64 protein-coding genes, 1 other RNA gene and 1 other annotated feature (2 of these 66 cut by a window edge) are annotated in these 57,671 nt (G+C 36.1%); of the genes, 17 read left to right on the forward strand and 48 right to left on the reverse strand.

The features are described from left to right. A protein-coding gene (comER, locus tag ACFSCX_RS08675; protein ID WP_377927801.1) for a late competence protein ComER crosses the window boundary here: on the forward strand, nucleotides 1–694 show its 3' portion. It extends 140 nt beyond the left edge of the window; the window shows 694 of its 834 coding nt (coding positions 141–834); its start codon lies beyond the left edge, outside the window; the stop codon is at nucleotides 692–694. Between the two features lie 61 nt (nucleotides 695–755). Here the strand turns inward: comER and ACFSCX_RS08680 are convergent, their stop codons facing one another. The 8 genes from ACFSCX_RS08680 to ACFSCX_RS08715 all read right to left on the reverse strand — a co-directional run bounded on the left by ACFSCX_RS08680 (nucleotide 756) and on the right by ACFSCX_RS08715 (nucleotide 5,881). After that, nucleotides 756–1,508: a class I SAM-dependent DNA methyltransferase gene (locus ACFSCX_RS08680; RefSeq protein WP_377927802.1), complete on the reverse strand. Its 753-nt coding sequence runs from the start codon at nucleotides 1,506–1,508 to the stop codon at nucleotides 756–758. Then, entirely contained in the window at nucleotides 1,505–1,861 is a 357-nt protein-coding gene (rsfS, locus tag ACFSCX_RS08685) for a ribosome silencing factor (RefSeq protein ID WP_377927803.1), read from the reverse strand. The genes ACFSCX_RS08680 and rsfS overlap by 4 nt, the downstream gene beginning before the upstream one ends. Then, complete coding sequence (yqeK, locus tag ACFSCX_RS08690) at nucleotides 1,851–2,441, reverse strand: bis(5'-nucleosyl)-tetraphosphatase (symmetrical) YqeK (RefSeq protein ID WP_377927804.1); 591 nt, start codon at nucleotides 2,439–2,441, stop codon at nucleotides 1,851–1,853. The genes rsfS and yqeK overlap by 11 nt, the downstream gene beginning before the upstream one ends. Continuing rightward, the gene (locus tag ACFSCX_RS08695) at nucleotides 2,434–2,997 is read right to left on the reverse strand and encodes a nicotinate-nucleotide adenylyltransferase (protein ID WP_377927805.1); all 564 of its coding nucleotides are present in this window, start codon (nucleotides 2,995–2,997) and stop codon (nucleotides 2,434–2,436) included. Before ACFSCX_RS08695 ends, yqeK begins: the two co-directional genes overlap by 8 nt. A gap of 37 nt (nucleotides 2,998–3,034) precedes the next feature. Further along, nucleotides 3,035–3,328 (reverse strand): ribosome assembly RNA-binding protein YhbY, encoded by a 294-nt coding sequence (gene yhbY / locus ACFSCX_RS08700; RefSeq protein WP_377927806.1) that lies wholly within the window; start codon nucleotides 3,326–3,328, stop codon nucleotides 3,035–3,037. A gap of 3 nt (nucleotides 3,329–3,331) precedes the next feature. Continuing rightward, on the reverse strand, nucleotides 3,332–4,168 hold the full coding sequence (gene aroE / locus ACFSCX_RS08705) for a shikimate dehydrogenase (protein ID WP_377927807.1): 837 nt from the start codon (nucleotides 4,166–4,168) through the stop codon (nucleotides 3,332–3,334). A gap of 99 nt (nucleotides 4,169–4,267) precedes the next feature. Then, nucleotides 4,268–5,371, reverse strand: coding sequence for a ribosome biogenesis GTPase YqeH (gene yqeH, locus ACFSCX_RS08710; RefSeq protein WP_377927808.1), 1,104 nt, complete (start codon nucleotides 5,369–5,371; stop codon nucleotides 4,268–4,270). 3 nt (nucleotides 5,372–5,374) lie between these two features. Next, nucleotides 5,375–5,881, reverse strand: a complete 507-nt coding sequence (locus ACFSCX_RS08715) for a YqeG family HAD IIIA-type phosphatase (protein WP_377927809.1) — start codon at nucleotides 5,879–5,881, stop codon at nucleotides 5,375–5,377. Between the two features lie 516 nt (nucleotides 5,882–6,397). On the opposite strand from ACFSCX_RS08715, the gene ACFSCX_RS08720 reads away from it, so the two are divergent. Next, nucleotides 6,398–6,538 carry a sporulation histidine kinase inhibitor Sda gene (locus tag ACFSCX_RS08720; protein WP_377927810.1) on the forward strand — a complete coding sequence of 47 codons (141 nt, stop codon included), beginning with the start codon at nucleotides 6,398–6,400 and terminating at the stop codon, nucleotides 6,536–6,538. Nucleotides 6,539–6,781: 243 nt separating this feature from the next. Here ACFSCX_RS08720 and ACFSCX_RS08725 read toward each other — a convergent pair whose 3' ends face one another. After that, a complete protein-coding gene (locus tag ACFSCX_RS08725) occupies nucleotides 6,782–7,216 on the reverse strand; it encodes a hypothetical protein (protein WP_377927811.1) in 435 nt (144 codons plus the stop codon). Nucleotides 7,217–7,415: 199 nt separating this feature from the next. On the opposite strand from ACFSCX_RS08725, the gene ACFSCX_RS08730 reads away from it, so the two are divergent. From ACFSCX_RS08730 to ACFSCX_RS08770, 9 genes are all read left to right on the forward strand, one after another. Then, nucleotides 7,416–9,755 (forward strand): Na+/H+ antiporter subunit A, encoded by a 2,340-nt coding sequence (locus ACFSCX_RS08730; RefSeq protein ID WP_377927812.1) that lies wholly within the window; start codon nucleotides 7,416–7,418, stop codon nucleotides 9,753–9,755. Continuing rightward, complete coding sequence (locus ACFSCX_RS08735) at nucleotides 9,756–10,094, forward strand: Na(+)/H(+) antiporter subunit C (RefSeq protein ID WP_377927813.1); 339 nt, start codon at nucleotides 9,756–9,758, stop codon at nucleotides 10,092–10,094. Then, entirely contained in the window at nucleotides 10,087–11,577 is a 1,491-nt protein-coding gene (locus tag ACFSCX_RS08740; RefSeq protein WP_377927814.1) for a Na+/H+ antiporter subunit D, read from the forward strand. The genes ACFSCX_RS08735 and ACFSCX_RS08740 overlap by 8 nt, the downstream gene beginning before the upstream one ends. Before the next feature lie 5 nt (nucleotides 11,578–11,582). Next, nucleotides 11,583–12,059, forward strand: a complete 477-nt coding sequence (locus tag ACFSCX_RS08745; RefSeq protein WP_377927815.1) for a Na+/H+ antiporter subunit E — start codon at nucleotides 11,583–11,585, stop codon at nucleotides 12,057–12,059. Beyond that, complete coding sequence (locus ACFSCX_RS08750; RefSeq protein WP_377927816.1) at nucleotides 12,059–12,367, forward strand: Na(+)/H(+) antiporter subunit F1; 309 nt, start codon at nucleotides 12,059–12,061, stop codon at nucleotides 12,365–12,367. Before ACFSCX_RS08745 ends, ACFSCX_RS08750 begins: the two co-directional genes overlap by 1 nt. After that, nucleotides 12,348–12,719: a monovalent cation/H(+) antiporter subunit G gene (mnhG, locus tag ACFSCX_RS08755; protein ID WP_377927818.1), complete on the forward strand. Its 372-nt coding sequence runs from the start codon at nucleotides 12,348–12,350 to the stop codon at nucleotides 12,717–12,719. Before ACFSCX_RS08750 ends, mnhG begins: the two co-directional genes overlap by 20 nt. A 349-nt stretch (nucleotides 12,720–13,068) precedes the next feature. Beyond that, entirely contained in the window at nucleotides 13,069–13,437 is a 369-nt protein-coding gene (locus tag ACFSCX_RS08760) for a hypothetical protein (protein WP_377927819.1), read from the forward strand. 165 nt (nucleotides 13,438–13,602) lie between these two features. Further along, entirely contained in the window at nucleotides 13,603–14,352 is a 750-nt protein-coding gene (locus ACFSCX_RS08765; RefSeq protein WP_377927820.1) for a DUF3888 domain-containing protein, read from the forward strand. A gap of 77 nt (nucleotides 14,353–14,429) precedes the next feature. After that, on the forward strand, nucleotides 14,430–14,672 hold the full coding sequence (locus ACFSCX_RS08770; RefSeq protein WP_377927821.1) for a hypothetical protein: 243 nt from the start codon (nucleotides 14,430–14,432) through the stop codon (nucleotides 14,670–14,672). Nucleotides 14,673–14,846: 174 nt separating this feature from the next. On the opposite strand, the gene ACFSCX_RS08775 is transcribed toward ACFSCX_RS08770, so the two are convergent. From ACFSCX_RS08775 to ACFSCX_RS08795, 5 genes are all read right to left on the reverse strand, one after another. Continuing rightward, a complete protein-coding gene (locus tag ACFSCX_RS08775) occupies nucleotides 14,847–15,641 on the reverse strand; it encodes a phosphatidylserine decarboxylase (protein WP_377927822.1) in 795 nt (264 codons plus the stop codon). A gap of 296 nt (nucleotides 15,642–15,937) precedes the next feature. Next, the gene (locus ACFSCX_RS08780) at nucleotides 15,938–16,132 is read right to left on the reverse strand and encodes a hypothetical protein (protein WP_377927823.1); all 195 of its coding nucleotides are present in this window, start codon (nucleotides 16,130–16,132) and stop codon (nucleotides 15,938–15,940) included. A gap of 58 nt (nucleotides 16,133–16,190) precedes the next feature. Further along, nucleotides 16,191–17,957 (reverse strand): M3 family oligoendopeptidase, encoded by a 1,767-nt coding sequence (locus ACFSCX_RS08785; protein ID WP_377927824.1) that lies wholly within the window; start codon nucleotides 17,955–17,957, stop codon nucleotides 16,191–16,193. A gap of 207 nt (nucleotides 17,958–18,164) precedes the next feature. Continuing rightward, nucleotides 18,165–18,323 (reverse strand): hypothetical protein, encoded by a 159-nt coding sequence (locus ACFSCX_RS08790; protein WP_377927825.1) that lies wholly within the window; start codon nucleotides 18,321–18,323, stop codon nucleotides 18,165–18,167. 98 nt (nucleotides 18,324–18,421) lie between these two features. Further along, on the reverse strand, nucleotides 18,422–20,158 hold the full coding sequence (locus tag ACFSCX_RS08795; protein WP_377927826.1) for a methyl-accepting chemotaxis protein: 1,737 nt from the start codon (nucleotides 20,156–20,158) through the stop codon (nucleotides 18,422–18,424). 208 nt (nucleotides 20,159–20,366) lie between these two features. On the opposite strand from ACFSCX_RS08795, the gene sigK reads away from it, so the two are divergent. Beyond that, nucleotides 20,367–21,080 carry an RNA polymerase sporulation sigma factor SigK gene (sigK, locus tag ACFSCX_RS08800; protein ID WP_377927827.1) on the forward strand — a complete coding sequence of 238 codons (714 nt, stop codon included), beginning with the start codon at nucleotides 20,367–20,369 and terminating at the stop codon, nucleotides 21,078–21,080. Between the two features lie 105 nt (nucleotides 21,081–21,185). Here sigK and ACFSCX_RS08805 read toward each other — a convergent pair whose 3' ends face one another. The 3 genes from ACFSCX_RS08805 to ACFSCX_RS08815 form a co-directional block, all read right to left on the reverse strand. Then, entirely contained in the window at nucleotides 21,186–21,335 is a 150-nt protein-coding gene (locus ACFSCX_RS08805; protein WP_377927828.1) for a hypothetical protein, read from the reverse strand. Between the two features lie 119 nt (nucleotides 21,336–21,454). Next, nucleotides 21,455–21,595 carry a YrzI family small protein gene (locus tag ACFSCX_RS08810; protein WP_377927829.1) on the reverse strand — a complete coding sequence of 47 codons (141 nt, stop codon included), beginning with the start codon at nucleotides 21,593–21,595 and terminating at the stop codon, nucleotides 21,455–21,457. A 249-nt stretch (nucleotides 21,596–21,844) separates the two neighbouring features. Then, nucleotides 21,845–21,985: a YrzI family small protein gene (locus tag ACFSCX_RS08815; RefSeq protein ID WP_377927830.1), complete on the reverse strand. Its 141-nt coding sequence runs from the start codon at nucleotides 21,983–21,985 to the stop codon at nucleotides 21,845–21,847. 368 nt (nucleotides 21,986–22,353) lie between these two features. Here ACFSCX_RS08815 and ACFSCX_RS08820 point away from each other — a divergent pair, with 368 nt between their 5' ends. Beyond that, nucleotides 22,354–23,868 (forward strand): hypothetical protein, encoded by a 1,515-nt coding sequence (locus tag ACFSCX_RS08820; protein ID WP_377927831.1) that lies wholly within the window; start codon nucleotides 22,354–22,356, stop codon nucleotides 23,866–23,868. Nucleotides 23,869–23,875: 7 nt separating this feature from the next. Beyond that, the gene (locus ACFSCX_RS08825) at nucleotides 23,876–24,574 is read left to right on the forward strand and encodes an OmpA/MotB family protein (RefSeq protein WP_377927832.1); all 699 of its coding nucleotides are present in this window, start codon (nucleotides 23,876–23,878) and stop codon (nucleotides 24,572–24,574) included. A 224-nt stretch (nucleotides 24,575–24,798) separates the two neighbouring features. Here the strand turns inward: ACFSCX_RS08825 and ACFSCX_RS08830 are convergent, their stop codons facing one another. From ACFSCX_RS08830 to ACFSCX_RS08850, 5 genes are all read right to left on the reverse strand, one after another. Continuing rightward, the gene (locus tag ACFSCX_RS08830; protein ID WP_377927833.1) at nucleotides 24,799–25,041 is read right to left on the reverse strand and encodes a YrhC family protein; all 243 of its coding nucleotides are present in this window, start codon (nucleotides 25,039–25,041) and stop codon (nucleotides 24,799–24,801) included. A 118-nt stretch (nucleotides 25,042–25,159) separates the two neighbouring features. Continuing rightward, a complete protein-coding gene (locus tag ACFSCX_RS08835; protein WP_377927834.1) occupies nucleotides 25,160–26,293 on the reverse strand; it encodes a bifunctional cystathionine gamma-lyase/homocysteine desulfhydrase in 1,134 nt (377 codons plus the stop codon). A gap of 1 nt (nucleotide 26,294) precedes the next feature. Next, the gene (locus ACFSCX_RS08840; protein ID WP_377927835.1) at nucleotides 26,295–27,218 is read right to left on the reverse strand and encodes a PLP-dependent cysteine synthase family protein; all 924 of its coding nucleotides are present in this window, start codon (nucleotides 27,216–27,218) and stop codon (nucleotides 26,295–26,297) included. Nucleotide 27,219: 1 nt separating this feature from the next. Next, complete coding sequence (mtnN, locus tag ACFSCX_RS08845; protein ID WP_377927836.1) at nucleotides 27,220–27,924, reverse strand: 5'-methylthioadenosine/S-adenosylhomocysteine nucleosidase; 705 nt, start codon at nucleotides 27,922–27,924, stop codon at nucleotides 27,220–27,222. A gap of 18 nt (nucleotides 27,925–27,942) precedes the next feature. After that, nucleotides 27,943–28,584 (reverse strand): class I SAM-dependent DNA methyltransferase, encoded by a 642-nt coding sequence (locus ACFSCX_RS08850; protein WP_377927837.1) that lies wholly within the window; start codon nucleotides 28,582–28,584, stop codon nucleotides 27,943–27,945. Nucleotides 28,585–28,748: 164 nt separating this feature from the next. Between ACFSCX_RS08850 and ACFSCX_RS08855 the strand changes: the two genes are divergently transcribed. Continuing rightward, complete coding sequence (locus ACFSCX_RS08855; RefSeq protein WP_377927838.1) at nucleotides 28,749–28,955, forward strand: DUF2536 family protein; 207 nt, start codon at nucleotides 28,749–28,751, stop codon at nucleotides 28,953–28,955. Nucleotides 28,956–29,240: 285 nt separating this feature from the next. Here ACFSCX_RS08855 and ACFSCX_RS08860 read toward each other — a convergent pair whose 3' ends face one another. From ACFSCX_RS08860 to ACFSCX_RS08965, 22 genes are all read right to left on the reverse strand, one after another. After that, complete coding sequence (locus ACFSCX_RS08860) at nucleotides 29,241–29,999, reverse strand: YrrS family protein (protein ID WP_377927871.1); 759 nt, start codon at nucleotides 29,997–29,999, stop codon at nucleotides 29,241–29,243. Between the two features lie 132 nt (nucleotides 30,000–30,131). Further along, nucleotides 30,132–31,898, reverse strand: a complete 1,767-nt coding sequence (locus tag ACFSCX_RS08865) for a peptidoglycan D,D-transpeptidase FtsI family protein (RefSeq protein ID WP_377927839.1) — start codon at nucleotides 31,896–31,898, stop codon at nucleotides 30,132–30,134. A 105-nt stretch (nucleotides 31,899–32,003) separates the two neighbouring features. Then, complete coding sequence (greA, locus tag ACFSCX_RS08870; protein ID WP_377927840.1) at nucleotides 32,004–32,480, reverse strand: transcription elongation factor GreA; 477 nt, start codon at nucleotides 32,478–32,480, stop codon at nucleotides 32,004–32,006. A gap of 303 nt (nucleotides 32,481–32,783) precedes the next feature. Continuing rightward, complete coding sequence (gene udk, locus ACFSCX_RS08875) at nucleotides 32,784–33,419, reverse strand: uridine kinase (protein WP_377927841.1); 636 nt, start codon at nucleotides 33,417–33,419, stop codon at nucleotides 32,784–32,786. A gap of 2 nt (nucleotides 33,420–33,421) precedes the next feature. Further along, nucleotides 33,422–34,687, reverse strand: a complete 1,266-nt coding sequence (locus ACFSCX_RS08880; protein ID WP_377927842.1) for a peptidase U32 family protein — start codon at nucleotides 34,685–34,687, stop codon at nucleotides 33,422–33,424. 33 nt (nucleotides 34,688–34,720) lie between these two features. Further along, nucleotides 34,721–35,650 (reverse strand): peptidase U32 family protein, encoded by a 930-nt coding sequence (locus tag ACFSCX_RS08885; RefSeq protein ID WP_377927843.1) that lies wholly within the window; start codon nucleotides 35,648–35,650, stop codon nucleotides 34,721–34,723. Between the two features lie 4 nt (nucleotides 35,651–35,654). After that, nucleotides 35,655–36,284 carry an O-methyltransferase gene (locus ACFSCX_RS08890; protein ID WP_377927844.1) on the reverse strand — a complete coding sequence of 210 codons (630 nt, stop codon included), beginning with the start codon at nucleotides 36,282–36,284 and terminating at the stop codon, nucleotides 35,655–35,657. Between the two features lie 126 nt (nucleotides 36,285–36,410). After that, a complete protein-coding gene (gene mltG, locus ACFSCX_RS08895; protein WP_377927845.1) occupies nucleotides 36,411–37,532 on the reverse strand; it encodes an endolytic transglycosylase MltG in 1,122 nt (373 codons plus the stop codon). A gap of 494 nt (nucleotides 37,533–38,026) precedes the next feature. After that, nucleotides 38,027–38,323, reverse strand: coding sequence for a DUF1292 domain-containing protein (locus ACFSCX_RS08900; RefSeq protein WP_377927846.1), 297 nt, complete (start codon nucleotides 38,321–38,323; stop codon nucleotides 38,027–38,029). Between the two features lie 13 nt (nucleotides 38,324–38,336). Further along, nucleotides 38,337–38,753 (reverse strand): Holliday junction resolvase RuvX, encoded by a 417-nt coding sequence (gene ruvX / locus ACFSCX_RS08905; RefSeq protein WP_377927847.1) that lies wholly within the window; start codon nucleotides 38,751–38,753, stop codon nucleotides 38,337–38,339. Between the two features lies 1 nt (nucleotide 38,754). Beyond that, nucleotides 38,755–39,021, reverse strand: coding sequence for an IreB family regulatory phosphoprotein (locus tag ACFSCX_RS08910; RefSeq protein ID WP_377927848.1), 267 nt, complete (start codon nucleotides 39,019–39,021; stop codon nucleotides 38,755–38,757). A 168-nt stretch (nucleotides 39,022–39,189) separates the two neighbouring features. Then, nucleotides 39,190–41,826: an alanine--tRNA ligase gene (gene alaS, locus ACFSCX_RS08915; protein ID WP_377927849.1), complete on the reverse strand. Its 2,637-nt coding sequence runs from the start codon at nucleotides 41,824–41,826 to the stop codon at nucleotides 39,190–39,192. Nucleotides 41,827–42,080: 254 nt separating this feature from the next. Next, nucleotides 42,081–42,294 (reverse strand) — a binding site (T-box leader). Nucleotides 42,295–42,345: 51 nt separating this feature from the next. After that, nucleotides 42,346–43,407, reverse strand: coding sequence for an AI-2E family transporter (locus ACFSCX_RS08920; protein WP_377927850.1), 1,062 nt, complete (start codon nucleotides 43,405–43,407; stop codon nucleotides 42,346–42,348). 106 nt (nucleotides 43,408–43,513) lie between these two features. Further along, nucleotides 43,514–43,648, reverse strand: coding sequence for a YrzQ family protein (locus ACFSCX_RS08925; RefSeq protein WP_377927851.1), 135 nt, complete (start codon nucleotides 43,646–43,648; stop codon nucleotides 43,514–43,516). Nucleotides 43,649–43,669: 21 nt separating this feature from the next. Further along, on the reverse strand, nucleotides 43,670–43,858 hold the full coding sequence (locus ACFSCX_RS08930) for a hypothetical protein (RefSeq protein ID WP_377927852.1): 189 nt from the start codon (nucleotides 43,856–43,858) through the stop codon (nucleotides 43,670–43,672). 18 nt (nucleotides 43,859–43,876) lie between these two features. Continuing rightward, the gene (locus tag ACFSCX_RS08935; protein WP_377927853.1) at nucleotides 43,877–44,350 is read right to left on the reverse strand and encodes a PRC-barrel domain-containing protein; all 474 of its coding nucleotides are present in this window, start codon (nucleotides 44,348–44,350) and stop codon (nucleotides 43,877–43,879) included. Between the two features lie 38 nt (nucleotides 44,351–44,388). Continuing rightward, complete coding sequence (gene recD2 / locus ACFSCX_RS08940; RefSeq protein WP_377927854.1) at nucleotides 44,389–46,758, reverse strand: SF1B family DNA helicase RecD2; 2,370 nt, start codon at nucleotides 46,756–46,758, stop codon at nucleotides 44,389–44,391. A gap of 29 nt (nucleotides 46,759–46,787) precedes the next feature. Beyond that, entirely contained in the window at nucleotides 46,788–47,450 is a 663-nt protein-coding gene (locus ACFSCX_RS08945; protein WP_377927855.1) for a tetratricopeptide repeat protein, read from the reverse strand. Nucleotides 47,451–47,534: 84 nt separating this feature from the next. Continuing rightward, nucleotides 47,535–48,650, reverse strand: coding sequence for a tRNA 2-thiouridine(34) synthase MnmA (mnmA, locus tag ACFSCX_RS08950; protein ID WP_377927856.1), 1,116 nt, complete (start codon nucleotides 48,648–48,650; stop codon nucleotides 47,535–47,537). A 5-nt stretch (nucleotides 48,651–48,655) separates the two neighbouring features. Next, nucleotides 48,656–49,804, reverse strand: a complete 1,149-nt coding sequence (locus ACFSCX_RS08955) for a cysteine desulfurase family protein (RefSeq protein ID WP_377927857.1) — start codon at nucleotides 49,802–49,804, stop codon at nucleotides 48,656–48,658. A 40-nt stretch (nucleotides 49,805–49,844) separates the two neighbouring features. Next, entirely contained in the window at nucleotides 49,845–50,261 is a 417-nt protein-coding gene (gene cymR / locus ACFSCX_RS08960; RefSeq protein ID WP_377927858.1) for a cysteine metabolism transcriptional regulator CymR, read from the reverse strand. A 56-nt stretch (nucleotides 50,262–50,317) separates the two neighbouring features. Continuing rightward, a complete protein-coding gene (locus tag ACFSCX_RS08965) occupies nucleotides 50,318–50,983 on the reverse strand; it encodes a YczE/YyaS/YitT family protein (protein WP_377927859.1) in 666 nt (221 codons plus the stop codon). Nucleotides 50,984–51,160: 177 nt separating this feature from the next. Between ACFSCX_RS08965 and ACFSCX_RS08970 the strand changes: the two genes are divergently transcribed. Then, the gene (locus ACFSCX_RS08970; protein ID WP_377927860.1) at nucleotides 51,161–52,435 is read left to right on the forward strand and encodes a replication-associated recombination protein A; all 1,275 of its coding nucleotides are present in this window, start codon (nucleotides 51,161–51,163) and stop codon (nucleotides 52,433–52,435) included. A 180-nt stretch (nucleotides 52,436–52,615) separates the two neighbouring features. Beyond that, entirely contained in the window at nucleotides 52,616–53,302 is a 687-nt protein-coding gene (locus tag ACFSCX_RS08975; RefSeq protein WP_377927861.1) for an RsfA family transcriptional regulator, read from the forward strand. Between the two features lie 334 nt (nucleotides 53,303–53,636). Here the strand turns inward: ACFSCX_RS08975 and ACFSCX_RS08980 are convergent, their stop codons facing one another. From ACFSCX_RS08980 to hisS, 4 genes are all read right to left on the reverse strand, one after another. Continuing rightward, nucleotides 53,637–54,404 (reverse strand): tRNA threonylcarbamoyladenosine dehydratase, encoded by a 768-nt coding sequence (locus ACFSCX_RS08980; RefSeq protein WP_377927862.1) that lies wholly within the window; start codon nucleotides 54,402–54,404, stop codon nucleotides 53,637–53,639. Between the two features lie 161 nt (nucleotides 54,405–54,565). Further along, a non-coding RNA gene (ssrS, locus tag ACFSCX_RS08985) (6S RNA) lies at nucleotides 54,566–54,751 on the reverse strand. A 45-nt stretch (nucleotides 54,752–54,796) separates the two neighbouring features. After that, nucleotides 54,797–56,584 (reverse strand): aspartate--tRNA ligase, encoded by a 1,788-nt coding sequence (gene aspS, locus ACFSCX_RS08990; RefSeq protein ID WP_377927863.1) that lies wholly within the window; start codon nucleotides 56,582–56,584, stop codon nucleotides 54,797–54,799. A 14-nt stretch (nucleotides 56,585–56,598) separates the two neighbouring features. Beyond that, nucleotides 56,599–57,671: the 3' portion of a histidine--tRNA ligase gene (gene hisS, locus ACFSCX_RS08995; protein ID WP_377927864.1), read on the reverse strand. It continues 205 nt past the right edge of the window; only the last 1,073 of its 1,278 coding nucleotides appear in the window; its start codon lies beyond the right edge, outside the window; it ends in the stop codon at nucleotides 56,599–56,601.

Here is a 57,671-nt window from a genome sequence, read left to right on the forward strand (position 1 = left end):
TCCTGGTATCCATGTATCTTCAACAGTAGAAGAAATCATTGATAACAGTGATTTAATATTTATTTGTATTAAGCCATTAGAAATTTATCCACTATTAGAGAAAATTGCACCTCGATTAATAAAAGACCAATGCATTGTTTCCATTACAAGTCCTGTTAGTGTTGATCAGCTAGAATCGGTTGTTAATTGTAATGTTGCAAGAGCTATTCCTAGTATTACTAACCGGGCTCTATCAGGTGTATCACTACTTAGCTTTGGTGAGCACTGTGACAGACGATATCAAGAAATAATAAAAGGATTATTTCAAAATATCTCTACTCCTATCACTATTGATCATAACATCACTAGGGTAGCATCTGATATTGTGAGCTGTGGACCTGCATTCTTTAGCTATTTGGTTCAACGTTTTATTGAAGGAGCAACGGAAGAAACGGAGATTACACAAGAAAAAGCAACTGAACTTGCAAGTGGTATGCTCATTGGTTTAGGAAAATTATTAGAAAAAGGTGTATATACATTACCTACATTGCAAAATAAGGTTTGTGTGAAGGGTGGCGTCACAGGAGAGGGAATAAAAGTACTAGAAGAAGAGCTAGGAGACATATTTATTCATCTTTTTCAAAAAACACATGCAAAGTATTATGAGGATATTCATGAGGTTTCAGAACAATTCAGCTCAAAAAAGGGTGTATAAGGCATATATATTCTCCAACGAACTGAAAAATCCTTTAAAAAAATAAACCATCCCTGATGGTTTATTTTTTTTGACAACTAAATAAGATTCGTTCTCGATTCATTGTGGATAATTCATTTTGAAAATCAGATGTGATAATAATATTATTAAAGCCACCGTGTTCTAGCCACTCTTGGTACTGATTAATCGGGAAGGTCCTCTGCAAATGTAATTCATCATACCTTTTATATAGATTTGTATGCAATTCCTTCACAAAAAAACTCAATTCATGCTCAACACTATATGGGTGTTCGCCAGCAAAGCAATTCCAAATATATGCCACATCCTCCTCACTACTAACAAAGGTTTGATCCTGGAAGATATTTTGCACTTTCTCTATTGAGTGTACATCGAATAGGAATAAACCACCGTGGTTTAGATGTTTATATGCGTTTTCAAATGTTTGTATTACAGCCTGTTCATCTGTTAAATAATTTAGAGAATCACAAAAACAAATGATAAAATCATATGTCACATCAAGTGACAAGTCCGACATATCCTGCTCATAGAAGGTAATGGATAGCCCTTGCTTTCTAGCTTTTTCTTCGGCTACAGTTAACATTTCCGAAGAAATGTCTACACCAGTTACGTCATAGCCACGCTGTGCAAGCGGTATAGAAATGGAACCTGTTCCACACCCTAAGTCTAGAATTTTTTGTTGATTATTCGTTAGGTCATATAATCTCTGGCTATCCAAAAAATATGTGATCCAGTTCGAGTAGGGAACATCCTTCATCAAATCATCATAAATATATGCAAAATGCTGATAGGTCATTGCATTATTTCACTTTGGATATCTTCGGTTGGAGCATCTCCCCAAAGTCGTTCTAAGTTATAGTAGCCTCTTTCATCTTTATGAAAAATATGAGCAACAACATCCCCTAAATCAACTAGGATCCATCTTGCTTCATCAAAGCCTTCCATTCTTTTTATATCTATTCCATTTTCAGCCGCTTTTTCCTTCATCTCACGAGCAATTGCTTGTACTTGCTTATCAGAATTCCCGTGACATATTAAAAAATAATCTGCCACCAATGAAATTCCCTTCATATTAAGAGCTATAATATCTTCAGCCTTTTTATCATCAGCTGCTCTTGCCGCCATCACTAATGTATCTCTATCCTTCATTAATTGAATTCCTCCCATTTTTATATTCCTGAATTAATCCATTATAAGTAAACAATGTATCTGGATAAACAGTATGATTTCTATTCAATAAAAATTGAATCGTGTTTTTTACCGACTCGATAACAGCTCCATTTAAATCATGTTTTGCGAGTTCCCTAACCTCGACAACACCTGGAAACTTTCTCCCTGGCTCAATATAATCAGCCAAGTAAATCACCTTCTCCAATGTGGTCATGTTTTCTCTTCCGGAAGTATGATACTTGATAGCATTTAGTATATCCAAATCCTTTATTCCTACTTCCTTTTCAACTAGGAAAGCCCCAACTGGTGCATGCCATAGTTCTGTGTCAAAACGTAAAAGTTCTTGAGGCATTTGCTGTTCCAATATAATTTGTCTCATTTCATCCTTTGGTCTGAATTTAGCGTAATCATGAAAAATGGCCGCCATTTCAGCTTTCTTTTCATCAACCTTATATTGTCGAGCTAAGACCACGGCAGTTTCCATTACACCTATTGTATGCTGATAGCGATGCTCGGTTAATTGATTCTTTACTATAGATAAGGCTTCTCCCTTATTCATATAAACCATTCTCCTCTATATAGTTTTTCACATTTGGAGGGATTAATAGTTCTGTATTCCCTTTCTTTTTTATCCGTTCACGAATAAAGGAAGATGAAATATCAAATAAGGGGGTAGAAACAGGGATGATTGGGTAGCTCGATTCAGTTGAATAACCAATCCTGCACACTCCAACAAAGGATACTAGTTGAATTAACTCATCAATTTTATACCATTTTGGTAAATATTCAATCATATCCCCACCGATGATAAAGTAAAAATCATGATTGTAAGTTTTTTTTAATAACGAAATTGTATCGTATGTATAGGAAGGGCCTTCTCGTTCGAGTTCAATGGTATTTATAGAAAAGCAGCTGTGGCCTTCTAATGTTAGTTTAAGCATGTCTATACGCTGCCCGACTTTTGTCACTTGTTTATTTGTTTTATGTGGTGGAATTTTTGTAGGAATGAACCAAACCTCGTCTAATGAAAGTGACTCGTACACCTCATATGCGATTAATAAGTGACCATTATGGGGTGGATCAAATGTACCACCCAATAATCCTATTTTCTTCATGTCATTCATCTCCCTCTACGAAAAAATATCGTACTTTTTATGAAGGAAGATTTATTTGTTTATTTTCTTTTGACTCTTTATAAAGAACAATTGTATGACCAATGACCTGAACAAGCTCTGCTTTCGCACCAGCACTTAGCTCTTCTGCAACCTCATAACGATCATATTCACAATTTTGTAGGACACTAACCTTTAAGAGTTCTCTCTTTTCCAACGCATCTTCAATTTGCTTAACCATATTTTCATTTACTCCACCCTTGCCCACCTGAAAAATAGGGTCCAAGTGGTGAGCCTTTGAACGTAAAAAGCGTTTTTGTTTTCCTGTTAGCATATATTAAGCACCTCCGAGTTTATCCATAATTGTTTTTCTCATCTCGTGAACATCAGGATATATACCTGTCCACATCTCAAATGAAAGAGCACCTTGGAAGACAAACATATCTACTCCATTTTGGGTGACAGCTCCAGCCTGTTTTGCAAGTTTAAGAAACTTTGTCTCTAATGGATTATATATAATATCACTAACAATATGCTTATTTGAAATATTGTTTATTTCAATTGGTACCTCCTCTATATTAGGTGACATACCGATTGATGTAGTATTAATGATAATATCATATTCAGCAAGGTTTGTTACAGCCTCATGAATATTAATGGCTTTGCTAGCTAACTGATGTTTAGTTGTGATAATATTCTTTGCCTTCTCGAGTGTTCGGTTAGCAATATCGACCTTTTGGGCTCCATTATGGATGAGTGAGTAATATATTGCTCTTGATGCTCCACCTGCTCCAATAATAAGGATAGATAGTTGCGTAATGTCTCTCCCAGTTACTACTCCTCGTAATCCGGTCACATAACCAATACCATCTGTGTTGTAGCCAACGAGTTTTCCGTTTCTATTAACAATCGTATTAACTGCCCCAATTTTAATAGCTAGCTCATCGATTTCATCTAAATAATTCATAACATTTACTTTATGAGGTACCGTTACATTGAATCCTTGTATTCCAAGGGCTCTCATTGCTTCAATTGCTCCCGGTAATTTTTGTGGTGTTACGTGAAAGGCCAGATATCTAGCATGTAAACCTAACATTTCAAAAGCCATGTTATGCATAATCGGTGACATCGAATGCAAAATGGGATCACCAATAACACCGTAAAGTCTCTCCATATTCCCTCCTTATTATTATAATGACTTTGTAAAACTTGAATGTACAATCAACCTACTAGTTGCTCCGTATCTCTCAAATAGTTGTCATTAACAAAGTCATTAAATAAGAGAACGTCTAATCGATACACCTACACCTTTAGGAGCATGCGCAACAATCCTTGTTCCAGGCTCATTAATCGTTACCCACCCTAAGCCGGAGAACACGATATCAACCTTTTCTTCACGAACTGTAAAGACATGTGACTGTAGCTCAGGGAAAGATGCTAAATCCTCTTTTCGTGGAGGACTTAACATATCACCTAAGTGGTTCGTATATAGTTCTTCAGCATTCTCCAGCTTTGTTCGATGAATATTTATTTCATTTGAGACATAGCAAACAAAGGATTGCCTGTTTCCAGATACAAAATCTAGTCTTGCCATTCCCCCAAAGAACAATGTTTGCTCTTGATTTAATTGAAAAACTTTTGGTTTAATTTCTTTTTTGGGCATTATATACTTGAAATCTGACTTTTGAACATAGTGTGCCATTTGATGATGATTAATAATACCCGGCGTATCAACTAGAGTAGAATGGTCATCAATTGGAATATCAATGACATCTAATGTTGTACCCGGGAAATGTGAGGTCGTTATTAACTCTTGTTCTCCACCAAATTCCTTTAAGATACGATTAATAAATGTTGATTTACCGACATTTGTACAACCGACAACATATACGTCTTTTCCATTTCGATAATCCTCAATTGAAGCAACAAGCTCCTTCATTCCGTAACCCTTTTCCGCGCTTATCAGAAAAATATCTAGCGGCTTTAGACCAAATTCCTTCGCTTCATGTTTCATCCAGTTAATTACTCTGTGTGACTTCACTGATTTTGGAAGTAAATCAGCCTTATTACCAACAAGGATAATTTCATTATTTCCAACGAATCTATGTAATCCCGGTAACCAACTACCGGTGAAATCAAAAATATCGACTATCTTAACTATTAATGCATTCCTTTTTCCTAATCCATTTAAAATCTTTAAAAAGTCATCATCCGTTAATGAAACATCCTGTACCTCATTGTAATGCTTTAAACGGAAACACCTTTGGCAAATGACGACTTCCTTCATAAGAGAGGATGGGGGTGCATAACCTAATCCCTCTTGCTCATCGGTTTGAATCCCAATTCCACATCCAATACATTTGAATTGTTCAGACAATGTCTATTCCTCCCATTTAATTAAACCTTTTTGTTTTAGCTTATTCATGATTGATCTCTCCACTTTTCGGTTAAACCTTGTAACAAAGCCATCTGATTGACTGATTGGTACAACTAAAATCGTGTAGATTCCCATTCGGTTCCCACCTAGTACATCTGTAAGAAGCTGATCACCAATGACAACCACTTCATTCTGCCTCAAATTCATATTTATCAAAGCTTGCTTAAAAGCTCGGGTCATCGGTTTCTTTGCTCTAAATATAAATGGAATGTTAACTGGATCTGCAAATGCCTTCACACGTTCTTCATTATTATTTGAGACAATTGTAACGATAATATTGTTTTCAATCATCGATTGAAACCAATTCTTTAATTCAGGTGTGGCATCTGGGCGATCCCACTCGACTAAAGTATTATCTAAATCGGTAATAATACCCTTAATACCTTTTTCCTTTAAATCGGTCGGGTTTATATCAAAAATACTTTTTACTTGTTGACTGGGTAAAAACATTGAAAGCAATTATAACACCTCTATTACTCCAAGATTATCCTATTCATATTTTTTAAGTATTAAAAAATATGAAGGTCATTTCACATATAGAGGGGATTATGATAATCCCCTCTTGCAGAAGTTTCAATTTATATACCGACATTCATCATAACTAATTTCGTTTAAAGTTTCAAAATAAATTACCCATTTTATAGAGAAATTTGTAAGTTTTAGTATTTCAAACCCATAAAAATAAAAATTTTTCGACAAATTAAACTTTCTTTCAACATCTGTGGATAAAGTTATACACAATATACACATTGAAAAACCTATTTTTTTTGAATATATGAACATTGAATCCACAGTTTATCCACCGTTTGTTGTGGATAAGGGAACGGTTGTTCCACCCAAAAAAACATGTTAGATTAGGTTTACACCCCAGACCAAACCTACAGTATATGTTAATAGATTATATTTAGAACATATTTTCCTCTTATCCCTAAATTAAGGAGGTGGGCCGCCAAACCGGCGAATACTATGAGAAAATTATCTGACGAGCTTTTAATTGAATCGTATTACAAAGCAACTGAACTAAAGCTTAGCCCTGAATTCATCCACTTAATTGAGAGCGAAATTAGACGTAGATCATTAACACATAAAATTAAAGTTTCCTCATAATTAATAGAAGAACATGTTTATAGTAAAAACACGAGCCATTATGTAATAATGGCTTTTTTTGTTTAGGAAACTATAAAAGGTCATCATTTGTGGATAACTGAGTGTTGCATACTAATCCGGCTCCAGCGCCCAGCCCGCCTGAATCAAATAACCTGTAATGAAGAAAAGGGAAAGATCGCCCCTTTTCTTCATTACAGAACATTCGCTACACCTGGGGCTAACCTGTGCGCTTGCGCCTTTTTCTCATTCTTGTAGCATTGACCATTCTTTTAGCCAATCTTCATCAATACCTTTGTATTGCTTTTCCTTCGATAAACGCTCCAACACCCGGTATTTCCGAGGATCTACAATAATAGATGAGGTTGAGATTGGCGATAGAGTTGAAATCTCGTTTACTAATTCTTTATCCACACTACGATAATAAGGTTTAAGTCTAACACCTAATAGTGTGACATTGTCATGTGTAATATAGATGGCATCACTTATTTTCTCATTTTGAAGGAGTACTGGAATGATTGCATCTGATTCATTTGGACTCCCAAATGCTACACCAATTTCTTCACTAGTAATTAGAGGCCTATAATATTCCCGGGGTAATAGGGTGATATCATTTTCCCCTATTTTTGAACATCCACTTCCAAATATATAAATAATAGCGAGTAACAAAAAATGTCTCATTTTTACACATCCTTTCTTATTTAATATGAATCAAGAAGTCCATTTTCATACCAATAATAAGAAAGTTTAGATAAGGGGATATTAGTTGAAGTTACACTTAAAATATGGGTACAATTACTTGTAGGACTGTGAAGCTTCATTCCGAAAATATGAATACATCATTATAACTTTGTCATTTACTTCAAAGGAGGATTAATAAATGCTTCATTTTCTTGTTATTGCACCACTTGTAGTTGCCGTATTGGCACCAATCCTCTACAAAAATCTTAAGTCGATACACACTGGTTGGTTTGTTTTAATTGTACCTGCACTTATTTTTCTTTATTTACTACAAAGCATTCCAAAAGCTATAGAGAAACCAATGCTTTTGACAGTAGAATGGATGCCTTCACTTGGGATCAATTATGATCTCTATGTAGATGGGTTAAGTATACTTTTTGGTTTATTAATATCAGGAATTGGGAGCTTAGTTGTTCTATATTCTATCTATTATTTACATAAGACTGAAAAACTAGGTCATTTCTATGTATACTTATTAATGTTCATGACAGCGATGCTTGGCGTGGTTTTCTCAGATAATATTTTCGTATTCTATATGTTTTGGGAATTAACAAGCCTTTCCTCATTTTTATTAATCGGGTTTTGGAACGACCGTGAGAAATCGAGATATGGTGCTCTAAAGTCCATGTTAATTACGGTCTTGGGCGGATTGAGCATGTTTGCTGGACTCGTATGGATGTCATTAGAAGTGGGATCATCGAGTATACGAGAATTGATTCAACACGCCAGCTTCATTGTGGAAAGCCCCTATTTCCTACCTATTTTATTATTAATCTTACTTGGAGCCTTTACAAAATCAGCTCAATTCCCATTTCATATTTGGCTACCTGATGCGATGGAAGCTCCAACACCAGTTAGTGCTTATTTACACTCCGCAACTATGGTAAAAGCAGGGATTTATTTAGTTGCTAGATTATCTTTAATTTTTGCTGGAACCGATGAGTTTTTCCTAATTGTTTCAGGGTTTGGCCTAATAACACTTTGTATCGGGTCTTATATGGCCGTTAAACAAACAGACCTAAAAGCAATATTAGCTTACTCAACAATTAGTCAATTAGGTATGATTATGGCCATGCTTGGATTCGGAACAGGTGTTGCTGTTTTTGCAGCGATCTTCCATATCCTAAATCACGCCACATTTAAGGGCAGTCTTTTTATGGTGGCCGGTATTGTGGACCATGAAACAGGTACAAGGGACATTAGACGTTTAGGTGGATTATTTACGCTAATGCCAATTACTGCAACACTAGCAATATTTGGTGTATTTTCAATGGCCGGAGTTCCACTTCCTATTTTAAACGGCTTTTTAAGCAAGGAAATGTTTTTTGATGCTGCGGTTGATTTACGGCTTGAACCATCATCTATTTATCAAGCGGTAGCACCTTACATCCCAATTATCGCTGTATTTGGAAGTATATTTACATTTGTTTATTCAATGCTACTCTACTTCAAAACGTTTACTGGAGAGTTAAAGCTTTCAAAATTAGAACGAAAGCCGCATGACCCACCTATTGGAATGCTTATTTCTCCAATTATATTAGTAGTATTAATCGTTGTTATCGCACTACTACCTGGACCTTTTAATACATATTTATTGACTCCTGCTGTTGCTGCTGTTATGGGGGAAAGCCCACATACACACATTTATTTCTGGCACGGTTTCTTTAATGCACCATTGTTCATGTCGTTAGTTGTACTTTTTATTGGAACACTCCTCTATTTCATGAAGGAGAAGTGGTTGCCAATATATGAAACGATTCCAGGAAGATGGAGTTCAAATAAAGCATACGACTATATTGTCAATGGGATGTTTACATTCTCAACTGCAATTACCAATCTATATATGAATGGTTCATTGAGAAACTATTTACGAATCATTATTGGATTTATTGCAGCATGCGGTATTTATACTATGTATAGAACCAATGGTTGGAGCTTCGAATTTACAGGGTCCTCCATTTCCGTACCCGAACTCGCGGTTGCTATAACCATGATGATTGCAGCTATAGCCATCATATTTACCACAAACCGTGTCGCAGCAATAATCATTCTTGGTGTGGTCGGGTATGGGTTATCTCTATTATTTGTCTTTTACTCAGCTCCTGATCTTGCATTAACACAATTAATTGTTGAAACAGTAACAGTTGCGTTATTCTTACTTTGCTTCTATCACCTCCCGAAGTTAAAACCATTAAAAGAGAAAACCAGTACAAAAGTGGTGAACCTTGTTATTTCTGTTTCATTTGGGGTTCTTATTACACTAGTTGGTTTATCAGCACATAGTTCAAAGTGGTTTGAATCTATTTCTGATTACTTTCTGAAGAATTCTTATAAACTCGGTGGTGGGGATAACGTCGTAAACGTCATCCTCGTTGATATGCGTGGATTAGATACATTATTAGAGATAAGTGTTCTCGGCCTAGCAGCACTCGGTATTTCAGCTATGATAAAGCTAAAAAAGAAGGGTGAGGTGAAGTAAGTGGAAATCATTATGTCGATTCTCTCTGGAATATTATTTACCTGTGGTATCTATCTTCTTCTCCAAAAACAGCTCCTAAGAATCATTATTGGGACAGCTTTATTATCACATGGTGCACATCTTTTTATATTAACAATGGGTGGATTACGAACAGGTGCACCGCCTATTTTAAAAGAGGGTGTTCAAGTATATACTGATCCACTGCCGCAGGCATTAATATTAACTTCTATCGTTATCAGTTTTGGTGTCACATCCTTTTTATTAGTACTGGCATACAAAACCTATAAAACAAATCAGACCGATAACATCGAAGAATTAAGGGGAACAGAAAATGAGTAATCTCACAAATTTAGCGATTTTACCAGTTTTGTTACCGGTAATTGCAGGAATATTTTCTGCTTTTTATCATAAAAAGCAAACAATAGCCAGGGGTATTACGCTATTTTTTAGTACTGTACAGTGTCTAATTATCTTTTGGCTAGTATATGAGGTGTTTGTTCATGGTCCTATTATTCTAGAAACAGGGGATTGGAAAGCACCATATGGTATTATTATCGTTGCTGATGAACTAGCAATATTGCTAGTAGCGATTACAAATATCATCGCAGTCTCGGCGGCATTTTATTCGATAAGAACCATTGATCATGAAGAGCTACATCATTTCTTTTACATGTTTTTTCACTTTTTGATAGCAGGCGTGTCCGGTGCTTTCTTAACAGGAGATTTATTTAATTTATTCGTATTTTTTGAAGTTTTACTAATGGCCTCCTATGCTCTGATTATCCTTGGAGGGAAAAAAGAGCAATTTAGGGAATCCATAAAATATGTTTTAATAAATGTTTTTTCTTCCATTTTATTTGTTACAACAATAGCGTTTTTATACTCAGTAACTGGTACAGTGAATATGGCACAGTTAGCAGTACGTGTTGGTGAGAGTGGACAGATTGGCATTTTGACAACAATTGCAATCATGTTATTCGTTGTTTTTGCTACTAAAGGCGCTTTATTCCCACTGTATTTTTGGCTTCCTAGGTCTTATGCAGTACCACATCCAGTCGTGTCGGCGTTGTTTGGTTCGCTTTTAACAAAAGTAGGCATCTATTCAATCCTTAGAACCTTTACTCTCATATTTGGATACCAAGCAGAATTTACTCATCAGATTTTTATTATTTTAGGGGTACTTACCATCATATTTGGTGTAATTGGAGCCCTTTCAACTAATAATATTAAACTAATTATTGCTTACAATATTATTCCAGCTGTTGGATATATGTTAATTGGTATAGGTATCTTTAGCGTCACTTCTTTAGCGGGTGCGGTGTATTACTTAATACATGACATGATAATTAAAGGGGCGTTGTTCCTTTTAGTTGGAGTTATTGTAATGATTACAGGTACTTCTGATTTACGGAAAATGGGTGGGCTTATTCACCATTATCCATTACTAGGATGGATGTTCTTCCTTTCATGTATAGTACTAGCTGGAATACCACCATTTAGCGGATTTATTGGTAAGTACTTACTTGTAAAAGGTGGATTGGAATCCGGTCATCATATAGCAATCATCATAGCTCTTTTATCTAGCTTACTCATTTTATTATCAGTAATAAGAATATTTATTGGGGCTTTCTGGGGAGACAAGAAAGATATCGCTCAAGACAAATTGCCATCTACAAGAGGGTTACTTTCACCTATTGCATTCTTATTAGCTTTTTCGGTTTTCCTTGGTATTGGAGCAGAGTGGATCTATCCATATATTCAATTAATAGGTGATACGTTAGCAAGTCCGTCTTATTACATTGATAACGTTTTAAAGGAGTAGTGTTTATGTCTTTTCAGTTATTGTTGAATATTTTGATTGCTATTATATGGATGGTTCTCTTAGAAAAATTTACATTTAATTACTTTATTCTAGGTTTTCTCGTTGGATCTATATTACTTTATATATTCAATCGCTATGTTCCTGGTACTTTTTATTTTCGAAAGGTATGGGCGATAATAAAACTTATTCTTATATTCTTAAGGGAGCTCGTCTTATCAAACCTTGAGGTCGTCAAGGTTGTTTATAGACGGAACATCGATATACAGCCTGGAATAATTGCAATCCCAACAGATTTAAAATCTAACTGGGAAATTACACTGCTAGCAAATCTTATTACGTTAACTCCTGGAACACTGTCGATTTCCGTTTCAGACGATTATACAACTATTTATGTCCATGCGATGGATATTCGGGATAAAGATGAGGTTATACTTTCAATAAAGAATTCCTTTGAAAAGGCAATCATGGAGGTGACAAGGTAGTGGAGGATCTTTTATTCACTTTGATTAAGTACTCTGTTCTTATTTCCCTTGTTGTCATATCCTTTTCAGTTATTCTATTACTTATTCGGACAATTAAAGGTCCAAGTAATCCTGATCGTGCTATTGCTCTTGACAGCATTGGAATAAACTTAATTGCAATGGCTTCATTAATCGCTATCCAATTGGAAACTACTTTTTTTAATGAAGTAATTCTGCTTATTGGAATTCTAGCGTTTATTGGAACAATTGCAGTTGCAAAATTTATTGAAAAGGGTGTGATTATTGATCATGACCGTCACCATTCTTGATTGGTTCATAGCGATAGTGATTTGCTTCTTGATCCTTTTTGGCACCTTTTTTATTTTCTCGACTTCAATTGGCTTAATACGATTACCTGATGTATATACACGCTCTCATGCTGCATCAAAAGGGGCAACTTTGGGAGTTGCTAGTATCTTACTAGGAACTTTTATATACTTTCTCTATTTCAAATCAGAGCTAAGCAGTTCGTTAATACTCGGGATTATTTTTATCTTACTTACTTTGCCCGTCGCAGGGCATATGATTGCACGTGCAGCCTATAATAGTGGGGTTCCACTTTGGGATAAAAGTGTGAAAAATGAACTTGAAAAGAAAAAAGAACAATCCCAAGAACAATAGGAACTAGGGCCACGCTCCTTGAAGAGAAAAAGGGTCTCTTTTTCTCTCCAAGGAATTTGACTATCAGTAACTTGTCGCTGGGGCTGGATTACTAAAGAACAGTGTATTTTGATCTTAAAAAATAGTGTAGTTTTAAAATTAACATTGACCATTTCAAATAAATTTCGATTATTTATATAATAATTGTTAAAAAATCACCTCTATCTTCCTAGATATAAGGTGATTTTTATTTATGAAAATTTGTAAATGCCGATACGGTATGTGAAGAAATGTTCTTAATGTATAGGGTCAGTTTACTTAAAGAAGGTTTGGGGATTTATGGTAAAATAAATTAAAGGGGGAGTTGAAATTGAGAATAACCGGATTAACTTTAGGAGTAATCGCTGGTTTATTCAGTATTGTTTTGTGGATTGTTCTAGTTTTTTATAATCCTTATACAGCTTCAAGTTCTGAAGATGTGGCAGGTAATACATTTGTTATGTTATTCCTCCCAGCTTGTTTAGCTATCATTTCTTCTTTCATGAATAAAAAATATCTTATGTTAATCGCATTTATTTGGTCTTTGCCAATCAGTTTGTACTTAATGTTTACACCTGGAATCTTTGCTTGGTTTATTGCTTCATGTATTACTTATTTCATTTGTTTTCTTCTTATGCTTTTTCCCAAGAATATAAGAGAAAATAATTCATTAGATTGTGAAGAATTACACTTAAAGTAACGGGGGCGATTTTTGAATAAAAAATTGATCAGCTGCGGCTGGTCATTTTGTTTTTATCAGGTCGGATAGTGCAAGAAGCATGCAGATGTTTTATGACATTGGGTACAATCTTTTATTACTATTTGGGAAGATTAAGCCTAAAGTTTATTTTAGGTAGGTCAGAAAATGAATAAATCTCTATTAGGTGTATTTATAATTCTATTACTATTCCATGCACAGCCTAAAGATATAAAAGCAGGTGTAAATGAACCAGATTATAACCTCGTTTATGATTCGTTATTGACAACGCTTGAACCCTATATTGAAGAAGCAGTGATAAGCTATTATGGAGAAAGAAAACAGTATGGCTTATATGATGCTAAAATTATCGAAATTATTAGAGAAAGTGAAGGTGGATATAGCTTTGTAATTACAGTTCAAGTTAATACCTTTGAACATGCACATGGACCTCCACATGGTAAAGAATCAATAACATTCAATGTAAGTCCTTTTGGAGTGAAAGCTATAGACTATAAACATGAAGGGGATCATTGGGAAAGAAAAGTTGAAGACTTCTATCAAAAGTCTATCACCGATATTAAAAAAACATTTGACTTGAATATAAAATCATTTAAAGTATATTCTTATGGTCAACTTCTTTTTCAATCTGAGAAAAAGAAAAGCTTTCAGTCACTTTCGGAAATTGTTATAGATATCGTTGAAGATATATTAAATCCAGAAATAAAGCCACCTTATAAGAATGTAATTGATCCAGTGACATTTATTAAAGATGATTATGGGTATATTCTTTATAAGAAGGCTGATGGCATGAATGTAGTTCTTACATTAAAAAAGGAAAAGCAAAATTGGATAGTAATTGATAAACAATATAAAAAGGGAAAGAAAATGCCAAAAGAACTGTTATGGTATATGTGATAAAATTATACTTCAATTATCGGGTGGGTTTAAAAGTGCATTAGGAACAGCTTTATAAAAGAGGAGGGATAATCCCTTTGGCGAATTGGTATGAGTTTAAGGTCAAATGGTGTTTTGTATGTGACCAAGGTTGGATAGAGATTGTAAAAGGAACAAGAAAAGAGAATCTATTCTTACAATGTTCAGAGTGTTTTTCGCAATGGGAAGGTATTGATGAACTTAATAAAAAGATATATAAACTTGACGAGGAAGAAGCAATTGAACCAGACAGTAAGGAAATAATAATAAAAGGTTGGGGACGATATATTATTCAAGGTTAAATACTTTGGAATAGATAAACTAAGCACTTTGAAAAATAATCAATCAAAATGTTGGTTTTCCTTCAAATTTAAGCAGCTATTCTTATAATAATGATTGTTTTTTTATTTGCTCTTGTAAAAGGCGTGAATGTAGTTTGTTGATCAAACTTTTTAAAGCAATAAATAGAGGTCATACTAACTACGTATGGCCTCTTTTAATGTACCCAATTTTTCACCGACTTTAAGTTCCATTTTCCTTTTAACTGATGGATTTATGGTGAAGGAACCTTTTTCAAACAACAGGATGATGGTTGAACCGAAAGAAAAATACCCTATCTCCTCACCCTTTTTAATTTCCTCTCCTTTATGAATTAACTCAATTCCATTTACAAACATAGCTCCAACTTTTACAACGGCTACATGTACACCGTTATGATTAATTTCAGAAATGACACGATAGTTTTTAGTAAACGGACTTTTCCCATATTTGACTCCAAGTCTGTTAACAGGATAAGAGGATGTGCCAAGCGACCACTGCTCTGTAATGCGCCCTGTAATAGGAGCATGTATTCTGTGATAGTGACTAGGGCTTAAATATAGAATCATAAATGATCCGCCCACATATTTATCGATTTTTTCTTCATGTACTAGCATTTCTGATATAAAATAATTCTTCCCTTTAACAAGAAATGTCTGGTCTTCATGTATTTCACCATATTCTTCTAATACAGCATCAACTGGACTAACTAGTACACTTTCACCCAATTCAATCGAACGTACATTTCCCTTTAATTTCCTAGTAAATAGATCATGTAGCGAATGATACTCATGTAGGGGTTTTTCCATTTCATCTAGGCGTATATTGTAAGTCCGAACAAATGAACCTATAATAAATCGGCTCTTCGAAGATTTCGCAAATCGTTCTAATTGCTTCGATATAAAGGGTCTATTTGTTAATTCTATAAACAATCGGTATAAATGTTTTTTCAATTATTTTCCTCCCCAATATTGAATAATCAATTTTTTGTTAGCTTTCCACTTGCGGATGTCATATAAACTAAAGGTAAAGAACTAAAGGCTAAGGGCACCTGGTTAGCCTCTGGCAGATCGAATGTTCTGTATTGAAGAAAAGGGCGATCTTTCCCAATTATTCTACAGGTTATTTGACCTCAGTCGGGCTGTGCGTTAGAGCCGGATTACTATCCACATCACTCAGTTATCCACAAATGATTAGCTTTAATAGTTTACGAACAAAAAGGCGTCTTTTTCCATTTACTCATTTAGGGTTATCCTACTCCAACTGGCAGTAAAAAACAAAACTGCCAGTAGAATCCGATTGGTTCACCATCAGAAAAATTCACTGATGGAAGTTTCACTGTATCTGATCTCGAGTAAGATGAAATGGCAAAGATCGTCGCGATTTCATCTTGGCTTAGCGCTAGAGCCAGATTACTAAGCACATCGTAATAAGATACTATCAAAAACTTATCATTTCTTATTCATTGAAAAAACACTAGCAAAGCTAGTGCTTTTCCACTATTATTTTGTCATTTCTAAAAAATCATGTACATCTTGAATAGATAAACCAATCGCCTTCTCCCAGAAGTCAGGCTTAGTTAAGTCTACACCTAGATGTTTCTGAGCAAGTTCTTCTACTGTCATTCTACCCGTATCACGAAGTAAGGAAATATATTGTTCCTCAAATTCACTCCCTACCTCTAAAGCCCTTGCATAAATTCCTAGTGAGAAAAGGTAACCAAATGTATATGGGAAATTATAAAAAGGAACTCCGGTGATATGGAAATGTAGCTTTGATGCCCAAAATGTTGGGTGATATTCACTTAATGAATGGTGATATGCTTCCTTTTGAGCGTTTTCCATTAGTTCATTTAAGCGCGCTTGGCTAACTGTTCCTTTTTTACGCTCCTCATAAAATGAAGTTTCAAATAAGAAACGCGCATGAATATTCATAAATAATGCAACACTACGCTGAATTTTATCTTCAAGTAATGCAAGCTTTTCTTCCTCAGATTCTGCATTCTTAACTGCTGCATCTGCTACAATCATCTCAGCAAAGGTCGAAGCTGTTTCAGCGACATTCATTGCGTATCGTTGATTTAACTGGTCTAAGTCATTCATAACATGTTGATGGAAAGCATGACCTAATTCATGAGCCAGTGTTGAAATATTAGAGGCTGTTCCAGAATAGGTCATAAATATTCGGGATTCTTTTTTTTCAGGGAAGCTCGTACAGAATCCCCCAGGTCGTTTACCTTTCCGGTCTTCTGCTTCAATCCAACTCTCATCAAATGCTTTCCTAGAGAACTCTGTCATCTTTGGACCAAATCTTGCAAACTGTTTTAAAATGAAATCTGCCCCTTCTTGATAAGAAACGGTACTAGTTGCTGTTGCAATAGGTGCATCTAAGTCATACCAACTCATTTGATCTATATTTAGAAGCTTTGCCTTTTTATTTAAAAATTCTACAAATGTTGGCTTATGTTTTTCGATTACAGCCCACATTGTATCTAGCGTCTCTTTTTGCATTCGATTAATGAACAATGGTTCCTTTAATACTTCATCCCATCCTCTTGATTTATATGTACTAAGACGGAAGCCAGCAAGATGATTCAGTGTATGAGAAATGAGATCCCCACTTTCTTCCCAAGCTTTTTCCCATTCACTAAAAATGGTTTGTCTTACATTTCGATCAGGGTGGCTCATTTTATTTGCAGCTTGTCCAATAGATAACTGCTCTACTTCCCCATTTTCCTCATATGGAATCGATATTTTACCTGTAATTGTATCATACATTTGTGACCAACCATGATATCCATCAACACCTAAATCTAATATCAAGGACTCAAGTTCTAATGATAATTTTTCAGCAGCTCTTTCCTTTCTTTCATTTAAGACGAAGGTCAATTCACGTAATTCATTTTGATCAAGCAGAGAACGCCATTCTTGATCTTCTATTGAAAGTAGATGCTCATCCAGCTTTGTTAGTAGCGTTTGAAAACGTGCAAAAAGAGTGGTTATTTTGCCTCTCCATTCTCCCGCCTTTTTATCAGTAACATCTTGAGCTTGTAAACAAGATACAAATGCACTGGCTTCTTTTACTTGTTTCATTACCTCTTGAACCGCTTGTAATAAAGTTGAAAGCTCTGATGACTGGAACGATTCTAGCTTTTCATTTAGGTTTTGTAAATTTAGCTCTAGATTCTGAACATAGCTAAGAAATTCTGAAGATTCACTTCCACCTTTGAAGATGGTATCCAAATTCCAAACAGGATTATATGTATTCATCATTTTCCCCCTTATCTTATATAGTTTTAGTATATCGTTTCTCGAGCTAAATGTCTCTGATCGACAATTCATAATATTTATATGTAATTATAAAGAGCTCACTTGTTACTAAAGCCTGTTTTTCAGCATTATATGACATCCACTAATGACGTATTTACTTGTATCTTAAGCAACAAAAAGACCTATGCCCAAAGAGCATAAGCCTTTCTATCTACGATAATTATAATAATAGTATCCACCGCCTACTAAGAGCAAGATGAGCAGTACTACTATTAACGCATATCCCCATCCAAATCCGCCGTACGGAGCACCTGCATATCCTGGATAGCCATAAGTGGGATATGGTCCGTATCCATAATAAGCCATATAATATCCTCCTTTAGTCAGAAGTTTATTCTTAATAGCTTATGAGAATAGGATAAATGTGTATAGGACATTCGTTTAGTTTTTGCTGTAAATTATTTCTACTCTAATTTGAATCGCTTCGTCAAAGTTGAAAGTGTTTCTGAAAGGACTGTTAAGTGCTGTCCAACTTTATGTGTGTTTTCCATTTGAATAATCTGTTCATCACTGGTAGACAGCATTTCCTCTGTGCTTGCTAATGTTTCCTGTGAAATGGATGAAAAACTTACAGTAGACTCTTCAAGTTTTGGCAGAATCTCTTCTAGGCTCTTAAGTTCTAGTTGCATTTGAGATAATTTCTCTGTTACTGTTCCAATTTCTGTCATTAACCCATCAAAGGAATCCTTTGACTCGTTTGCTGTTACTAAATTTGTTCTTATTTTTGAGAGCATAAGATTAAACTCTTTCGTTGCTTGATTTGTAATGTTCTCCATGACTGATATTGACTGAGTTATATTGATTGTTGCACTAGTTGATTGTTCTGCTAATTTTCTTACTTCATTTGCTACTACTGCAAACCCTTTCCCTGCTTCTCCCGCTCTTGCTGCTTCAATTGTAGCATTTAAAGCTAATAGCTTCGTTTGTTCAGCAATCCCTTGAATAAGGCCTACTACACTACTAATAGTATCAGAGTGCGTCTTTACATGCTGAATGGTGTTTGCCAAATGATCAAAGTCTTTTTCAAAAGAGTGGATGGTATCAATTAATTCTGACATATGTTTTTCTCCGTTACAGGCTGATTTATTCATATCAGCTGAGCTTTGAAAGACTGTTATCATATATCCCATCATACTTGTAATTTGATCCTTCATTGCATGAAAACTATGGACACTACTATCTGAACTGCTAGCAGTTTGTTCTGCCCCTACTTTTACAACTTGGATTGCCTCAATTAATTGCCGACTTACTCTTAGGGCATCTTCTGAAGAAGAACTTAATTCTCCACCCCTCATTTCTAATTCAGTCGTTGTATCATTTAATTCATGTATGACAGTTTTCATTTGTTCAATCATCATATTGAAGCTTTTATTTAATGAATTAATTTCCGGAATGGATGTCTTGATTTGAATGCTTTTGTTTAAATTCCCTTCCCTTACTTCTCTCATAACATTACGTAATATAGTTAATGGTTTCGTTAAACTCTGCACGAAAATGGTAATAAAGATGGTTGAAATAGCTAAGCTGCTAATAATCACAATTACTGTAAAGTGAGCCATTTTTGTAATAGGTTTCATAAAAGATTCGGTAGACGCTGCTAGAACATATATTCCACCAAGCTCCTCCATAAATTGAATGGATAGTGTATATTGTTCATCATTTAATGTTGTATGGAATACACCTGATTTCAACTTACTTATTTGTTCTTTCTGATCATTAGAAAAGCTGTAGTTCATCTTTTCACTCACTTGAAAAGGTATAACCTCATTGTTTTTTATGTAAAAAAACTCTGCGGAGATTCCGTCTTTTTCCAGTTGTTTTTTTTGGGACCGAACTGTACCTTCAAGCTGCTGCTTAAAGTAGTCTTCATCACTGACATATACAAATTTTAAATTTTTCGTCATATAGGACATGACCTCTGCTTCCCGCTTTAAACGATTCTCAAAAGTCGTCAAAGTTGTTTCCTTTGCTTGGAAGTAAGAGCTAAATCCAACACTAACTACAGAAATCATTAACAGGAGGAAAAATAAACATAGTAATCTTGTTCTTAAGCTAAGCTTTCCCATCCATTTATTTTCTGGGCTTATTTTATTGTTGTTCTTTTTAATTACTATGTTTTGTTTGAGTTTCTTTTTCTTCATCTTCTATGCCCCCTAAATCTACAATTCTCCATGAATTACGACAAATATAGCACGTGAATATTAAGGCAGTATTAATCTAGCTCTTTGTATTTGTAAAAGCAATGTTCTAATAAGTCCACTTTTTTTTCATGTACAGACAAAAACAAGCTCATCTTTACATAGGTATGTAATAGGCACGTGCCTACATAATTAATGGAGGTGAACGGAAATGACTGGGATGCTAGCTGCATTAGGGTATCTTGTAAAAGAGTTCGTATTGTTTGTTTCATACGTAAAGAACAATGCATTTCCACAGCCTTTGTCTGCCAGTGACGAGCAAAAATACTTAAAACGAATGGCAGAAGGAGATGAACATGCACGTAACATGTTAATCGAACATAACTTGCGTTTAGTTGCACATATCGTCAAAAAGTTTGAAAATACAGGGGAGGATTCAGAAGACCTTATTTCCATCGGAACAATTGGGTTGATTAAAGCAATTGAGAGCTATTCGTATGGAAAAGGCACAAAATTAGCAACTTATGCAGCAAGATGTATCGAAAACGAAATTCTCATGCATTTACGTGCGTTAAAAAAAACAAAAAAGGATGTTTCCCTGCATGATCCAATTGGGCAAGACAAAGAAGGAAATGAAATCTCTTTGATTGATGTATTGAAGTCAGAGTCAGAAGATGTTATTGAAACAATCCAATTAAATATGGAATTAGAAAAAATTAAGGAATATATAGATATTTTAGATGACCGGGAACGAGAGGTTATTACAGGTAGATTTGGTTTAGAACTTCAGAAGGAAAAAACCCAAAGAGAAATCGCGAAAGAGCTTGGGATTTCGAGGAGCTACGTATCAAGAATCGAAAAACGTGCACTGATGAAAATGTTCCACGAATTCTACAGGGCTGAAAAGGAGCGTAGACGTTCTTAATTCAAACTAGTATCCTCGGGCGGTTGATTTGAATGTGTAATAGCATTTCCAGAACAATTCCACTTTCAAATAAAAACAAGAGCCTCAAGTTTTGAGGCTCTTTTCTTATAAATAACGTTGTATTTTGAATCGATTATCATTTGCTTGTTCAAGCAATTTGTTGAAAGATAATCGGCTTTGGTACTGTTCATAGGTTAATTCTTTATTTTTTTTCTTTACAAAAAAAGAAAACAAGAAAATATTAAATGATAACATACTAATTCCTCCTATAATATATGAAATTTGTTAGGTGGAATCTTTCTCCACACATAACCAAGCAATCAACACATTCTTCTTCTTAATGAACATCATGATCCTAACCTCCTTCTTTTTATTTACATGAATCGATGCATTTCACACTTACGATCTCTAATTTTATTTGTGATATTTTGAACAGTTTGTTCTCTTTTTACTTCATCATTTGAAAATTTCCTCTTTTGAATAGAAATAGAGAAAAATAAAATATTTATGGTCATTATTCTTCACCTTCTTTATGCTTAAAATATTCATGATCATTATTACATGAGGGTCATTTTATAAATATAAGTCTGGATGTTTTGCTCATGATTTATATTACTCTTTTCATGGATGTACTCTCGACTTCGTCTATTTATTGATAACCGATTGTTTTTTTTCGAAAAAAATGCAAACAAAAAAATATGAAATATTGACACTTGGCTTCCCCCTTCCTCTCCGTTAGGAAAGATAAAAAGTGAAAGGCTATTTTAGATAACATGGTACATCGAACATTTTCGATCTGTAATACGATCTGAAATCTTTTTAATGGCCATTTCTGTTTTTAGATCATCCATAGAGTAATTTCTTTTAGTAAACGTAACGGTTAGAAATAAAAGATTGATTGTCATAAAATATCACCTCCTTTAAGTGAAAATTAGGCACAAAAAAACCACAGGATAATAACCCCTGCGGTCAACTTAAAAAAGACATAATAAATCCACAGGGAACTATTCGCCTGTGGATGTTAATAACATACTAATTACTTATTAACCAATTCCATGTAGGTCGAACAGTTTTGAATCATATATTTAGTTGCTTGATCTTTTACAATATAAATCATTTCACTCGACCTCCTTTGGTTAATTTTTATCACAAAGGTAATTATATCCAACAATAATATGTTTGTAAACCTCTTTTTGGAAAAAAATTTATTTACTAAAAAAAATAGGCAATAACTCTTGTCATTCCCCATACAAATTACTAAGGGGGGACAAATATGGAACCATCAGTCATCATACTTTTTGTTATTGGATTTATAGCTATTTTCGGTGTGATTAGCCACTTCCAAATGCTATTTACATTGAAGGGGTGGCAACAAGAGTTAATACGACTCGAAACAAGTGAATTAGGAAGCAGTTCTGTAACATGGATCAACAGGGTTGTAGAGGAGTATAGGAAATATAAAGAGATTCAACACGAATCCATGAATACTATTTCACTTGTAGATAAACATTTTATGAATGAGCCTATACGTCTGTTTGGTTTTTTTAAAACACCAGTTGGAAATGTTGTAAGAATGCAACAATTACTTCCGGTTGCTTGTATTATTTGTGGAATACTCGGGACATTTCTTGGTTTAACATTATCCATGTTTTCAATGCAACAAACCTTATCCACTATTGGAACATCTACTGCTGACATTTCAATGAGTTCGATTGTTTCAGCGATTTCTTCCCCTTTTCAAGGAATGAGTTTAGCATTTGTGACTAGTATCGCTGGAATTGCTAGTGCACTTCTTTTAAATTTATTTCAGACTGGGTTTCTTTCTGGTGGCACATCGATTTCCTATTATCAATCTAGTATTTTAGCTGAGACAGAAAGCTTATTAGATCACAAAGTGGCTTCCTTAATAAAAGATCAAAAACCAAAAGATACACTTGAAAAAATACTTGATCGTTTTTCAGACAAAGTCCAAGACGCCTTTCAAAAGTCTGTTGAGCAATTTGCAGGGAAAATGGTGAACCTAACAGGAGAATTACTGTCAATTTGTGAAGGATTAAATAATATGGTCATCAAACAGGAAGAAGCAACAAATACCTTTTCTACTAGTACCTCTACATTGAAGGAATTTAGCCTGGAATTATCAACATCTATTGAGTCACTCTTACAAGTTCGAGCAGGTGTTGATAGTGAGTTACAAACTTTGCAACAAACGATTAAAACAATCGAGAAACAATTGCAAAGCTCAATTGAAAAGCAAGAGGCTGGACAGAAGAGATACGAGCAGATGTTACAGAGGTCTGATCAAATTTTACGAGATTCTTCAAACAAAACAGCTGAAATCAGCAACTTATTCTTAAAAGGTTTAGAAGAACAAATGAATCGAGGGTTTGCTAAACAGGAGGAAATGGAACGAAGACTATATCAAAAACAAGAAGAATGGAATTATAGTCTTCAAGATAAACAATCACAATATTATCATGCAGCCCAGGATTTTCAGACTTCTGTACACCAATTAGAAAAGGCATGGCATGATGTTGTTGAAAGACTCCGAAGAGATGTAATCGATAAGATGGAGCATGCTAGAAACAGGCAATCACCACTTCAAAACGATAATCGCGAGTTAATACGTACAATTGAGCTCGCCTCTGAAAGATCCAAACATGAAATTGGCCAAATTCAACAATACTTAACTGAAGTGTATCAAATCCTATTACGTATGTATGAAGAGCAGCAATATGCTACTTCTATTCCAAAACGAAATGCAATCCAGGCAAGGATTCATGAGTAGGTGAACTATGAGTAGACACAATAGACGTAGATTACTAGAGGATGAAGGACAACATGATTATTACTGGCCCTCTTTTACAGACATGATGGCGATGATCGTACTGGTCATGCTTTTTATCGCCATTATTGCATTTATTCAAGCCATTTACCAAGCCTATGACCAAGCAGAAATGAAACAGGAATTAGAACAAGTAGCAGAGGTAAAAAAACATATCTCTGATTTGATTGAAAAAACACTTGAAGAAAATGTGGGGAAGGATAAAGTTATCAGAGGTCCAAATAATACGATATCGATTGAAGGAGATATATTATTTGACACAGGTAGTTCAGAAGTTAGTGAAGAAGGGAAAAAAGTATTAGCTTCATTAAGTGAAGGTATATTGCAAATACTCGAAGATCCAGAGGTTAATCAGTATCTCTATATTATTTTAATTGAAGGTCATACTGATACGGTACCGTATGATAACTGGTCCCTTTCAACAGAGCGAGCGGTATCTGTTGTAAAATATTTATTAGATACAAACCCAAAGCTCGCCACAAAAGAGTATGCACAATATTTAGCTGCGACTGGCTATTCTGAATATAAACCATTAGTAGAGGGAGATTCTAAAGAGGCTCTTCAGAAAAACAGACGAATCTCTTTTCAAATTATTTTAGACGATCAAAAATGGCAAGATTCTTTGAAAAGTATACTAATTCAGGAATAACGTATAAAGAACAAAAGGCGAAAGTACCCCGTTTAGACTAAGGCAGAGCAAATGTCTGTCATGAAAAAAGGGTGGTTTTCCCTTTTATTCATGACAGGTTATTTGACCTCGAGTGGCTGGGCGCTTGAGCTGGATTTAGCCGTAACATTGTCTAAACTAAACACCAGAAACTTATACTTTACTTATAATAAAAAGACTAATTTCACATGTGGAAATTAGTCTTTTTATTGTCCATCTTCCATCTCAGCTAATTGTCTTTTATAGCCAATAACCTTTTGAAAAAAGAAGAGTGCCGCTGCTAAAAAAATTATGGTTGAAACCATCATTGTATACGTTTGGATCTCTTGTTTTCCTTCACTAGGAACAATGACTCCTATAAACATAAATACACTGACGGCTAATAACACCATAGCAAATCTTGTATAATCAACAATTTTATCTTGAATAGTTTTAAGTTGTTGGTTCATTTTGTTACGTCCCTTCTATCTATGAAGCTTACAATCTATTTTATCATAGTGAAAGGCAATGTCTTCTATGTAAATAAAACCAAAAAGGAAGCTCTCAAGTGAGAGCTTCCTTCCCATTTTATGAAAGTGCCTGTTTTAAGTCTTCAATGAGATCTTCTACATCCTCAAGACCTACTGAAATTCGAATAAGACCATCTGTTATACCTAATTCGTTTCGCCTGTCTGCTGGAATTGACGCATGTGTCATTCTAGCAGGTACAGATATTAAGCTTTCAACTGCGCCTAAGCTTTCAGCTAGAGTAAAGTAACGTAGTCGAGATAATAGTTGATCTGCTTTTTCTTCACTTCCTACATCAAATGATACCATTCCTCCAAAGCCAGCGCCCTGCTTTTTAGCTATATCATGATTTGGATGTGATGGTAATCCTGGATAATAAACTTTTTCAACAATTGGATGTTTTTGAAGAAATTCAATAATCTTATTCGTGTTTTCCTCAGTTTCTTCCATGCGAATTCCCAGTGTCTTGATTCCTCGCATTAATAACCAAGAATCCTGTGGTCCTAATACACCACCAGTAGAGTTTTGAACAAAATGCAAGTCTTCAGCAAGCTGTTTACTATTTACGACAACAAGGCCAGCAACAACATCACTATGCCCACCAATATATTTGGTTGCACTATGCAGAACAATATCAGCACCTAAAGAAATTGGCGTTTGCCAGTAAGGTGTACTAAATGTATTATCAACAATTGTTAATAGGTTATGTTTTTTTGCAATTTTACTTGCTTCTTCAATATCTGTTATTTTTAATAAAGGATTTGTAGGCGTTTCAATATAAATCGCTCTTGTATTCGACTTTATTGCCTTTTCAATATTAGTTAAGTCACTGGTGTCAACAAAAGTAGAATCTATCCCTAGTCGATTTAATACCTTTGTCATCACTCGATATGTACCGCCGTACACATCATCTGTAAGCACTATATGATCACCGCTATTGAAAAGCATCATAACGGCTGTAATAGCAGCCATTCCAGAACCAAATGCGAAACCAGCTTCACCGTTCTCTAAGTCTTTTATAAGTTCTTCTAATGCATGTCTTGTTGGGTTTCCTGTACGAGAATATTCAAATCCACTATGTTTCCCAACAGCCTCCTGTTTGTACGTACTTACTTGATAAATCGGAACTGATACAGCTCCAGTATGTGGATCACCTGAAATACCACCGTGTATTAATTTCGTTTTTCTTTTCATACTAAATACCCCCTTCATATATTTTTTTACTTAAATATCGTTCACTACTATCAGCAAAAATCGTAACAATATTTGTTCCTGGTGTTGCATGTTTAGCCTCTTGTAAACAAGCATAAAGTGCAGCACCAGCAGAACTACCAACTAATAATCCTTCCCGCTGAGCAAGTTCTTTAACAAGATCAAAAGCATCAACATCGAGTACAGTATGAATGCTATTAAAATAGGAACGATCCATGTAATCAGGCAGGAATTCCATTCCAATCCCTTCTGTTTTATGTGGACCAGATTCTCCGCCATTTAGGATGGAGCCCTCTGGTTCTACAATCACAGTTTTTATTGTAGGATTTTTTTCCTTTAAATATTTTGCCGTCCCCATAAAGGTTCCACCCGTTCCGGCACCTGCGACAAAAATATCTATATGACCATTTAAATCCTTCCAAAGCTCCGGGCCCAGTGTTTTATAATACGTCTCTGGATTAGCAGGATTGCCAAATTGCTGCGGACAATACGAGCCAGGAATTTCCTCTAAAAGCTCCTGTGCCTTTCTTATGGCCCCCTTCATTCCTTCACTCGTAGGTGTATGAACAATTGTAGCGCCGAGGGCCTTCATGAGCTCTTGCTTTTCCATACTAAACTTTTCAGGTATACAAAACATCACATTTATATTTCTACCAATCGCAGCTAAAGCCAGTCCAATTCCCGTATTCCCTGCAGTTGGTTCAATAATTGTTCCACCTTCTCTTACTTTACCTGTATCTAAAGCATGTTGAAGAAGTTCCATTCCAAGTCGGTCCTTTACACTTCCACCTGGATTAAAAAATTCAAGCTTTGCAAAAAGACGAACACCTTCAGGCAGATTAAATTTTGTAAGCTCAACAAGTGGTGTATTTCCGATCAATTCATGGACATTTTTATATAAAGCCATGTTATGCTTTCTCCTTTAGCTGCTTAATCATGGAAACAACCACTTCTGAAGAATGAAGGGCCGCCTTTTGTAAAAATTGATCGAATGAAATATTCGATTCTTTTCCAGCAATATCAGATAAAGAGCGAATAACAACAAATGGAACACCAAATTGAAAACAAACCTGGGCAACTGCAGCAGCCTCCATCTCCACAGCATGCAATTCTGGGAGTTTTGAACGTACAAACTCGACTCTTTCTGGATCATGCATAAAAGAATCACCTGTTGCAATGACTCCTTGGACAACTTGTATATCATCTAGGGCATGGACAGCCTTTACGGCTGCATCTTGTAAGATATCACTTGCCTTATAGGCAGCAGGTAGTCCAGGAACTTGCCCATATTCATACCCAAACGCCGTTACATCAACATCATGGTGACGTACCTCAGATGAAATGACAACATCTCCAACATTCAGTGAATGATGAAACCCTCCTGCTGAACCTGTATTGATGACATAATCTGGCTTAAAGCGTTCAAGCAAAATGGTTGTACTCATCGCCGCATTCACTTTACCAATACCCGATTTCAATAAAATAACATCCTGGTTATTTAGAGTACCTAGTGTAAACTCACACCCTGCAATTGTTTCGATATTCTTTTCTTCTAATGTATTACGTAAGATTTGAACTTCTTCTTCCATTGCTCCAATGATGGCTATTCTCATTACAATAATCCTCACCTTCTATTGTTTCACAGCCTCCATTACCCAAACAAAATCATTACAACGAGAAAAATGAACCGAAAAATTATGGTCAGTAAACATTTTTTCAAGTTTATCGATTGTCGTATAGTACTCTCTCAACAAATCCTCTGCAAGGTTATGGAATCCTCTGTTTTTAGATTTTTCTACCATATCTTTATATGCTTCCTCTGATTCAAATACGGTATCCGCAAACACTATTTTATCACCTTTCGTAAGGTAGTTTCCATACTTTGCAATAGCGACTTCTTTTTCTTCATCTGTTAGATGATGGAAGGCATAGGTACTAACGATAGTATTTACCTGCTCTTTGGGCCAAGTAAACTCTAAAAAATCCCCATCTTCAATTGAGACAGAGCTAGGTAATTTGTCTATCGCATGCTTTCTCATTGGTGAGGATGGCTCTATTCCATATATATTAAACCCTTTATCGATAAATTTTTGTGTTAAATTCCCCGTACCCACTCCAAATTCTAGTACATGACCAATAGAACGCTCTGTAACTGTCTCAAGTATCTGTTCATAATACTTAAATACATCACGATATTCTTCGTCAGTACCATTTACTGATTCATCATAATGATCTGCCCATTGCTCAAAAAGATTCAGGAATTCTCTTCCCATCATATGCCACTCCTTTTCCTTACAATTCCTATAAATATACTATGAATTAAAAATGTAATTGTTATTAATTTAACATAAATAGATACTCTCAACAATTTATTTGTTTTTTCACACATTTTTTGATATAACCAATACTGTTAAGAGAAAATAAGGGAGTGCCATAAATGGATTTTAAGCTTGAATTTATTGAAGATAAAATCGAATTTTTTGAGGCTACAAATTTGAAGACATTAGAAAAGCAAATACAAGAAAAAATCGATCATAATCGCGCCATTCTTCTCCAGGTTCATCATGTTTCACACAATACCGTATTTCATCCTCAGACGAATTTACCTACCTATACGGCAGTTGTACATTTTAAACAAAAATAAAGGATACCAAAAGGCATCCTCAGGCTGTCGAGAAAGTCTCGGCAGCCTTTTTTTTCTAACAGAGTAACGGTGGCTGTCCTCATTATTCTAGAAATAGGGGGAACATCCGACAATATTTCCATGAGAGGGGTTCTCTTAGACATTTTGAGGCGCTTTGACTTCCAAAATGTCTTTGAGCAGGATCCTAATAGCTTTTTTTAATGAGCTTTGATTGTGAACTTGAACTCCTTTCGAACATTGAGGGTTTTCTACAAGCAAAGGATGCCAAGAGGCATCCTTTATTTATCATTCTTCACTTTCTGAATTCGCATCAGTATCACTCGTTGTATTCTTCTTTGTAAATTCTTCTGGAACTGATCCAAGTTCTTCCAGTTTAACTGGTTTCCATCCCTTATTTGCTTTCCATTCTAAAAATACACGATACACGGTCTTTGAATCCTTGGAGGATACCACCCCGATAGCAGCTTGATCACTTCCACCATTTCCTAATCTCCAAAGAATCCAGTTTTGCTCCGTTAATCCAGTTGCATATTCAATTGTTTGAATCATTTCCTTCCAATCTTGCGATGTCGAATCATAATTGGCTGTATGAGGCTCACTTTGCTTCGTCCCTATTGGTTCCCAGGTAGGATTGGTAATGATGTTAACTACGTTCGGATCCTCACTTATCTCGTTGGAAATTTCGTTTTGCTCCGTTGTTTCATTAGTGGTTGATTCTTTTACAGTACTAGTTTCTGCCTGCTCAGATGTCGGTTGCTCTTCACCATCTACTGCATCTGATACATGTTCATTCGAATTTTCTTCTTCCGATTCCACTTCGGAATCCTCATCCTCGTCAGTTATGGAAGTTTCATCCCCAATTGTTGATTCTGAGCCTATTTCATTATGAGCTGGTTCATGTTTATCTCCAAAAAATAGCTGGTATGTAAAAAATATTATACCTAAAAAAACCACAAAAATGCTTATATTTAGGATTTTGTTGAATCGTCGATTTTTTGCACGCTTTTCATAACGTGGTCCTTCGTAAAGATCTTCAAAGTCCATTCTCACAGCTATGTCCTCCTCATTCATGATTATTTATATTCTAGCATTATTCTGACAACTCATGAAAGATTAAATTAGGACAAAAGCTAAAATGCTTCCATTGGAATAGGAAAGCCCCCATAAAGTGGATTTTCAATTCAATCTTGTCATCTCTTTAACTAGCTCGTAATAAACATCATTTGCAACGGTATTGAATTCCAGAACTTCGAGTTCAACAACCACCATTGCATATTTTGGTTTAGATGATGGAAAATAGCCTGCAAACCATTTATTCACAAGAGGTCTGCCATTAGTATCCACACGACCAGTCTCGGCTGTACCTGATTTTCCAGACACTTCCGTTTCAAGAGCTTGAAACCTCCGGCCAGTACCTTTATCATCTTCAACCACCTTCCTTAAAAGCTGTTGAAGTTTCATAGCTGTATAAGGTGCAACCGTATCACCATCTAAACTCTGGTTTGGAAAATTAAATAGAGTCGTACCGTTCTTATAAAGTATTTTAGACACTACTCTTACTTGCTCTTTTTCGCCACCCCTTGCTATTGTTGCCATCATGTTGGCAACTGCTAATGGCGTTACCCTAACTTCTTTTTGACCAATTGCCGTTTGTGCAATAGCTTTCGGTGCACTTTTATCATAAGATTCCTTCCATATTTGCCCCTTTTTATTAACCGGAAGTTGTTCAAACTGTTGAAAGTGAAAAACATCCCCAACCCATCCTACTGGTTGCACTAAACCAAGCTTAGAAGCATACTCCTCTATGATAGTTGGATTCTCCTTCATTAATTCATTAGCAAGAGTTGAAAAGGTATAATTACAGCTTTGTGCAAAGCTATCTTCAAAAGTGAGCTTTCCTAATTGATGCTTCTCATCTTTTTCGCCATAAAGATTCAAATCACAATCAAATAGTCTTTCACTTTCGATAATATTCTGTTCAATTGCAGCGGCTGCAATAACAGTCTTAAATACAGAACCTGGGATTTGTGTCTCTAATAAATAGTTATAGGCCCCGAGGTTAGAATATGGGTCCACTTGATTCAACGTTGGCTTACTGACCATTGCCAAAACCTCATTCGTATCAATATCTAATACGATAACTCCGCCTCTAGTTAATCCCTTTTTAGTAGCGATTGATTCAAACGCTTCTTGCATTCTCTTATCTATTGTTGTTTGTACTGAGATAGGATAGTAAGGATTTGCGGGAGCTGTGTATTTAACATCAATACCAAATAAAGGTCCACCCCTATTATCGACGTGATATAAAAGCTTGGACTCCCCCTCTGGAAGTAAAAACTCGTCAAATACCTTTTGAAGACCCAATATCCCTACAGGAGTATGAACTGACAAGTTTTCCTCTTTTACCTTTTCAGGGTATCGTTTCAATACCTCATCCTTATTTTCCCTTACAATTCCTATAAGGTGCTCTGCCACTAAATCCTCTACTCTAGATTGCCTGTAAACAGCAAATACACCTGGAATCTTCAGCTCATTAATCATCGTCATCTGCTGTTCGGTTAAAGGCATTGGTTTCGGATTTCCAAATGCTACTGGTTCAGAAATAGAATTCACCGTCTCTACTAAAACGTTCTCGTTTATCTTTAAAATAGACGCTACCTCTTCTATTGGCCAATCTATATACTTTAAGAATGGAAACAGTATGAGACTAGGAAAGTAATCATGGGTTAACGCTTCGCCATGACGATCGACAAATCTCCCACGCCCTTGATCAAGTATCATTACTTGTGTACGTTGCCTAACACTCTCTTCGATTAGATTTACTTTTTTTGAAGAAAAGGATTCTGTATGTATCATTTGTATATCAGCTAACCGATATAATAAACCTGCCAATAAAAGCATGACAATGGCTGCCACAATTAGTACTCTTCTCTTTAAGATCATAAAAACACCTCGTCAACATTGTCGACGAGGCTCGTGTTTTTTATAAGTGGTCTTTTCATAATTCCAATCAAAAATGACCAGAAATTGTGAATGTAAAACTAATGACTACTTAATCGATGTAATTTTAACAAACATATCTCCACCTGGAGTTTGAACAGTTACTTCATCCCCAACCTGTTTACCCATTAAACTTCTTGCAATTGGAGAGTCATTTGAAATTTTCCCTTCAAATGGATCAGCTTCTGCACTACCAACAATTGTATATGTCTCTTCTTCACCATTAGGTAGTTCCTTAAATGACACAGTTTTACCTAATGATACATTGTTTGTATTTTCTACAGATTCTTCGATGATTACAGCTTTACGGATCATATTTTCAAGCAAGCTAATTCTACCTTCAACAAAAGCCTGCTCATCTTTTGCTGCATCATACTCAGAATTCTCGGATAAGTCTCCAAAGCCACGAGCTATTTTTATACGCTCAACTACTTCTTTACGTTTTACTGATTTTAAATGATCTAATTCTTGCTCCAGTTTTTCTTTACCCGCTTTCGTCATTGGGTATGTTTTTTCTGTTGACATAACCTTCACTCCTTAATTATTCAAGCAATCCTCGATAAGCATGAGGAACTGAATGTTTGCATTTTGTTTTGCAAGATAAAGTATTTTCTAATAAATATGTAAGAATAAAATAATGATTGATGGACTTATCATATGATGTTCGCCGGACAAGAATACATAAAAAAGTAAAACCAATTGTGGATGTAAAAAATAAAATGGATAGAAGCAACTGGATATTGCCTCTATTCATCTTATCTAATCATTTTTGTATTCTGTTTCTTACCTAAACTAATTGCTTATATAAATCCACCTTTATATATGCTATTACAAAATGGATTTTTCTTCAAGAATTGTTTGGATTTTCGTCACCATTAGATCAATTGCGACATGATTATGGCCACCTTCTGGGATAATAATGTCCGCATACCGCTTTGTAGGCTCGATAAACTGATTATGCATCGGTCTAACAATGGAAACATATTGTTCAATGACAGATTCTAATGAACGACCACGTTCATTAATATCGCGTAGCATTCTTCGGATAATTCTTAAATCTGCATCTGTATCTACAAATAACTTAATATCCATAAGCTCTCTTAAACGCTCATCTTCAAGGACTAAAATTCCTTCTAAAATAATGACGTCTTTCGGTTCAACTTGAATACTGTCGTTTGAGCGTGTATGCAATTTATAATCATACACTGGTTTGTGAATCGTATTATAGGAAAGCAGCTGTTCCAGATGCTCAATTAAAAGGTCATTATCAAAAGCCAATGGATGATCATAGTTTGTTTGTAACCGTTTCTCCATCGGTAGATGTGCCTGGTCTTTGTAATAATAATCTTGTTCTAGCATTAGGATTGAGTGTCCTTTGAAATGTTCATAAATGGCTTTTGTGACACTCGTTTTCCCTGAACCTGATCCACCTGCAATCCCAATCACAATGGGTTTAACTCCCATTATTAATTCTCCTTCCGCATCATGTTGTAAGGGAAAACGGGGCGGTCTACCTTAAACTTTATGATTTGCAAAGGATGTCTAGCCGCATCAAGTTCATTTCCATGTTCATCCCAAATCGTTCCAATCTTTTGAGTGAAATTTTGTATTTCAGGACCGAAAAATTCAACTTCATCTCCAGGTTTAAAATAATTTCGTTGTTGAAGTGTAACCATATTTGAGTTTATATCGAAGTCAAGAACAAGACCTGCAAATTCATAGGTGGTTTTCTTGCTATGATTTCCATACATTTGCTCTTTATACCCAGGAACTCCTTCATAAAAGGCTGGTGCAGCTTCTCGATTTGCACATTTTTCAAGCTCTTTGACCCATTCCTGCTTTATCATAAAGTTTTCAGGATCCTCGCAATAAGCGTCAATAACCTTTCGATATACACTTACAACTGTCGCAACATAGTGTATGGATTTCATTCTGCCTTCTATTTTTAAACTATCAATTCCGAGTTCAATCATTTTAGGGATAGACAATAGAAGGTTTAAATCCTTAGGACTCATAGCAAATGGTGCATCTTCCTCGTTGAATAACGCATTTTCCTGATTATGATCATCTAGGGTGTATAGGTCATAATCCCAGCGACAGGATTGACAGCAGCCACCGCGGTTTGAATCACGAGCTGTCATATGATTGCTTAATGTACAACGACCTGAATAAGCAATACACATCGCTCCATGAATAAAAGTTTCAATTTCGATATCTACTTTTTCTTTCATCTCTTTAATTTCTTCATGGCTTGTCTCACGAGCAAGAACCACTCGTTCAAGGCCTTCCTCTTTCCAAAACTGTACAGCCTTCCAATTTGCTAAAGACTGCTGTGTACTTAAGTGAACTTCAAGCTTTGGTGCAACTCTTCGGCACGTCTCGATGATCAAAGGGTCTGCAACAATGATCCCGTGTACACCTGCTTCCTCAATTCCTCTTAAATAGTCATCAAGTCCTTCAATATTTTCATTATGTGCATAAATGTTCGTTGTTACATAAATACGTGCCCCATATTCATTTGCAAAACGAACCCCTTCTGCCATTTCTTCAAATGTAAAATTATCTGCATTGGATCGTAACCCGTATTCCTGACCACCAATAAATACAGCATCAGCACCATAGCGTACGGCAATTTTCAGCTTTTCTAAGCTACCAGCAGGAGCTAGTAGCTCAGGCTTTTTTGTTATGACACGTTTTCCATTTCTCATTTCTGAGATTTGACCAATCGCCATTTGTACTCTCCTCCTTTACTTATTTTGATATACTTAATAAACGGTCTCTTTAAAGAAAAATCCTGTATCTAACGGACGGTTTGTAGGTTGAATTTGTTCAATTTCATGTAAAAATCCTTCTTTTTGCTCTTCATAAGCATCACGATCCAGAACGCATAAATCAATCGCTTTACGATATTTCCGAGTAACCTCAATAATATATTCTGGGGTCTTTAAAATACCATCGATTTTAAAAGAATCAACATTGGCATCTATCATTTCCTCTAATTCATCAATAATACAGATATCATTAGGGCTCATGATGTGTGTGCCATTCGCATCCTCAAAGATAGGATATTTATTTTCTCGTTCTTTGTCATGAAGGAACATAGATTTATGATTTTTTCGATTTTCAATCTCTAATGTTTTACCTTGAAATTGAAAATAATTACCGATCAATGACCGTTTGGATTGAAACATAGCTGTCATTCCATGAACTTGAACCTCAAGCTCTACCTCAGCATTCTCCTTCATTTCAACAATAGCATCCATGTTTATTTCTCTCGCTAAAACAGCACGTTTTGCTCCTTTGCGTCCCCAATAATTACATGTATACCAATTTGTAGCTGTTGTTTCTGTATTCCAATGAAGCACCATGTCTGGAGCTACTTCCCTTGCGACCATGAGAACAGCTGGATCTCCAAATACGATTGCATCTGCTCCTACTTCTGACAGAAAACGAATATAGTCCGCTAGATCATCAACTTTTTCATTATGAAAAATAGCATTCATCGCAACATACACTTTTTTTCCATGCTCATGAGCTCGTGTAACAGATATTTTAACATCCTCTCTTGAAAACTCCCCTGCTAAACGCAAACCAAACTGCTCTTCACCTATTATAAATGCGTCTGCTCCTGCGTTTATTAATGGAATAATATCTTCTACACTTGTTGGAGTAACCAATAATTCAGGTTTTTTCATACTTTCACCTCTTCAACTTACTTATAGCAATGCCATCCCCAATTGGTAAAATTGTTGTATGGTAGGATGGGTGATTCATTAGCCAATCATTATAACCTTGTATTTTCTTTACAAGGCTCTTAATTCGTCTATTATCAGTATTATTTGCAGCAACGAGACCTTTAAATAGAACATTATCAGAAATAATGACTCCGCTTTTTGCCAAGTGCTGCTCATATTTCTCAAAAAACTTGGTATACTGTCCCTTTGCAGCATCAATAAAAATGCAATCAAATGTTCCACTAATCGTTACATCTAAGGCATCTGAAAGAATAACCTTTATTTGGTTCTCTACATTTGCCTCTTTAATATAAGAAAGCGCCTTATTATAGCGCTCTTCATCACGTTCTATTGTCACTATTTTAGTTTCTGGAAGTGCTTTTGCCATTCTAATGGCCGAATAACCGATAGCCGTTCCGATTTCTAAAATGGCTTTTGGTTCCACAAGTCTAAGCAATTGAAGTAATGCTTCGATTCCTATTAATTCCATAATCGGAACATCATTTTCCTTCGCATATTGTTCCATCTTAGCTAGTAAAGGTTCTCGGTTTGGAATCAGGGATTCTAAATAAGCTTCAATTTCCGAAGGCACCATAATTGTCCCTCCTTCTGTAATCAACTCGATATATTTTAACATAAAGAATAGGGGAATGCGAATTTTTCGAGTCACATTCCCCTATTGAGATCATTTACTGCTAGAACGCAATTTTAGAGAAATAAATTATTGAATATGTTTTGCTTTTTCCCGGTTATGTTCTTCTAGGGATTTCGTAAAAATCACTTCTCCTTCTTTTGTAGCAAGGAAGTAAAGGAAATTAGTTTCAGCTGGATAAAGGGCTGCTTTTATAGACATTTCCCCTGCATTTGCAATAGGGCCAATCGGCAAGCCTTGAATTATATAGGTATTATAAGGTGATTCTACTTCTAAATCTACATATAGTACTCTGTCCTTATGTTCGCCGAGTGCATATAATACCGTAGGATCCGTTTGCAGTGGCATGTTGATATCCATCCTGTTATAGAAAACACTTGAAATCTTTTCCCGGTCCGTTTGACCAGTAGCTTCTTCTTCTATTAAGGAAGCAAGAGTCAGGAGTTCATGAACGGTCATTTCCTTTTCAGCTAAGCCATCCTGATACGACGAAACAATTTCCTCGGTCTTATCTAGCATCGTTTGGATAATTTCTTCAATACTTGGATTTGCCTTATAAAAGGAATACGTTGCAGGATATAAATAGCCTTCTAGTGGGTAGCGGATGCCCTCTTTAAATATTTCATCCGTTAAAATAGAAGGGTATAACTCGACAAGCTTTTTCAGATATTCAATATCATTCAGCTTGTTCATTATATCTTCCTCTGAATGCCCTACTTTTTCATGTATTATTTTGGCGATTTGTTCTAGGTGTTTTCCTTCTGGTATCGTAAGTGAGAAAACAGCTTCTTGAATAACCTTACCCGTTTTCAAACTTGCTATGATTTCCTCAAAGGTCATGGATTGATTGAGCTTATATTCTCCAGCTTGGAAATCCCCTTCATTTTTAAATTTAATGTAGTATTTAAAAATTTTAGCATTTTTGACAATACCATGCTCTTGTAGAATATTCGCAATCTTAGTTGGAGATGAACCCATTGGAACTGTTACATCTATAGGCGTGGAATTTGTCGGGTCTACTGGTTGTAAAGCAGATTTAATATAAGAATACCCGAACGCGATTCCTCCTCCTATTAACAAAAAGATTATAAGTGAAATTATTAGAACGATTCTTCTCACTATTCTTGCTTCTTGATGCTTTTCAAGGAGCTTCTGTTTAAGTTTATCGTCGTCAGAATCGAATGAAAACATCGATAGCCCTCCCCTCAACGGACTTATTATACTATAATTTTTCTGTTTTTCGCCAATTAATTACAAAAGGGGGCAATTTTTTTCTTTATTAAATAAAATACAGCCCTAAAGGCTTGTCACCTCGTAAAAATCCTCCCTGTTCGAAAAGGAGTTTCACAAGTATAAGTGATTCAAAATGTATAATTGAACCCTGCTCTTTGACATTTCACAAGTCGAAGTGCTTCTAAATGTCCAATTGAACCCCGCTCTTTAACATTTCACAAGTCAAAGTGCTTCTAAATGTCCAATGTTTTTTCGTCTAGCCACGATAGGCAAATGTTCCTATATGAGAAAAAGGGTGTTCTTCCCCGTTCACTCATTTAGGGTTATTTGACCTCGTGTGGCTGGGCGCTGACGCTGGATTTAGCCGTAACATTGTATGAACTAAACACCAGAAACGTATATTTTCTTAACTTATACAAAAAAAACAAGCCCAAAGGCTTGTCCTTTATTTTTTATTCTTCTTCCTCTTCCTCTTCTTGCTCATCTAGGAAGGTATTAAGCATTTCCTCGATCATATCCCACTCTTCTTCTGTCTCAATTGGTGAAAGCTCTCCCTCATCATTTTCACCTGGTGAGAAGCTTGAAGCGTGAATCTCTACATCTTCCTCATCAGCTTGGTCACCACTAATTGGGTAGTAAAGGACATAATTTTTCTTAAATTTATCTGATTCGAACGTAAATAGTACCTCGCATAATTGTTCGTTACCATTATCGTCTATTACAGTTATTTGTTTTTCACCATGTTCCATTCTTTTCACCTCGTCAATTTTTGCTATCTAAATAACCTTGAAGTATAACAGATGCTGCCATTTTATCAATCACTTTCTTTCGTTTCTTTCTGCTTACATCTGCAGTAATAAGAAGGCGCTCTGCTGCCATTGTCGATAATCGCTCGTCCCATAATACGACTGGCAATTGAAATGCTTCTTTTAACATTTCGGCATATTGTTGACATGCTTCACCACGGGGGCCAATCGTCCCGTTCATATTTCTAGGTAGACCAACAACAATAGTATCTACTCCATATTCATCAATTATTTCTTTTAGACGTTTAAATCCGAACTCTTTTTTTTCCTCATTAATTCGAACAGTTTCTACCCCTTGTGCAGTCCAACCCATTTCATCACTCATAGAAACACCAAGGGTTTTCGTACCAACGTCCAATCCCATAATTCTCATGTTATACACCACGATTGTTTTTCAAATATGATTTTACAAGTTCTTCAATTAATTCGTCTCTTTCCAATTTCCTAATAATATTCCTGGCATCCTTATGTCTTGGAATATAGGCAGGATCTCCTGATAACAAATAGCCGACAATTTGATTAATCGGATTATAGCCTTTTTCCTGTAGTGCCTCATAAACAGTAGAAAGGACCTCATCGACATTTGTATCAATTTGCTCATCTTGAACATTAAATTTCATTGTTTTATCAAAAGAGCTCATGTTTACACCTCACTCTCAAGTCCAGCTTGTCAACATTTACCTATATTGTACAACAACCATTTCCTATAATAAAGCAAAGCCTTGAAAAATACTAAAAATAAAGCTTTAAAATATATGTATAGTAGGAAATAGGGTCGCACATTCCCTATTTCCCTCCATCAAGTTCAATTAGATTGAACGGACCCATTCGAACGTTGATTCAAGTGCTTGATCTAATTTTTTAGGATCTTTTCCTCCAGCCTGTGCCATATCAGCACGGCCACCACCACCGCCTCCACAGCGTGTTGCTACTTCTTTGATTAGCTTTCCAGCATGATAGCCCTTAGAAATGAGATCTTCCGTTACCCCCGCTGATAGATTCACTTTATCTTCTCCAGCTACTGAGCCTAAAATGATTACACCTGACCCCAGTTTTTTCTTTAATTCGTCCACCATTGAACGGAGGTTATTCATATCAGTAGCATTTACTTTACTAGCTAACACGTTTACTCCATTAATTTCCTGAATCTTATTAGTAAGATTAGATGCTTCTATATTGCCTAATTTTGCAGATAATGATTCATTTTCTCGATGAAGCTGTTTAATTTCTCCTTGAAGCCCTTCAATTCTGCTAACAATATCTTTTGGATTTGCTTTTAGCTTGAACGCTGCCTCTTGTAATAAACTGATTTGATCATTCATCACTTCATAAGCGGATTTACCTGTCACTGCCTCAATACGTCTTGTTCCTGCCCCAATCCCAGATTCAGAAACAATCTTAAATAATCCAATTACAGCCGTGTTTGGAACGTGGCATCCACCACAAAGCTCAAGTGAGTAGTCTCCTACTTGAACAACACGTACAATATTTCCGTACTTTTCTCCGAATAATGCCATAGCACCCATTGCTTTAGCTTCATCTAATGAGCGATTGGATATTTCAACCGTGATACTTTTCCATATTTTCTCATTTACAATCGATTCAATTTGCTCTAGTTCCTCTTGTTTTACTTGTCCAAAATGTGAAAAATCAAAACGTAATCTGTCTGGTGTTACTAATGAACCAGCTTGGTTGACATGATTTCCTAACACATCTTTTAAGGCTTGGTGAAGTAAATGGGTTGCAGTGTGGTTTTTTATGATACTAGATCTAAGCTCGTCATTGATTACTGCTTTTACGTCCATTCCTTTTTCAAGAGTTCCCTGTTCAACAATTACATGATGTAAATGCTGACCGTTTGGTGCTTTTTGAACATCCTTAACAAAAACTTTAACTGCATCATTCTGTAAATATCCTTTATCAGCTACTTGACCACCACTTTCAGCATAAAAAGGTGTGATATTTAAAACGAGCTGAGCTTCTTCCCCTTCTCGAAGTGCTGATACAAATGCATTATCTTTTACAATTTCTACTACCGTAGAGTTTTCTTCTATTTGTTCATACCCACTAAATGAGCTCTCTGCTTTAATATCACCAAGAACCCCGCCTTGTACTTGCATAGAGCCTACATCTTGCCTAGCAGCTCTTGCACGCTCACGTTGGCTGTTCATTTCAGCTTCAAAGCCTTCGTGGTCTACCTTCATTCCTTCTTCTTCTGCGTACTCTTCTGTTAATTCCACAGGGAAACCATACGTATCATATAAACGGAACACATCTGATCCAGGTATCGTATTTTCGTTCTTTTCTTTCTGAGCTTTAATGACAGTAGATAATATTGCGAGTCCTTCGTTTAAAGTCTCATGAAATCTTTCTTCCTCATTTTTGATAACCTTTTGAATGAATTCTGACTTTTCCTTTACTTCTGGATAGTAGTCAACCATAATCTCTGCTACTACTGGTACTAGTTCTACCATAAATGGACGGTGGATATTTAATTGCTTAGCATATCGAACTGCTCTTCTAAGTAAGCGTCTTAATACATAACCTCTTCCTTCATTTGATGGCAAAGCCCCGTCCCCAACAGCGAAAGTAACGGTACGGATATGATCAGCAATGACTTTAAATGCGACATCTTTCTCTTTTTGTCCGCCATAACGCTCCCCTGAGATTTTTTCCGTTGCTTCAATAATTGGCATGAATAAATCTGTATCAAAAGTAGTTGGAACATTTTGAATAACCGAACACATCCGCTCAAGGCCCATACCTGTATCAATGTTCTTCTTAGGCAATGGTGTGTACGTACCATCTGGATTATGGTTAAACTGAGAAAACACAAGGTTCCATACTTCTAAATAACGATCATTTTCTCCGCCAGGATATAACTCCGAGTCCGACGGGTCATTTCCATAGCTCTCGCCGCGATCATAAAAGATCTCTGTATTAGGTCCACTTGGTCCTTCACCAATGTCCCAATAGTTGCCTTCAAGACGAATAATTCTCTCCTTTGGTATACCAATTTCTTCTAACCAGATTTTATAAGCTTCTTCATCCTCGGGATGAATGGTTACGGAGAGTTTTTCTTTTTCAAATCCAATCCATTCTTCACTCGTTAAAAATTCCCATGCCCAATGGATCGATTCCTTTTTAAAGTAATCACCGATCGAGAAATTTCCTAACATTTCAAAGAATGTGTGGTGGCGAGCAGTTTTCCCTACATTTTCAATATCATTTGTACGAATAGACTTTTGTGCATTACAAATTTTCGGGTTATCTGGAATTACACGACCATCGAAATATTTCTTCAGTGTTGCAACACCGCTGTTGATCCAAAGTAGAGACGGATCCTCGTGCGGTACTAACGAACGACTAGGTTCTACTGAATGGCCTTTTTCCTTAAAGAAATCTAAAAACATCTGTCGTACTTGAGCTGACGATAAATTTTTCATTTTTTATTTCCTCCTATAAATATTATTAAATTGACAAGAACAAATGGTACAAGCGACCTTGGGTAGCCTCAGGCAGAGTAAATGTTCAAAAGTGAAGAAAAGGTCGGTTATTCCCTTATATTCACTTCAGGTTATTTGACCTCAGGCGGGCTGGGCGCTGAAGCTTGATTCAGATTTACTCGCCAAATTACCCACAATAATAACTTTTATTATTTCTTAGCAATAAAAAAACTCCCACCCCTGTTTTATAAAAAAACAGGGACGAGAGTTAGTCGCGGTACCACCCTGATTATGACTACCTTTAGGAAGTCATCACCTTGGATTTCTGTAACGTAGAAACAGACGATAGGGTATTAGCCTATTCTTCGGAATAGCTTCGGTTACTCTCTCACATAGAATTCCTTTCAGCCAAGGGAATTCCTCTCTTAATGTGGGCTGTAACGTACTCATTTCCTTCATCGATTTAAAATCTTTGATTATATTGATATGCGCTATTATAGACAATGTGAATATTGTTTGTCAATGCCTTGAAAAGTGAACTTTTGCATGAAGTATAGTAACTTTTATGATTGCAAGAAGAGGAACTGCTACTATAAGTCCAATGATTCCACCCAATTCCCCACCTACTAATAACGCAAACATAATAATTACTGGATGCATATGCAAGCTCTTTCCAACAATAATGGGTGATAAGAGATTCCCTTCAATAAACTGTAAAGAAAAGATTAGAACTGTAACCCAAATCACCATTTTTCCAGATATCGTAACAGAAATTAATAAAGCAGGCACCGCTCCAAATATGGGTCCAAAATATGGGATAATATTAGTAATTCCAATGATGGTTCCGAGCAGAAGAGGATATTTCATACCAATCATCCATAATCCCACCGAAGCTAATACCCCAATTACTAAACAAACTAGCAGTTGTCCTCTTATATAATTTCCTAGTGATTGATCAATATCACGTAGAAACCGAACGCCTGGTTTTCTCCATCTTCTTGGAGTTACGTACCATAATGATCTTTTCATTAAGTTATAGTCCTTCAGCATATAAAAAACTAGAAAAGGGATAAGGGCAAGAATGATAATATAATTTAATAAGGATTTAATTCCTTCAACTAATAAAGTTAAAAGAGAACCTAGCCCTTCTTCAATATTTTGGAGTCCTTCTTCTATTCTTGCATGAAGTCCTTCTGGAAATTGCTCTGTTTGTGAATGGATTACAAGCGACCATTCTCGATATTGTTCAAATAAATTAGGCACATTATTCGTAAACTCTCTAATCTGAAAAATGATTTGAGGTACACCTTTATATAAAGCAAAGCCGAGTCCTCCAAAGAACAATAAGTAAATGACGAGTATGGCTATTGGCCTTGGTATATTATGACCATGTAGCTTCTCAATCAAAGGATGCAATAAATATGTGATAAAAGATGCTATCAAAAAAGGTATAAATATTGCTAAAACTGCTTTGTAGAAAGGGGCCCAGTAAAGTTCTATTTTCTTAAACATAAAAAGACATAGAAAAATAAGCAGAAGTATCACAAGTCTTAAAATCCAGTTAATATGGGACTTCTTCACTCTTTACCCCTCCTTAATTCTATGGTTAACCTTCATTAATGATTTATTCATTGTTTACATAACAAGAAATCCCTGTTGTAATTAACAGGGATTTCACTTTTACACATTATGGTAATAAATTGGTCATACGTTTTCGGAGTTTTTTCATGTTGCGGTTCGACATCAAATTTCTCTCTTGTGCTTTGTGATATGCGTATGCACCAACACCCATGGCAATTAATGATGTCAATGTTCTGTTCATGCTGACCACTCCTTATTTGTTTTACATATTTATTATTCGTTCATCCTCACCAAATAAGTCGTCTAATGAGCTAAGTGTTCCATCCTCTTCGACTTGATGAACATTCATCACACCTTTTGAAACAGAAAGCTCAATAAAACAATTCCAGCAATAATATTGATTAACTCCGATTTTTCCTATATCTTTGCTTCGACAATTTGGGCACTGCACGAATTAGGGCCTCCTCTATTAGGTGTCAATTTCTATTTGGATAATATCTTCGCCAAATTGAAGAGGGTTTTTAGTTGGAATTACTTTTTTACCTTCTGCAATATCAGCAAAGAACCCTTCCGATACTTCATACCCTAAAATAGTGCCCAATTTCTCGTCAAAATATACATCATCAATAATTCCTAGCCTTTCCCCTTCAGTTGAGTAGAGGTCTCGACCTAACAATCCATGATGATGACTAAGATAGTAGGACTCTGCTTTTTTTCGTTTCAATTGTTCTAAATGTTCGTGAATCATCACACCGTCTTGTCCAAATGAAATGATGTGATTAAAGTCGATAAGATGATCAGGGTGGAATAACCCTTTTCCATCCACGACAATCGATTGAATATCCCCTTTATTGGAAAGCAGTAAATCACGTATAGTGCCCATATATTTTCCCGTTTTGTTATGAAAAACAGGTAGGCCTTTTATTAAAGAAAATGTTCGCAAAAGTACCCCCACCTTTCCGAACATTTTTATGATTTGCCTTAATCCATAAAGTCATAAGGTGAAATGTTTGCCATTGCCATTCTTTCTGCCTCAACTGAAAGTTCAATCTCTTCATCTCTAGACTGTTCTGTTTGTTTTTGATGTACCTGTATGTTAATCCCAAAGGAACTTTTTAGTCGTTTCATTAAGGAAGTTTGCCTTTCTTTATCTTCTGTTCTTTTTATTCCCTGGTTTAATGTCTCTTCTTCCCCGCATAATATTAAAAATTCCTTACTTCTAGTAATAGCAGTATAAATTAAATTTCGTCGGAGCATTCGGAAATAACCTTTTACAACTGGAAAAATAACAATTGGAAATTCGCTTCCTTGTGATTTATGTACAGAGCAACAATAAGCGTGAGTAATCTGCGTAAGATCTTGTTTTTTATAAGTAACTTCTGTACCTTCAAATGAAATAACAACTAGATCTTCCTTTTCCGTATTTTCTTTTGCATAAAAGATTGATACGACCTCACCAAAATCACCATTAAACACATTTTGGTCGGGCTGATTGACTAATTGTAAAACTTTATCACCTATTCTAAACGTTTTTTCCCCAAACAATAGCTCGCGTTTTTGATCCGTTTTAGGATTAAATAATGCCTGTAGCTCACTATTTAACCGATCGATACCAGCTGGTCCCTTATACATTGGAGCTAACACTTGAATATCTCTCGCGTGGTATCCTTTAGTCATTGCATTCCCACATACTTTCTTAACGACATCTACGACTTGATTTTGATTACACTTAATAAAGGATCGGTCCGGTTTTGGAAGTAGAATGTCCGATGGTAATTTTCCTTGTTTCATTTCATGAGCCAACTGAATGATTGTAGAGTTTTCCGATTGCCTAAATATATCAACAAGTCTAACAGTAGGAATGACCTCAGCTGATAACAAATCTCTCAGCACTTGTCCAGGTCCTACCGATGGAAGTTGATCTTCATCACCAACTAATATCACTTGAATGGAGGAAGGTAGCGATTTAAACAGCTGATTCGCTAGCCATATATCGACCATTGAAACTTCGTCAACAATTAACAGCTTTCCTTCGATGGGATTATCCTCATCATGCTCAAATCCATCCGTCCCATTCCAACCGAGTAATCGGTGGATAGTAACAGCTGGAAGCCCAGTTGACTCATTCATTCTTTTAGCAGCCCTACCAGTAGGAGCTACTAAAAGAAATGGAAAAGGTTCCTCCTTTTTATAATCCTTCGGCTCTAATGAACATCCATGAAGCTCTGCATAAACTTCAACTATTCCTTTAATGACGGTCGTTTTTCCTGTCCCAGGTCCACCTGTAAGAAGCAGCATAGGAGAAGACAACGCTTTTTGAATTGCGTCCTTTTGTGAGGGTGCATATTGAACCTTAAGTCTCTCCTCTAAGCCACCAAGTGCTAAAAGAAACTCAGACTCCGGAAATTGATCCTTATATTCAGATTGATCCATAATTCTCTTAATACTCGTAACAAGGCCCTTTTCAGCAAAATATATGGATGGCTGATAGTATCTTCCATCTTCATAAATCATTTTCCCTTCCTCAACAAGGTGTACAATTTCCCGAGAAATGTCGTTAAATGAAATCCTATCTGATTGGCTATTTTCCAACAGATATTGAACCTTATCAAGTAACTGTTCACCTTGTATATACACATGCCCCTCTTGCATACAAAGATGTTCTATTATGTATAAACAGCCTGCCTTTATTCGATCAGGATGACTACCAACTAAACCAATTGCTTTACCTAATTCATCAGCCTTTGTAAATCCTATTCCTTCAACATCTACGATTAACTGATATGGATTTTTTTGGATGATTGTTATGGTTTGATCACGATAGGTTTGATAAATTTTCATAGCCAATTGTGGACCAAATCCATATTGATTTAAGGTAACCATGATTTGCTCTAAACCTTGGTGTTCTTGAAGTGAACTTGATAGCTCTAATGCCTTTTCATTTGAAAGTCCCGCAACTTTCTTTAACACATTTGGATCATTCATTATTTTACTAATGGCATTTTCCCCAAGTGTTTCTACGATTTTCGATGCTGTCTTTCTTCCTATACCTTTAAATAAATCACTAGATAAGTACTGTATGATGCCTTGTTCGGTTTGTGGTATTTCTTTCCTAAAGTGATTGACATGATATTGAATACCAAAACGGGGATGATCTTTAAACATACCAAAGAAAGTATACGTTTCATGTTCTAAAAGAGGAGGAAAGTAGCCCGTAACAATTGCTTCTTTATCTTCATAATTTTCAGTTGTCTCTTGTATCTTAATCCGAATCACAGAATAAAGGTTAGATTCATTATGAAAAATCGTTACAATCGGATAGCCTCTCACGAATTTTTCACTATCTGCCATTTCACTCCCCCTCTCTATGTCACTGCCTTTTATTTTTCTAACGCTTGTTCTAGTAATCTTTTTCCATTCCCAGCTAATAAATGATCAGGTTGTATGTCTAATGCTTTATTGAACATATCCAATGCTTTTTTATTTTCATCCTTATGTGCGTATGCCACGCCTAGGTTAAAAAATACATCTGAATTTTCAACATCCATATCCACTAATTCCTCAAACTGTTTGATTGCTTCATCAATTAAACTTACTTGAGCTAAACAAAGACCATACTGGAACTTTGCTTCCTCGTCCTCTTGATTAAGCTCGACGGCACGCTGTAAGTATGGAAGAGCTAATTTAAACTGTTCTTGGCCCATGTAAGTTAGTCCTAGCATAAAAAATACATCAGAAGTCTGTAATCCCTTCTCAATTGCTACTGAAAAAAAATGAACTGATTTAGGTAGATCATCCATTTCAAAATAAATAGTTCCAACACTGTAATAAGCCGTAGCTAAGTTATCATCTAACTTTATTGCCCTTTTATAAAAAGCAAGCGCTCTCTCACTATCCCCTATTGCAGCTAATACATTTCCAAAGTTTACAGTGGCGATCGGGTCTGATGGATTTTCTTCTAACGCTTCAGTAAACACTTTCGCTGCTTCTTCGAGCTTTCCTTCTTGCATAAACTGAATTCCTTGTTTATTTTTATCTGTCATTGACCGGCATCCTTTCTCATCATTTATTATCGTAAGAAGACCTCAACCAATAGGTTGAGGTTTTCTGATTCTTTTAATTAACCATTATACATACCAAAGCTGCTTTCCATTACGAAACACATCGTCTATTGTGCCTCCACCTAAACATTCTTCACCCTTATAGAAGACAACAGCCTGACCAGGCGTAATTGCTCGAACTGGTTCATCAAATATTACTTTCACGTTGTGATTGTCTAGAATTTTGACAGTTACTCCATGGTCCTCTTGGCGATATCTAAACTTTGCTGTACATTTCACATCTGAATTTGGCACTTGATCAGAAACCCAGTTGATATTGGTCGCAGTTATTTCATCAGAATAAAGTAAATCATTGTGAAAGCCTTGCTCCACATATAAAATATTCTTCTCTAAGTTTTTGCCGACAACAAACCAAGGATCACCACTACCACCAATCCCAAGTCCTTGTCTTTGACCAATCGTGTAGTACATTAATCCATCGTGTCTTCCTTTTCCTTCCCCCTGAAGTGTTTGCATTTCCCCAGGCTGAGCAGGTAAATATTGACTTAAGAACTCCTTGAAATTCCGTTCTCCTATAAAACAAATACCTGTACTGTCTTTTTTGGTTGCGGTTGCTAAGCCTGCTTCCTTCGCCATTTCTCTTACCCTTGTTTTCGGTAAATCACCTAAAGGAAACATCACTTTACTTAATTGCGCTTGTCCTAATTGATTTAAAAAGTAGGTTTGATCTTTATTCTGATCAATCCCTCTAAGCATCTTATATTCACCATCTTGGTAGGCTACTCTAGCATAATGCCCTGTTGCTAAGTAATCCGCTCCAAGTTCAATGGCATGCTCTAAAAATGCTTTAAATTTAATTTCTTTATTACACATAACGTCCGGATTTGGTGTTCTTCCACCTTTATATTCATCAAGAAAGTACGTGAAGACTTTTTCCCAATATTGTTTTTCGAAATTTACGGCATAGTATGGAATCCCAATTTGATTACAGACTTTTATGACATCATTATAGTCTTCAGTGGCTGTACAAACCCCAAATTCATCTGTATCATCCCAGTTTTTCATAAAGATTCCAATTACATCGTATCCTTGTTCCTTTAATAACAGCGCAGCAACACTTGAGTCGACTCCACCAGACATTCCGATAATAACTCTTGTTTCAGTTGGTGTTTTAATAGTCATGTGTGTCACCTCCTTGTTAAACGTTTTACTATGTTTGCAGTCTCTTCTGCAACTATTTGGATTTGTTCTTTTGTATTTCCTAACCCAAAACTGTATCGTATGGAAGCCTTTGTCCGTTCTGACTCTGTTCCGAAAAGGGCACAAAGAACGTGAGAAGGTTCAATGGATCCTGCTGTACACGCGGATCCACTAGATGCGGCTACTCCTGCAAGATCTAGATTCACTAAAAACGACTCAATGTTAATACCTGGAAAATAGAGATTTAAAATATGTGGAAGTCGTTTTGCATTTTTTCCATTTATTTCATAGTTAATTTGATGTTCATCAAGAGTTTGTATAAATAGTTCTTGAAATTCCTGAAAACGGATCTGTTTGGATTGTAATTCACTTTGTGAAATTTTCATAGCATTCATTAAGCCCACAATACCAGGAACATTTTCCGTTCCAGCTCGTCTCTTTCGTTCCTGCTCACCACCAAATGTAAGAGGATTTAATTTTGTTCCTTCTCTAACATATAGAAATCCAACACCTTTTGGACCATTAATCTTATGAGCAGAAACAGATAACAAATCCACCTTTAATTGATCAACTCGAATTGGTACTGATCCATATGCTTGAACAGCATCGGAATGAAAATATACATCATATTCAGTCAGTAACGCTGCTATCTCTTCGATTGGTTGGAGAGTACCGACTTCATTGTTTCCGAACATCACAGTAACAAGAATGGTGTCGGTTCGCATTGCATTCTTTAATTCATTCAAGTCAATGACACCAGCTTCATTAACAGATAAATAAGTTACTTCAAATCCTTGTTTTTCAAGGGTTTGGCACGTATGTAGTACTGCATGGTGTTCAATGGATGTTGTAATAATGTGTTTTCCTTTATGTTGATTGGCAGTGGCAACTCCTACTATTGCCATGTTATCGGCTTCTGTTCCACCACTAGTAAAGATTATTTCGCTTTCCTTTGCACCAATTAATTTGGCAATCGATTCTCTAGCTTGATCAATGACTTGTCTGCTTTTCCGACCAAATGAGTGAATACTTGAAGGATTGCCAAATACCGTTGTCATATAAGGAAGCATGCTTTCAGCTACTGATGGATGAACAGGAGATGTTGCAGCATGATCGACGTAAATTGGTTCTTTCATTGGAAATTCTCCTCAATTTCAAAGTCAACTTCATTATTTCCTAAATATAAAACATATAAGCATCTTGGTCACCATCTGTATAACTAGCAAGATCCTCGAGTGTTGTGCTATCTAATACTTCCTTCACTGCGTCCCTAATACGAATCCACAATTCCCGCTTTGCTGGCTCTTCATCATCTAATACTTCAACAGGGCTAATAGGTCCTTCTAATATTCTTATCACATCGCCCGCTGTTATGTTTGTAGGCTCTTTTGCTAGTAAATATCCACCGTATGCGCCTCTCATACTTTTAACAAGTCCAGCATTTCTTAGCGGAGCTATCAACTGCTCTAAATAGTGCTCTGAAAGTTCGTGAGCTTGGGCGATTGACTTAAGTGGAATCGGTCCTTCACCAAACTGTTTAGCTAATTCAATCATAATGGTTAATCCATATCGACCTTTTGTAGAAATTTTCAAGCTTTATACACTCCTTTATCCCCTTATCTACTACGTTTGACTTACAACTATCTCAATTACATCTCTGCTCGAACTGGATGATCAAGAGTTGGTTTTAATATTTTTTCAACAGCCTTCTCACATTGCGGTAGAGTTATGCCAACGATTGGACCAATCGTTATGCAAAATATGATTGTTCCAATAAAAATAGGTCCGCCCATAAAATAACCTAATGTTAGTACAATAACCTCCATAAACAGACGGATATGTTGAACTTTCCAACCTGTTTTTTTGGTTAATACTAGCATTAACATATCTCTAGGACCAGCACCACATTTAGCCGAAATATATAGCCCTATTCCGTAACCAATAATGACTATACCCACAAGAAGCATCATAACCTGACCCATTAATGATTGGGGCGTTACAAGAAATGGAAGCATCATAAATAAATCGATAAAAACACCAACTAGAAGCATATTTAAAAAGGCACCTAATTGTGGCCAAGCTTTTGACATTAAACTCCCAATCATCAATACAAAAAAACCAACAATAATTGACCATGATCCTATCGTTAGTCCAAATTGTATAAAAAGACCGATGTGAAAAACGTCCCAGGGGGCACTTCCAATATCTGCCTTAATCATTAACACAATACCAAATGCCATCACCAATAAACCCAATAAAAAAATCAACCATTTAGAGGCTGAATATTGAATAGGTGCCTTATTCTCCCTTTTCATCATAAACCTTCTCTCTCAACTTTTCTATGTATATTCTTCAATTGTCTCTAGATCAACTTAGACATTATTCATTTCATTAAACATATGCCATTATAGCACAATTTACAGGTTAATACATTTTAAGACTTTTTAAAACAATGGTATGATAATAGAAATTTTACTAATGGGAGAGATATTATGTCGAAGCAACCTTTAGCCTATCGAATGCGACCAACGAACATTGATGAAATTATTGGACAAGAGCATCTAGTTGGTGATGGGAAAATATTACGAAGGATGGTTGGTGCTAACCATATTTCTTCCATGATATTATACGGCCCTCCTGGTGTTGGAAAGACATCTATTGCAAGTGCAATTGCAGGTAGTACAAATACTCATTTTAGAATGCTCAATGCAGTCGTTCATCATAAAAAGGATATGGAAATTGCTGTTGAGGAAGCAAAAATGTATGGAAAACTAATTGTGATCCTTGATGAAGTTCACCGTTTAGATAAAGCAAAACAAGATTTTTTATTACCTCATCTTGAGCGAGGTCTTATTACATTAATCGGTGCCACCACAAGCAATCCTTTTCACGCAATTAATCCCGCTATTCGAAGTCGGTGTCAAATATTCGAACTAACTCCATTACACCCAGATGATATTATGAAGTTAATTAACCGCGCTTTACAGGATAAAGAAAAGGGTTTAGGAAACTATCAAGTATCGATTAGTCAAGATGCACTTATACATCTTGCATCCGCCTCCAATGGAGATACTAGATCCGCCCTCAATGCATTAGAGCTGGCAGTTTTATCAACAAAGCCAAATGAAGAGAATTGGATCAAAATCAGTCTATCCATTATGGAAGAGTGTTTACAGAAAAAAAGTCTAACTTATGATAAAGATGGGGATGGTCATTATGATGTGTTATCAGCCTTTCAAAAGTCTATACGCGGAAGTGATGTTAATGCTGCCTTGCATTATCTTGGCAGACTAATTGAAGTAGGAGACCTTGTAAGTATTTGTCGTAGATTGTTAGTCATTGCATATGAAGATATCGGTCTAGCAAGTCCTAGCGCTGGCCCCCGAACCTTATCAGCTATTGAAGCAGCTGAAAGAATTGGGTTTCCAGAAGCTAGAATACCACTTGCCAATGCCGTGATTGAACTATGTCTATCACCAAAGTCGAATTCAGCCATTTCAGCTATTGACAAGGCATTAGAAGATATACGAAAAGGTCAGATAGGTGATATCCCACCTCATCTAAAAGATGCTCATTATCAAGGCGCTAAGTCATTAGGAAGAGGCATTGGTTATCAATTTCCACATGATTTTGAGTCAGGCTGGGTAAAGCAACAATACTTGCCAGATGCCATAAAAAATAATAAGTATTATCAGCCTAAAAAGACTGGAAAGTTTGAACAAGCTATATCTTCAATCTATGAAAACATTCAAAAAAACAATAAATAGTAAATCATACTATATACAGACCATCTTGAATCATCACGAAGTAGTAAACATCTAGTATCCTTAGCTTTTTCATGAATCTTTTGCTCTGTTTGAAACTATGAAAATGTATAAAAACCTCCTATTCGGTAAATGCTAGTTAAAAAGTTATCAAAGCTACGAAAATAATAGGAGTGATTATATATGAAAGTTCGTTCTGATGCATGGTCTCATGAAGATGATTTATTACTAGCGGAAACAGTTCTTCGTTATGTACGTGAAGGTGGAACACAGCTTCAAGCCTTTGAAGAGGTAGGAGATAAATTAAACAGAACTTCAGCCGCTTGTGGGTTTCGTTGGAATGCTGAGGTACGAAAGCAATATGAGCAAGCGATGCAAATTGCCAAAAAACAAAGAAAAGAGAGAAAGAGGGCCCTTGCCAATTCTGCTTCCGTAACAGCCTCTTCTCAACCTAAAAAATCGCCTACTCCTTCTAAAGGCTATTCTCCTTCCTACAAGGAAGAGGTGTCAGAAGAATTAACAACACGAGTAGATACATCAAGCCATCCTACAAAAAAGAATCTATCAATTGACGATGTTATTTCATTTTTAACCTCACTAAAGCATGAAGGAACAGCTGGTTCGGAAGCTAAACAGGAGAATGAGAGATTAAGAAGAGAAAATGAAGATCTCCGCAAGAAAAGTGAGGAATTAGAACGTAAAGTAAAACATTTATCAAGTCAGCATGAAACCATCCAAGAGGATTACCAAGCGCTGGTTCAAATCATGGACCGTGCTAGACGGATGGTGATGTTTGATGATACAGAAGAGAGACAGTCTCCTGTATTTAAAATGGATAAGAATGGAAATCTAGAGAGAGTTGCCAAATAGCACACAACTAATAAACACACAGAAAAAAATACTCATATATAGCTAAAGGACCAAAAGGAGCAAATGCCCCCGGCTAGCCTATGCAAGAGCAAATGTTCTGTCATGAGAAAAAGTATGGTTTTCCCTTTTATTCATGACAGGTTGTTTGACCTCGAGTAGGATGAAATAGCAAAGATCATTGCCATTTCATCTTGGCTGGGCGCTGGAGCTAGATTTAACGGTAACATTGTATAAACTAAACACCAGAAACTTTCTTAACCTATTAAATAACCCAAGCATTGATGTCAAAATTCCATTAAGAAATTCGACATCAATGCTTGGGTTTCTTCTATTCTTATCCTTGCGATACTCTATTTATATGAATATCCTTTGTAATTTCCGTAATAACATGCCCAGCCATTATCAATCCTGCAACAGATGGTACAAAAGCATTAGATGATGGAGGCATTTTTGCTTTTCTAATTTTTGCATTTAAATCAGGAACGATTTCTTGGCGAATATCCTCTCTAATTACAATGGGACTTTCATCAGAGAATACAACTTTGATACCTTTATGAATTCCTTCTTTTCTTAACTTTGTTCGAATTACCTTTGCTAAAGGATCCGTGTGGGTTTTTGAAATGTCTGCTACTTTAAAGCGTGTTGGGTCTGTCTTATTTGCTGCACCCATACTTGAAATAATCGGGATATTACGGTTTAAGCATTCCTTCATTACGTGTATTTTATAGGAAATGGTATCAGAAGCATCGATTACCCAATCTAAACCATAGCTAAAGAATTTTTCATATGTTTCCTCTGTGTAAAACATTTTTAACGCAATGACTTCACACTCAGGATTAATGTCCGCTATACGCTCCTTCATCAACTCAACCTTCTGACGACCCACTGTTGATAAAAGTGCGTGAATTTGTCGGTTGATATTGGTAATGTCAACATCATCCTTATCCACTAATACGATTCTTCCCACTCCTGATCTTGCCAATGCTTCTGCTGAGAAACTACCTACACCACCTACACCTAAAACGGCAACTGTCGAATTTTTTAGTTTTTGTAGCCCTTCTTTTCCAAGAGCTAGTTCATTACGTGAAAACTGATGTAACATCCTACTGCACCACTTTCTCTCTATAATCTTATTTTATTGTTTTTCCCGTTTTCAACGATATCATACTAAACGGTAATGTCTAGTATTTCAATAGGATTTAAATATTTTTTTTCAACTAAAAACCCTATGCAATTTTAGCATAGGGTGAAAGTTTTTGTTCGGAAAGTCCCAATTGTGCCGCCTGAGCCTTCGTTTTGATCCCGCACTCTGCAGGTGGGTGCCCTGTTCCAAATGTTTGTAAGTCCTCCTATCCAAGAGGCATTTACGCTATTTGAAAACTCCAAGCTCCCGTATAACTTATTGTTCGGTCAAAACAATAGGTTATAAGACGAACACATCAGGACTTTAACTTAATTTAATCGTACCATACCATGAAAACGGATTCAAGTTGACTACAACTTGTTTTGAACTTTTTCCTTTAATTTTAATTGAAGGCTTAGATCATTTAATTGTTCTTCTGCTACAGCGCTTGGCGCCTCTGTCAGTAAACAGCTTGCACTTGCCGTTTTCGGGAAAGCAATCGTATCTCTTAGATTCGTTCGTCCTGCAAGCAGCATAACAAGACGATCTAAGCCTAGGGCAATTCCACCGTGCGGGGGTGTGCCATATTCAAAGGCTTCTAATAGGAATCCAAATTGTTCATTTGCTTCTTCAGGAGTGAAGCCTAGTGTCTTAAACATTTTCTCTTGAATCGGTCTCTCATAAATACGTAATGATCCTCCACCAAGTTCATAGCCATTTAACACCAAATCATATGCCTGGGCACGCACACTTGCTGGGTCATTATCTAATTGATCTAAATCTTCTCTCACTGGCATTGTGAATGGATGGTGTGCTGCAAAATAACGATTTGCATCCTCATCATACTCCAACAATGGCCAATCCGTTACCCATAAGAAATTAAACTTGCTCTCATCAATAAGCTTTCGGTCCTTACCTAATTTTAAACGAAGTGCACCAAGACCATCGGCTACGGTTCCGGGCTTGTCTGCTACAAATAGCAATAAATCATTCTCTTCTGCCGATAAAGCTGTTGATAGGATAGATTGTTCATTTTCATCAAAAAACTTTGAAATCGGACCTTTTAAACCATCAGCTTCGACCTTTAGCCAAGCTAGCCCTTTTGCTCCATATCTAGAAACAAACTCGGTTAAAGCATCAATATCTTTTCTAGAATAATCAGTTGCAGCAGCTTTAACATTAATGGCTTTTACTTGTCCACCATTCTCAACAGCACTACTAAATACTTTAAAACCAGATTCCTTCACTATATTCGAAACATCGATTAGCTCCATATCAAATCTTGTGTCTGGCTTATCAGATCCATAACGTCTCATTGCATCTTGATAAGTAAGTCGAGGAAACGGAATAGTTACGTCAATCCCTTTCGCTTCCTCTAATACGTGCTTCATCATTTTTTCCATCATTTCAATTATTTCTTCTTGATCCATGAATGATGCCTCTATATCGATTTGAGTAAATTCTGGTTGACGGTCAGCTCTTAAATCTTCATCTCGAAAACAACGAGCAACTTGGTAATAACGTTCAAACCCACCTACCATTAACAATTGCTTAAATATTTGCGGAGATTGAGGTAATGCGTAAAACTCGCCTGGATGTACACGACTTGGCACTAAGTAGTCACGTGCACCTTCTGGAGTACTCTTTGTTAAAATGGGGGTTTCTACCTCTAAAAACCCTTCAGTATCTAGGTAATCACGCATTGATTTTGTTACGCGATGACGCAGTTTAAACGTTTCTAACATTTCTGGTCTGCGCAGGTCCAGGTAACGATACTTCAGTCGTACATCTTCAGATACATCTACTTGATCGGAGATACCAAAAGGAGGATTTTTAGCTGCGTTCAATATACTAAGTGATTCCGCAATGATTTCTATTTTACCTGTTTTCATATTCGTATTTATCGTACTCTCAGCTCGTTCTACGACTTTTCCTTGAATAGCAAGAACATATTCACTTCGAACAGACTCAGCAATTTGCAAAGCTTCCTTTGAAGCTTCAGGGTTAAATACAACTTGCACCAAACCCGTTTTATCCCGCAGATCAATAAAAATTAGCCCCCCCAAATCTCTTCGCTTATTCACCCAGCCTTTAAGTTGTACCGTTTCACCAATGAATTGCTCTGTTACATTTCCACAATAATGTGTTCTTTCCTTCATGACGTTTCCTCCTGTTATGAACGTAATATCTTATCGTTTAAATATAAAACAAGCCTATCGATTTCAACTTCCTCTTGTGCTCCATCTTGTAAATTTTTGACTGAAACCACATTTCTTGATAGTTCATCGTCTCCAAATACCACAACATATTTTGCACCGAGTCTGTCAGCTGCTTTAAATTGAGCTTTTACTTTTTTGTCTAAATAATCTTTTTCAACTGACAAGCCTACTTTTCTAATATCATTTACGATTTTTACTGATTTTTCTTTTGCTAATTCTCCTAAAGTTACGACATAGCAATCGATACTAGCTTCAACTGGAAGCTCAATTTTCTCTGCCTCTATCGCAAGCAGTAGTCTCTCAATACTTAATGCAAAACCGATTCCAGGTGTCTCTGGACCGCCAATATCTTGGACAAGACCATTGTATCGTCCACCACCACTTAAAGTAGTAATAGCACCAAAACCTTCCGCATCACTCATAATTTCAAACGCAGTATGATTGTAATAGTCCAATCCTCGAACAAGTCCTGGGTCAACACTATACTCGATACCAACATCTGATAAATATTGCTGTACCTTCTCAAAGTACAATTTCGAATCACTATTTAAATACTCTAATATGGACGGTGCAAGCTTCATTAACTCATGATCGCGATCCTTTTTACAATCAAGGATACGTAATGGATTTTTTTCCAACCGATTTTGACAATCTGTGCAAAACTCTTCAATTCGCGGAGAAAAATGTTGAATTAATGCATTTCGGTGGGCTGTTCTACTATCCTTATCTCCTAAGCTATTAATCACAAGCTTTAATTTTTTTAAACCAAGACTTCTGTATAGATCCATCGCCAAAGTGATTACCTCTGCATCAATAGCAGGATCAGCACTTCCTAATGCTTCAATTCCAAATTGAACAAATTGACGAAAACGACCAGATTGAGGACGTTCATAACGGAACATTGGACCAATGTAATATAATTTTGTTGGTTGATCTGGTAATCCGTACAGCTTATTTTCAACAAATGATCTTACAACTGCAGCGGTTCCCTCTGGGCGAAGGGTTATACTACGCCCACCTCTGTCAT

Source organism: Bacillus salitolerans (genome assembly GCF_042680805.1).
GTDB classification, from domain to species: domain Bacteria; phylum Bacillota; class Bacilli; order Bacillales; family SA4; genus Bacillus_CJ; species Bacillus_CJ salitolerans.

Bases quoted from the DNA above. Each gene is read 5' to 3' on its own strand.
- ACFSCX_RS08740 (WP_377927814.1), top strand. From the start codon at position 10,087: ATGAGTAATCTCACAAATTTAGCGATTTTACCAGTTTTGTTACCGGTA.
- ACFSCX_RS08720 (WP_377927810.1), top strand. From the start codon at position 6,398: ATGAGAAAATTATCTGACGAGCTTTTAATTGAATCGTATTACAAAGCA.
- yhbY (WP_377927806.1), bottom strand. From the start codon at position 3,328: ATGCTAACAGGAAAACAAAAACGCTTTTTACGTTCAAAGGCTCACCAC.
- ACFSCX_RS08725 (WP_377927811.1), bottom strand. From the start codon at position 7,216: ATGAGACATTTTTTGTTACTCGCTATTATTTATATATTTGGAAGTGGA.
- ACFSCX_RS08810 (WP_377927829.1), bottom strand. From the start codon at position 21,595: ATGACCATAAATATTTTATTTTTCTCTATTTCTATTCAAAAGAGGAAA.
- ACFSCX_RS08815 (WP_377927830.1), bottom strand. From the start codon at position 21,985: ATGACAATCAATCTTTTATTTCTAACCGTTACGTTTACTAAAAGAAAT.
- mtnN (WP_377927836.1), bottom strand. From the start codon at position 27,924: ATGAGAATAGCCATCATTGGAGCAATGGAAGAAGAAGTTCAAATCTTA.
- ACFSCX_RS08745 (WP_377927815.1), top strand. From the start codon at position 11,583: ATGTCTTTTCAGTTATTGTTGAATATTTTGATTGCTATTATATGGATG.
- ACFSCX_RS08835 (WP_377927834.1), bottom strand. From the start codon at position 26,293: ATGAAAAGAAAAACGAAATTAATACACGGTGGTATTTCAGGTGATCCA.
- ACFSCX_RS08955 (WP_377927857.1), bottom strand. From the start codon at position 49,804: ATGAAAGAACCAATTTACGTCGATCATGCTGCAACATCTCCTGTTCAT.
- ACFSCX_RS08885 (WP_377927843.1), bottom strand. From the start codon at position 35,650: ATGAAAAAACCTGAATTATTGGTTACTCCAACAAGTGTAGAAGATATT.
- ACFSCX_RS08860 (WP_377927871.1), bottom strand. From the start codon at position 29,999: ATGGACTTTGAAGATCTTTACGAAGGACCACGTTATGAAAAGCGTGCA.
- yqeK (WP_377927804.1), bottom strand. From the start codon at position 2,441: ATGAATAAGGGAGAAGCCTTATCTATAGTAAAGAATCAATTAACCGAG.
- rsfS (WP_377927803.1), bottom strand. From the start codon at position 1,861: ATGAAGGATAGAGATACATTAGTGATGGCGGCAAGAGCAGCTGATGAT.
- ruvX (WP_377927847.1), bottom strand. From the start codon at position 38,753: ATGAGAATTATGGGATTGGACGTTGGTACGAAAACCCTTGGTGTTTCT.
- ACFSCX_RS08830 (WP_377927833.1), bottom strand. From the start codon at position 25,041: ATGAACCAACAACTTAAAACTATTCAAGATAAAATTGTTGATTATACA.
- alaS (WP_377927849.1), bottom strand. From the start codon at position 41,826: ATGAAAAATTTATCGTCAGCTCAAGTACGACAGATGTTTTTAGATTTC.
- ACFSCX_RS08900 (WP_377927846.1), bottom strand. From the start codon at position 38,323: ATGGAACATGGTGAAAAACAAATAACTGTAATAGACGATAATGGTAAC.
- ACFSCX_RS08855 (WP_377927838.1), top strand. From the start codon at position 28,749: ATGGATTTTAAGCTTGAATTTATTGAAGATAAAATCGAATTTTTTGAG.
- recD2 (WP_377927854.1), bottom strand. From the start codon at position 46,758: ATGGCAGATAGTGAAAAATTCGTGAGAGGCTATCCGATTGTAACGATT.
- ACFSCX_RS08820 (WP_377927831.1), top strand. From the start codon at position 22,354: ATGGAACCATCAGTCATCATACTTTTTGTTATTGGATTTATAGCTATT.
- ACFSCX_RS08865 (WP_377927839.1), bottom strand. From the start codon at position 31,898: ATGATCTTAAAGAGAAGAGTACTAATTGTGGCAGCCATTGTCATGCTT.
- ACFSCX_RS08890 (WP_377927844.1), bottom strand. From the start codon at position 36,284: ATGGTGCCTTCGGAAATTGAAGCTTATTTAGAATCCCTGATTCCAAAC.
- aspS (WP_377927863.1), bottom strand. From the start codon at position 56,584: ATGAAGGAAAGAACACATTATTGTGGAAATGTAACAGAGCAATTCATT.
- ACFSCX_RS08805 (WP_377927828.1), bottom strand. From the start codon at position 21,335: ATGTTATCATTTAATATTTTCTTGTTTTCTTTTTTTGTAAAGAAAAAA.
- ACFSCX_RS08945 (WP_377927855.1), bottom strand. From the start codon at position 47,450: ATGACAGATAAAAATAAACAAGGAATTCAGTTTATGCAAGAAGGAAAG.
- ACFSCX_RS08840 (WP_377927835.1), bottom strand. From the start codon at position 27,218: ATGGCTTTATATAAAAATGTCCATGAATTGATCGGAAATACACCACTT.
- ACFSCX_RS08880 (WP_377927842.1), bottom strand. From the start codon at position 34,687: ATGGCGATTGGTCAAATCTCAGAAATGAGAAATGGAAAACGTGTCATA.
- ACFSCX_RS08695 (WP_377927805.1), bottom strand. From the start codon at position 2,997: ATGAAGAAAATAGGATTATTGGGTGGTACATTTGATCCACCCCATAAT.
- ACFSCX_RS08910 (WP_377927848.1), bottom strand. From the start codon at position 39,021: ATGAGCTCTTTTGATAAAACAATGAAATTTAATGTTCAAGATGAGCAA.
- ACFSCX_RS08765 (WP_377927820.1), top strand. From the start codon at position 13,603: ATGAATAAATCTCTATTAGGTGTATTTATAATTCTATTACTATTCCAT.
- ACFSCX_RS08715 (WP_377927809.1), bottom strand. From the start codon at position 5,881: ATGTTTTTACCCAGTCAACAAGTAAAAAGTATTTTTGATATAAACCCG.
- mltG (WP_377927845.1), bottom strand. From the start codon at position 37,532: ATGTTTTCATTCGATTCTGACGACGATAAACTTAAACAGAAGCTCCTT.
- ACFSCX_RS08925 (WP_377927851.1), bottom strand. From the start codon at position 43,648: ATGAACAGAACATTGACATCATTAATTGCCATGGGTGTTGGTGCATAC.
- ACFSCX_RS08965 (WP_377927859.1), bottom strand. From the start codon at position 50,983: ATGAAAAGGGAGAATAAGGCACCTATTCAATATTCAGCCTCTAAATGG.
- ACFSCX_RS08975 (WP_377927861.1), top strand. From the start codon at position 52,616: ATGAAAGTTCGTTCTGATGCATGGTCTCATGAAGATGATTTATTACTA.
- ACFSCX_RS08970 (WP_377927860.1), top strand. From the start codon at position 51,161: ATGTCGAAGCAACCTTTAGCCTATCGAATGCGACCAACGAACATTGAT.
- ACFSCX_RS08785 (WP_377927824.1), bottom strand. From the start codon at position 17,957: ATGAATACATATAATCCTGTTTGGAATTTGGATACCATCTTCAAAGGT.
- ACFSCX_RS08730 (WP_377927812.1), top strand. From the start codon at position 7,416: ATGCTTCATTTTCTTGTTATTGCACCACTTGTAGTTGCCGTATTGGCA.
- ACFSCX_RS08850 (WP_377927837.1), bottom strand. From the start codon at position 28,584: ATGGGAAGAGAATTCCTGAATCTTTTTGAGCAATGGGCAGATCATTAT.
- mnhG (WP_377927818.1), top strand. From the start codon at position 12,348: ATGACCGTCACCATTCTTGATTGGTTCATAGCGATAGTGATTTGCTTC.
- ACFSCX_RS08680 (WP_377927802.1), bottom strand. From the start codon at position 1,508: ATGACCTATCAGCATTTTGCATATATTTATGATGATTTGATGAAGGAT.
- ACFSCX_RS08790 (WP_377927825.1), bottom strand. From the start codon at position 18,323: ATGGCTTATTATGGATACGGACCATATCCCACTTATGGCTATCCAGGA.
- aroE (WP_377927807.1), bottom strand. From the start codon at position 4,168: ATGGAGAGACTTTACGGTGTTATTGGTGATCCCATTTTGCATTCGATG.
- greA (WP_377927840.1), bottom strand. From the start codon at position 32,480: ATGTCAACAGAAAAAACATACCCAATGACGAAAGCGGGTAAAGAAAAA.
- ACFSCX_RS08795 (WP_377927826.1), bottom strand. From the start codon at position 20,158: ATGAAGAAAAAGAAACTCAAACAAAACATAGTAATTAAAAAGAACAAC.
- ACFSCX_RS08825 (WP_377927832.1), top strand. From the start codon at position 23,876: ATGAGTAGACACAATAGACGTAGATTACTAGAGGATGAAGGACAACAT.
- sigK (WP_377927827.1), top strand. From the start codon at position 20,367: ATGACTGGGATGCTAGCTGCATTAGGGTATCTTGTAAAAGAGTTCGTA.
- ACFSCX_RS08980 (WP_377927862.1), bottom strand. From the start codon at position 54,404: ATGTTACATCAGTTTTCACGTAATGAACTAGCTCTTGGAAAAGAAGGG.
- udk (WP_377927841.1), bottom strand. From the start codon at position 33,419: ATGGGAGTTAAACCCATTGTGATTGGGATTGCAGGTGGATCAGGTTCA.
- mnmA (WP_377927856.1), bottom strand. From the start codon at position 48,650: ATGACTATTAAAACACCAACTGAAACAAGAGTTATTATCGGAATGTCT.